At 42.7% G+C, this 57,671-nt stretch carries 48 protein-coding genes and 1 other annotated feature (2 of these 49 only partly in view); of the genes, 38 read left to right on the top strand and 10 right to left on the bottom strand.

What is annotated here, in order from left to right; translation table 11 throughout:
* The 9 genes from ACR65F_RS02250 to ACR65F_RS02210 all read left to right on the top strand — a co-directional run.
* Positions 1-280, top strand: the 3' end of a protein-coding gene (locus ACR65F_RS02250; RefSeq protein WP_440503070.1) for an asparaginase. 746 nt of this gene lie to the left of the window's left edge; only the last 280 of its 1,026 coding nucleotides appear in the window; its start codon lies off the left edge, out of view; its stop codon occupies positions 278-280.
* Between the two features lie 28 nt (positions 281-308).
* Positions 309-1,904 carry a glutathione ABC transporter substrate-binding protein gene (locus ACR65F_RS02245; protein WP_440503069.1) on the top strand — a complete coding sequence of 532 codons (1,596 nt, stop codon included), beginning with the start codon at positions 309-311 and terminating at the stop codon, positions 1,902-1,904.
* 62 nt (positions 1,905-1,966) lie between these two features.
* Positions 1,967-2,887: a glutathione ABC transporter permease GsiC gene (gene gsiC / locus ACR65F_RS02240; protein ID WP_440503068.1), complete on the top strand. Its 921-nt coding sequence runs from the start codon at positions 1,967-1,969 to the stop codon at positions 2,885-2,887.
* Positions 2,888-2,955: 68 nt separating this feature from the next.
* Positions 2,956-3,804 carry an ABC transporter permease subunit gene (locus ACR65F_RS02235; RefSeq protein ID WP_052245779.1) on the top strand — a complete coding sequence of 283 codons (849 nt, stop codon included), beginning with the start codon at positions 2,956-2,958 and terminating at the stop codon, positions 3,802-3,804.
* Between the two features lie 26 nt (positions 3,805-3,830).
* On the top strand, positions 3,831-4,844 hold the full coding sequence (locus ACR65F_RS02230; RefSeq protein WP_440503067.1) for an ABC transporter ATP-binding protein: 1,014 nt from the start codon (positions 3,831-3,833) through the stop codon (positions 4,842-4,844).
* On the top strand, positions 4,810-5,790 hold the full coding sequence (locus ACR65F_RS02225) for an ABC transporter ATP-binding protein (RefSeq protein ID WP_440503066.1): 981 nt from the start codon (positions 4,810-4,812) through the stop codon (positions 5,788-5,790). The genes ACR65F_RS02230 and ACR65F_RS02225 overlap by 35 nt, the downstream gene beginning before the upstream one ends.
* Before the next feature lies 1 nt (position 5,791).
* Positions 5,792-6,769: a winged-helix domain-containing protein gene (locus tag ACR65F_RS02220; RefSeq protein ID WP_440503065.1), complete on the top strand. Its 978-nt coding sequence runs from the start codon at positions 5,792-5,794 to the stop codon at positions 6,767-6,769.
* 10 nt (positions 6,770-6,779) lie between these two features.
* Entirely contained in the window at positions 6,780-7,598 is an 819-nt protein-coding gene (locus tag ACR65F_RS02215) for a M55 family metallopeptidase (protein WP_440503064.1), read from the top strand.
* A gap of 29 nt (positions 7,599-7,627) precedes the next feature.
* Positions 7,628-8,329 carry a gamma-glutamyl-gamma-aminobutyrate hydrolase family protein gene (locus ACR65F_RS02210; RefSeq protein WP_440503063.1) on the top strand — a complete coding sequence of 234 codons (702 nt, stop codon included), beginning with the start codon at positions 7,628-7,630 and terminating at the stop codon, positions 8,327-8,329.
* 80 nt (positions 8,330-8,409) lie between these two features.
* Here ACR65F_RS02210 and ACR65F_RS02205 read toward each other — a convergent pair whose 3' ends face one another.
* A complete protein-coding gene (locus ACR65F_RS02205; RefSeq protein WP_440503062.1) occupies positions 8,410-9,780 on the bottom strand; it encodes a PepSY-associated TM helix domain-containing protein in 1,371 nt (456 codons plus the stop codon).
* Positions 9,781-10,126: 346 nt separating this feature from the next.
* Between ACR65F_RS02205 and ACR65F_RS02200 the strand changes: the two genes are divergently transcribed.
* The 6 genes from ACR65F_RS02200 (at position 10,127) to ACR65F_RS02175 (ending at position 17,099) form a co-directional block, all read left to right on the top strand.
* On the top strand, positions 10,127-11,038 hold the full coding sequence (locus ACR65F_RS02200; RefSeq protein ID WP_052245763.1) for an NERD domain-containing protein: 912 nt from the start codon (positions 10,127-10,129) through the stop codon (positions 11,036-11,038).
* Between the two features lie 93 nt (positions 11,039-11,131).
* A complete protein-coding gene (locus tag ACR65F_RS02195) occupies positions 11,132-11,515 on the top strand; it encodes a hypothetical protein (protein WP_440503061.1) in 384 nt (127 codons plus the stop codon).
* 43 nt (positions 11,516-11,558) lie between these two features.
* Entirely contained in the window at positions 11,559-12,098 is a 540-nt protein-coding gene (locus tag ACR65F_RS02190) for a GNAT family N-acetyltransferase (protein ID WP_440503060.1), read from the top strand.
* A 54-nt stretch (positions 12,099-12,152) separates the two neighbouring features.
* Positions 12,153-12,617: an NUDIX hydrolase gene (locus ACR65F_RS02185; protein ID WP_440503059.1), complete on the top strand. Its 465-nt coding sequence runs from the start codon at positions 12,153-12,155 to the stop codon at positions 12,615-12,617.
* Between the two features lie 87 nt (positions 12,618-12,704).
* Complete coding sequence (locus ACR65F_RS02180; protein ID WP_440503058.1) at positions 12,705-13,256, top strand: DUF488 domain-containing protein; 552 nt, start codon at positions 12,705-12,707, stop codon at positions 13,254-13,256.
* 252 nt (positions 13,257-13,508) lie between these two features.
* Complete coding sequence (locus ACR65F_RS02175) at positions 13,509-17,099, top strand: DUF8508 domain-containing protein (RefSeq protein WP_440503056.1); 3,591 nt, start codon at positions 13,509-13,511, stop codon at positions 17,097-17,099.
* A gap of 459 nt (positions 17,100-17,558) precedes the next feature.
* Here ACR65F_RS02175 and ACR65F_RS02170 read toward each other — a convergent pair whose 3' ends face one another.
* A complete protein-coding gene (locus ACR65F_RS02170; RefSeq protein WP_440503055.1) occupies positions 17,559-18,608 on the bottom strand; it encodes an acyl-CoA dehydrogenase family protein in 1,050 nt (349 codons plus the stop codon).
* 209 nt (positions 18,609-18,817) lie between these two features.
* Between ACR65F_RS02170 and ACR65F_RS02165 the strand changes: the two genes are divergently transcribed.
* The 3 genes from ACR65F_RS02165 (at position 18,818) to ACR65F_RS02155 (ending at position 25,592) form a co-directional block, all read left to right on the top strand.
* Positions 18,818-21,181, top strand: coding sequence for a bifunctional 2',3'-cyclic-nucleotide 2'-phosphodiesterase/3'-nucleotidase (locus ACR65F_RS02165; RefSeq protein WP_440503053.1), 2,364 nt, complete (start codon positions 18,818-18,820; stop codon positions 21,179-21,181).
* A 168-nt stretch (positions 21,182-21,349) separates the two neighbouring features.
* Positions 21,350-23,704 (top strand): bifunctional 2',3'-cyclic-nucleotide 2'-phosphodiesterase/3'-nucleotidase, encoded by a 2,355-nt coding sequence (locus tag ACR65F_RS02160; protein ID WP_440503051.1) that lies wholly within the window; start codon positions 21,350-21,352, stop codon positions 23,702-23,704.
* A gap of 202 nt (positions 23,705-23,906) precedes the next feature.
* A complete protein-coding gene (locus tag ACR65F_RS02155; RefSeq protein WP_440503050.1) occupies positions 23,907-25,592 on the top strand; it encodes a methyl-accepting chemotaxis protein in 1,686 nt (561 codons plus the stop codon).
* Between the two features lie 221 nt (positions 25,593-25,813).
* Here ACR65F_RS02155 and sda read toward each other — a convergent pair whose 3' ends face one another.
* The gene (gene sda / locus ACR65F_RS02150) at positions 25,814-25,945 is read right to left on the bottom strand and encodes a sporulation histidine kinase inhibitor Sda (protein WP_156137899.1); all 132 of its coding nucleotides are present in this window, start codon (positions 25,943-25,945) and stop codon (positions 25,814-25,816) included.
* A gap of 494 nt (positions 25,946-26,439) precedes the next feature.
* Between sda and ilvD the strand changes: the two genes are divergently transcribed.
* From ilvD to ACR65F_RS02075, 15 genes are all read left to right on the top strand, one after another.
* Positions 26,440-28,107: a dihydroxy-acid dehydratase gene (gene ilvD / locus ACR65F_RS02145; RefSeq protein ID WP_039042179.1), complete on the top strand. Its 1,668-nt coding sequence runs from the start codon at positions 26,440-26,442 to the stop codon at positions 28,105-28,107.
* A gap of 3 nt (positions 28,108-28,110) precedes the next feature.
* Positions 28,111-28,345 (top strand) — a binding site (T-box leader).
* A gap of 161 nt (positions 28,346-28,506) precedes the next feature.
* Positions 28,507-30,195 (top strand): acetolactate synthase large subunit, encoded by a 1,689-nt coding sequence (gene ilvB / locus ACR65F_RS02140; RefSeq protein ID WP_440503210.1) that lies wholly within the window; start codon positions 28,507-28,509, stop codon positions 30,193-30,195.
* Positions 30,192-30,707, top strand: coding sequence for an acetolactate synthase small subunit (ilvN, locus tag ACR65F_RS02135; protein WP_125103570.1), 516 nt, complete (start codon positions 30,192-30,194; stop codon positions 30,705-30,707). Before ilvB ends, ilvN begins: the two co-directional genes overlap by 4 nt.
* 237 nt (positions 30,708-30,944) lie before the next feature.
* Positions 30,945-31,976: a ketol-acid reductoisomerase gene (gene ilvC / locus ACR65F_RS02130; RefSeq protein WP_440503047.1), complete on the top strand. Its 1,032-nt coding sequence runs from the start codon at positions 30,945-30,947 to the stop codon at positions 31,974-31,976.
* Positions 31,963-33,519 (top strand): 2-isopropylmalate synthase, encoded by a 1,557-nt coding sequence (locus ACR65F_RS02125; RefSeq protein WP_440503046.1) that lies wholly within the window; start codon positions 31,963-31,965, stop codon positions 33,517-33,519. Before ilvC ends, ACR65F_RS02125 begins: the two co-directional genes overlap by 14 nt.
* A gap of 21 nt (positions 33,520-33,540) precedes the next feature.
* On the top strand, positions 33,541-34,641 hold the full coding sequence (leuB, locus tag ACR65F_RS02120) for a 3-isopropylmalate dehydrogenase (RefSeq protein ID WP_440503045.1): 1,101 nt from the start codon (positions 33,541-33,543) through the stop codon (positions 34,639-34,641).
* A gap of 52 nt (positions 34,642-34,693) precedes the next feature.
* Positions 34,694-36,103, top strand: a complete 1,410-nt coding sequence (leuC, locus tag ACR65F_RS02115) for a 3-isopropylmalate dehydratase large subunit (RefSeq protein ID WP_440503044.1) — start codon at positions 34,694-34,696, stop codon at positions 36,101-36,103.
* Between the two features lie 15 nt (positions 36,104-36,118).
* A complete protein-coding gene (leuD, locus tag ACR65F_RS02110) occupies positions 36,119-36,709 on the top strand; it encodes a 3-isopropylmalate dehydratase small subunit (RefSeq protein ID WP_440503043.1) in 591 nt (196 codons plus the stop codon).
* A gap of 89 nt (positions 36,710-36,798) precedes the next feature.
* Positions 36,799-37,971 carry a pyridoxal-phosphate-dependent aminotransferase family protein gene (locus tag ACR65F_RS02105; RefSeq protein WP_440503041.1) on the top strand — a complete coding sequence of 391 codons (1,173 nt, stop codon included), beginning with the start codon at positions 36,799-36,801 and terminating at the stop codon, positions 37,969-37,971.
* Positions 37,972-38,269: 298 nt separating this feature from the next.
* Positions 38,270-39,454, top strand: a complete 1,185-nt coding sequence (locus tag ACR65F_RS02100) for an ROK family protein (protein ID WP_440503040.1) — start codon at positions 38,270-38,272, stop codon at positions 39,452-39,454.
* Positions 39,451-40,575, top strand: coding sequence for an extracellular solute-binding protein (locus tag ACR65F_RS02095; RefSeq protein ID WP_440503038.1), 1,125 nt, complete (start codon positions 39,451-39,453; stop codon positions 40,573-40,575). The genes ACR65F_RS02100 and ACR65F_RS02095 overlap by 4 nt, the downstream gene beginning before the upstream one ends.
* Before the next feature lie 111 nt (positions 40,576-40,686).
* Positions 40,687-41,784: an ABC transporter ATP-binding protein gene (locus ACR65F_RS02090; RefSeq protein WP_440503037.1), complete on the top strand. Its 1,098-nt coding sequence runs from the start codon at positions 40,687-40,689 to the stop codon at positions 41,782-41,784.
* Between the two features lie 58 nt (positions 41,785-41,842).
* Positions 41,843-43,531, top strand: a complete 1,689-nt coding sequence (locus tag ACR65F_RS02085) for an ABC transporter permease (RefSeq protein ID WP_440503035.1) — start codon at positions 41,843-41,845, stop codon at positions 43,529-43,531.
* Between the two features lie 39 nt (positions 43,532-43,570).
* Entirely contained in the window at positions 43,571-44,971 is a 1,401-nt protein-coding gene (argH, locus tag ACR65F_RS02080; protein ID WP_440503033.1) for an argininosuccinate lyase, read from the top strand.
* A 298-nt stretch (positions 44,972-45,269) separates the two neighbouring features.
* Positions 45,270-46,958 carry a methyl-accepting chemotaxis protein gene (locus ACR65F_RS02075; protein ID WP_440503031.1) on the top strand — a complete coding sequence of 563 codons (1,689 nt, stop codon included), beginning with the start codon at positions 45,270-45,272 and terminating at the stop codon, positions 46,956-46,958.
* 146 nt (positions 46,959-47,104) lie between these two features.
* Here ACR65F_RS02075 and ACR65F_RS02070 read toward each other — a convergent pair whose 3' ends face one another.
* Positions 47,105-48,013, bottom strand: coding sequence for a C40 family peptidase (locus tag ACR65F_RS02070; RefSeq protein ID WP_440503030.1), 909 nt, complete (start codon positions 48,011-48,013; stop codon positions 47,105-47,107).
* 301 nt (positions 48,014-48,314) lie between these two features.
* On the opposite strand from ACR65F_RS02070, the gene ACR65F_RS02065 reads away from it, so the two are divergent.
* The 3 genes from ACR65F_RS02065 (at position 48,315) to ACR65F_RS02055 (ending at position 51,434) form a co-directional block, all read left to right on the top strand.
* Complete coding sequence (locus ACR65F_RS02065) at positions 48,315-49,409, top strand: glycosyltransferase (protein ID WP_440503029.1); 1,095 nt, start codon at positions 48,315-48,317, stop codon at positions 49,407-49,409.
* 14 nt (positions 49,410-49,423) lie between these two features.
* A complete protein-coding gene (locus ACR65F_RS02060; RefSeq protein WP_440503028.1) occupies positions 49,424-50,530 on the top strand; it encodes an amidohydrolase in 1,107 nt (368 codons plus the stop codon).
* Positions 50,531-50,696: 166 nt separating this feature from the next.
* Positions 50,697-51,434 (top strand): SDR family NAD(P)-dependent oxidoreductase, encoded by a 738-nt coding sequence (locus ACR65F_RS02055; RefSeq protein WP_440503027.1) that lies wholly within the window; start codon positions 50,697-50,699, stop codon positions 51,432-51,434.
* 413 nt (positions 51,435-51,847) lie between these two features.
* On the opposite strand, the gene ACR65F_RS02050 is transcribed toward ACR65F_RS02055, so the two are convergent.
* Positions 51,848-52,198: an SCP2 sterol-binding domain-containing protein gene (locus ACR65F_RS02050; RefSeq protein ID WP_440503026.1), complete on the bottom strand. Its 351-nt coding sequence runs from the start codon at positions 52,196-52,198 to the stop codon at positions 51,848-51,850.
* Positions 52,199-52,389: 191 nt separating this feature from the next.
* Here ACR65F_RS02050 and ACR65F_RS02045 point away from each other — a divergent pair, with 191 nt between their 5' ends.
* Entirely contained in the window at positions 52,390-52,641 is a 252-nt protein-coding gene (locus ACR65F_RS02045) for an EAL domain-containing protein (protein WP_440503024.1), read from the top strand.
* Positions 52,642-52,690: 49 nt separating this feature from the next.
* On the opposite strand, the gene ACR65F_RS02040 is transcribed toward ACR65F_RS02045, so the two are convergent.
* From ACR65F_RS02040 to ACR65F_RS02030, 3 genes are read right to left on the bottom strand one after another with little or no spacing between them, the layout of a single operon-like run.
* Positions 52,691-54,358, bottom strand: coding sequence for a b(o/a)3-type cytochrome-c oxidase subunit 1 (locus ACR65F_RS02040; RefSeq protein WP_440503022.1), 1,668 nt, complete (start codon positions 54,356-54,358; stop codon positions 52,691-52,693).
* Between the two features lies 1 nt (position 54,359).
* Positions 54,360-54,860, bottom strand: coding sequence for a cytochrome c oxidase subunit II (locus tag ACR65F_RS02035; protein ID WP_440503020.1), 501 nt, complete (start codon positions 54,858-54,860; stop codon positions 54,360-54,362).
* A 27-nt stretch (positions 54,861-54,887) separates the two neighbouring features.
* Positions 54,888-55,031 carry a cytochrome c oxidase subunit 2A gene (locus ACR65F_RS02030; RefSeq protein ID WP_156137889.1) on the bottom strand — a complete coding sequence of 48 codons (144 nt, stop codon included), beginning with the start codon at positions 55,029-55,031 and terminating at the stop codon, positions 54,888-54,890.
* A 303-nt stretch (positions 55,032-55,334) separates the two neighbouring features.
* On the opposite strand from ACR65F_RS02030, the gene ACR65F_RS02025 reads away from it, so the two are divergent.
* Positions 55,335-56,027 carry a glucosamine-6-phosphate deaminase gene (locus ACR65F_RS02025; protein ID WP_440503209.1) on the top strand — a complete coding sequence of 231 codons (693 nt, stop codon included), beginning with the start codon at positions 55,335-55,337 and terminating at the stop codon, positions 56,025-56,027.
* Positions 56,028-56,274: 247 nt separating this feature from the next.
* On the opposite strand, the gene ACR65F_RS02020 is transcribed toward ACR65F_RS02025, so the two are convergent.
* Both ACR65F_RS02020 and secA2 read right to left on the bottom strand, forming a co-directional pair.
* On the bottom strand, positions 56,275-57,177 hold the full coding sequence (locus tag ACR65F_RS02020; RefSeq protein WP_440503018.1) for an accessory Sec system S-layer assembly protein: 903 nt from the start codon (positions 57,175-57,177) through the stop codon (positions 56,275-56,277).
* Positions 57,174-57,671 carry the 3' portion of an accessory Sec system translocase SecA2 gene (gene secA2 / locus ACR65F_RS02015; protein ID WP_440503016.1) on the bottom strand. Its footprint extends 1,881 nt past the window's final position, so only the last 498 of its 2,379 coding nucleotides appear in the window; its start codon lies beyond the right edge, outside the window; it ends in the stop codon at positions 57,174-57,176. The genes ACR65F_RS02020 and secA2 overlap by 4 nt, the downstream gene beginning before the upstream one ends.

Here is a 57,671-nt window from a genome sequence, read left to right as displayed (position 1 = left end):
GGATGGGAGAATGTTTGGGAAAGCCGGAGCAGAAGGCGTCTATTGTATAGGGGATATTGAAACTGGATTAGGGATTGCGATTAAGATTGAAGACGGGAATGGTAGAGCGGTTTATCCAGCGGCTGTAGAAGTACTTAAACAACTGGAATTGCTGACGGATGAACAATTGAAACAGTTGGCTTCCTACCATGAGCCCGCTCTGAAAAATGCTCGCGATGAAATAATCGGCCACTTGAAACCTGTGTTTACGATGAAAAGTGCTTCATGCATTTTATCATAATCGAGTCTAACAAAAAGGGGAGAAGAAGATGAAGAAGACCTACGGTTGGCTATCGGCATTTGTATTAGTCTTGTTGCTTGTGTTAGCAGGATGCAGCGACTCTGGATCAAAAGAGGGGACTGCAGAAAAAGAAGGCGATGGAAAAAAGGCGACAAAAGAAGGTAAAGACTTAGTGATCGCGGTCGCGGATAACTTTACGACACTTGATCCACATGACACGAATGATACGCTTTCAAACTCTGCTGAAAAAACAATGATGGAAGGTCTTCTAGGGTTTGATGAGAAAATGACAGTTGTTCCATTGCTTGCTGAAGAATATAAGGCGAATGATGAAGCAACCGAGTTCACGTTTAAGCTTCGTGAAAATGTGAAATTCCATGATGGTACTGACTTTAATGCAGAGGCAGTTAAAGTGAACTTCGACCGACTGGCTGATCCGGATAGTGGCTTAAAGCGTCACAGTCTTTTCGCATTGATCAAATCGACGGAAGTTATAAGTGACTACGAAGTGAAATTCACTTTGTCTGAACCATTCGGTGCAATGATCAATACATTTGCGCATCCAGCAGCTTTGATCCACAGCCCGAAAGCACTTGAAGAGTTTGGAGACGAGGTTGGTAAAAACCCTGTCGGCACAGGGCCATTCAAGTTTGTTGAATGGAAACCTAGTGAAGGATTGAAAATCGTGAAGAATGATGATTATTGGAATGAAGGGTTCCCAAAAGTTGATTCTATTACATTTAAACCGGTTTCAGAGAACGGATCACGTATCGCGATGCTTCAAACAGGAGAAGCGGACTTCATCTACCCAGTGCCGACTGAACAAGTGGAAGGAGTAAATGGCAAGGACGGTATTGAAGTCGACAGCAAACCATCCATTGTTGTCCGCTATATGGCGATGAATACGATGAAAAAGCCTTATGACGATGTGAAAGTTCGCCAAGCTTTGAATTACGCGATTAATAAAGATGCATTCATCAAAGTTGTCATGAACGGTCAAGGAGAAAAACTAGACTCCGTTATTGCACCGGACGTACAGTTCTATTCACAGCAAGAGCTTTATGAATTTAATCTTGAAAAAGCAAAAGAACTCTTGAAGGAAGCGGGAGTTAAGGAAGGGATGAAAGCGAAACTGTGGGGTGGAAATAGCTCAAGCACAGTTAAAGCAATGGAATTCCTGCAACAGCAGCTCGCAGCGGTTGGTATTGAAGTTGAAGTGGTACCAATGGAATCAGGTACATTGTCGGACAAAATCTGGTCTGTTCAAAACGCTGATGACGCTGAACTTGAGTTGTACTATGGAGGATGGTCGCCATCCACGGGAGATGCAGACTGGGGAATTCGCCCATTGTTAGGCGGAGCAGATGCATTCCCACCAAAATCTTATAACGTTTCTTATTATGACAATGATGAAGCGAACAAATTGATCAGCGCAGGATTACAGACTGCGGACGAAGATAAGCGTGCAGAAGCGTATGCGGAAGTCCAAAAACTACTTTGGGAGGATGCACCGTGGGTATTCTTATCAGCTGATAACACGTTGGCAGGAAAGAAAAACTATCTAAAGGGTGTTTATCTGTTGCCTGATGGCTCGTTAAGTGTTTCTGAAGCTGAAATTGAGTAAGAGATGGAAACAGGAGCGCTGTGTTTTAAAGCGCTCCTTCTTTATCTAAAGGGGGCTTACGAATGTTACGATTTCTCGGAAAACGATTGCTGCAGATCATACCCATTCTCATATTGGTTTCCATCTTTATCTTCCTTTTTGTACATATGATTCCTGGAGATCCTGCCAGGCTTGTCGCAGGAGAGGATGCTACCATTGAAGATGTAGAACTCGTCCGTAAAGAATTAGGTCTTGATAAACCGATCACAGAACAATACGTCACGTACATGAAAAACTTGTTTCAAGGAGATTTCGGAAAGTCATTGAAGACCAATCGCGATGTCAGCTACGAAATAGGAGAACGCTTCATGCCGACCTTCTGGCTAACAGTATGGAGTATGTCATGGGCAGTAGTTGCAGGACTGATCATCGGGGTGGTATCTGCGACTAAGCGAAATAAGTGGCAAGATTATTTAGGGATGTTTGGAGCAGTATCAGGATTGTCTTTACCATCCTTCTGGCTAGGACTCATGCTCATTCAATTGTTTGCGGTTACATTGGGCTGGCTTCCGAGCGGTGGTATGGAGTCATGGAAAAGCTATATTTTGCCTGCATTCACATTAGGGACAGGAGTGGCGGCAGTTGTTGCCCGTTTCACGAGGTCCTCTCTAATGGACGTTTTGAAAGAAGATTATATTCGAACAGGTCGTTCTAAGGGATTAAACGAACGAAGAATTACATGGGGACATGGATTACGGAATGCAATGATTCCGGTCGTCACAATGACGGGGCTACAGTTTGGATTTCTACTTGGTGGATCAGTTGTTATTGAATCCGTTTTTAGTTGGCCGGGTCTAGGCAAGCTATTAATCGATTCAGTCGCGTATCGGGATTATCCGGTTATTCAAGCTGAAATGATGATTTTTGCGCTAGAATTTATCCTCATTAACTTAGTTGTTGACTTGCTCTACGGAATTTTGAATCCGCAAATTCGTTATGAATAGGAGGGGATTTTGTGGTAGAACTCAAGTTATCGAACAAAGAAGCCTACTATCAACAGACCTTAGAGAATATTCCATCTAAAACACCATTTTCTGAGTTCTGGAGAAAGTTCAAGAAGCAAAAACTGGCGTTTGTCGCGTTTTTCTTTGTTGTCGCACTCATTTTGCTCGCATTTATAGGGCCATTCATAACTCCATATGATATTACGGAACCGGATTATGAAAACGTGTTGTCTGGACCTTCCGCCGAGCACTGGGCAGGAACAGATGCATATGGCAGGGATATTTTTAGCCGGGTGCTAGCTGGAACTCAGATTTCCCTTTATGTGGGGCTGACATCTGTATTGCTCGGAGCAATCGGTGGCACTTTTCTCGGGATTGTTGCCGGATATTATGGCAAACGGATTGACTCAATTATTATGCGGATTTGCGATGTTCTGCTAGCATTTCCTGGAATTTTGCTGGCCATTGGTATTATCGCTATTCTTGGGCCGGGCCTGGGTAATGTTATTATTGCTGTCGCGATTTTCAGTGTACCGATGTTTGCACGTATTGTCCGAAGTTCAACGCTCGCTGTGAAATCTACACTATATATCGAAGCTACGAAATCTATTGGCACAAGACCAAAACGAATTATTTGGAAGCACATTTTTCCTGGCACCGTTTCAAGTATCATCGTCTATTTCACAATGAGAATCGGTTCGGCAATTTTAACTGCTGCAAGTTTAAGCTTTCTTGGACTTGGCGCACAGCCGCCTTCACCGGAATGGGGCGCGATGTTGAGCGGTGGTCGTGATTATTTGAATATTGCCCCTCACGTAACGATATTTCCAGGGATTGCAATTTTCGTAACTGTCCTAGCGTTCAATTTGCTAGGTGATGGCCTTAGAGACGCACTTGATCCTAAGATTAAAGAGTAATAATAGGTTGAAAGGAGGAGCATAGAATGGAAGAGAAGGTTCTTCAGGTGAGAAATCTGCAGACACACTTTACTAGCGATGCTGGGGTTGTTAAAGCGGTGGATGGTGTATCGTTTGAAGTGGGCAAAGGTGAGACATTAGGCATTGTAGGTGAATCAGGAAGCGGAAAGAGCGTCACATCACTTTCTGTCATGAGACTGTTGAAAGACACCCCAGGAAAAATTGCAGGTGGCGAAATTTTTTACGAAGGTCGGGATTTGACTAAAATCAGCGAACGTGAAATGAGGAAAATCCGGGGAAATGAAATCGCGATGATCTTTCAGGAGCCGATGACGTCATTGAATCCTGTTTATAAAATCGGGAGACAATTGGAAGAATCGATCATTCTGCATATGAAACTATCGAAAAAAGCGGCACGCGAACGATCCATTCAAATGTTGACAGCAGTAGGAATTTCAAGACCGGAAAAAATCGTATTTGAATTTCCCCATCAGCTTTCAGGCGGAATGAGGCAGCGTGTGATGATTGCCATGGCGATGGCATGCAATCCGAAGGTACTCATTGCGGATGAACCGACGACTGCATTGGATGTAACGATTCAGGCGCAGATTCTGGAGCTGATGAAGAGTTTGACAACAACGACAGATACAGCAATATTACTGATCACCCATGACTTGGGTGTGGTGGCTGAAATGTGTGACCGTGTCGTAGTCATGTATGGTGGCAGGGCTGTAGAAGAAAGCGACGTCGTATCTATTTTCACAAATCCGAAACACCCTTACACACAAGGGCTGCTGGAGTCTATTCCTAAAATCGGTGACCGTGTCGAACGGCTTTCTTCGATTCCAGGAAATGTTCCAATTCCAGCACATATGCCGATGGGCTGCAAATTTGCTCCGAGATGTCCACATGCGATGGATGTCTGTTGGGACAAAGAACCGTCATTTGATAAGTTGACGGATAATCATTCTGTACGCTGCTGGTTGCATGAGGAGGTGCCGACAGATGAACCAAACCTTGTTGGAAGTTCAGAACGTTAAAAAATATTTTCCAATACCTTCAAAACTTTTCAGTAGAAAGAAAGAATTCGTTAAAGCGGTAGACGGTGTTTCATTTACTGTGAACAAAGGTGAAACACTGAGTATCGTCGGTGAGAGTGGCTGTGGGAAGTCTACGACGGGGCGAATGATTATGAAATTACTCGATATCACGGAAGGGAAAGTAATTTTCGAAGGGCAAGATATCACGGATATGACTGATGATCAGATTCGTCCGTTACGTAAAGAATTCCAGATGGTCTTTCAAGACCCATACGCATCCCTGAATCCTAGACTAACAATCAAAGAAATTCTTGAAGAACCCCTCATTGTGCACAATTTTAACAAGGGAAATCGTAATCAGCGTGTTACGGAGCTACTAGAAGTGGTTGGGCTTAATAAATACCATGCGGATCGATATCCCCATGAATTTAGTGGAGGACAGCGTCAACGCATCGGGATTGCACGGGCACTGGCCGTGAATCCGAAACTCATTATTGCCGACGAACCCGTCTCTGCATTGGATGTGTCGATTCAATCTCAAGTACTGAATCTGATGAAGGATCTACAAGAGGAATTTGGTTTGACATATGTCTTCATCGCCCACGATTTAAGTGTCGTTGAGCACATTTCCGATCGGGTTGGAGTGATGTATTTAGGCCGACTAGTTGAACTGGCTACGCGCGACGAACTTTTTGGTAAACCATTACATCCCTATACGAAAGCTCTATTGAGCGCGGTTCCAATACCTGATCCTACGGTCAAGCGAGAACGAATCATTTTAAAAGGCGATATTCCAAGTCCGGCGAACCCTCCGCCTGGCTGTACGTTCCATACGCGCTGTCCATTTGCGCAAGAAACGTGTAAAATTCAAGTGCCGGAATTCCGAGAACTAGAGTCCGGACATTACGTGGCATGCCACTATGTTGAGGAGCTTGAGATTAATTAACATGAAAAAACTTCATATCATCTCGATTCAAAAAGAATATTTAACCATCGTCGCCTATCAACTATTTGATATTTTTGGTGATCAAGTGGAGTTATATCCTATTACACTACAGCAATTGACAATGGAAACGGTAGCTGAGGGTGATTTGGTGCTGTTATCGAAGGAAGTCCTACGAGGAATAACAGCTTCATTCATCCCTGCTTCATGTCCCGTCATTGTAGCAAATCGGGAAGTGAACATTGCTGCTACAGAAAAACTATCAGGGCTCCCCTTGGGGCAACGTATCCTGATTATCAATGATACGGTCGAACATGCAGTTGAAACGGCTACCTCTTTAAAAAAGATTTATTATGAGCACCACTATAAAACCTATGATCCTATGAATGCAGTTCCTTCGGATATCGACTGGATTGTTACACCTGGAGAGATGGAACTGGTCCCAGCGGCGTTTAAAAATGTAATAGACATCGGTCCACGAACACTGGACTTTTTAACAATCGAACAGGTTGAGTCAGAACTTAAAACAACTATTTCTGAAATCGTCCTGATGAACCGCTTTTTCAAATCACAAGTTACGGTTGAGCTGAAACGGAAGTCAACTACAAAAAAGAACGAAACAGGAACTACACAAGTTGATATAGTAACTGTTGAAAATCGGAAAGAAACTCATTTCACACTTAGCTTAAGTGAGATTGATCGGATTAAGAATAAAATTGAAACCCATGGATTTCTAGATGAGAGTCTTCTTATTTTGTCTATATATAAAGAAGGAAAAGAATCGTATGAACTTTTAGGTAGAGCAAAAGTGAAGGAACGATTGGTTCTCCGTGGAATAAAACTGTCTGACCAACAATTGCGGTTACGCCTCGAAATTATGCAGGATGAACAACTAATCCATGCTCGGATTGGGCGGGGAGGAACACGGATTTCAGAAAAAGGGGAAGCGTTTCTGGAATATTTCATGGGCATGAAAGAATAAGAGGTGGATCATGAAGGTTTACATTTCCGCGGATATTGAAGGCGTGGCTGGTGTCGTTCATGGAGAGCATACGTTGCGTGATGGGAAAGAGCACGACTATGCACGTAAGCTTATGACCGAAGAAGTGAATGCGTGTATCGAAGGGGCACTGGAAGCAGGTGCAGATGAAATTGTAGTCAATGATTCACACGGAACGATGCGCAACATTTACCCGGATGAGTTACATAGTAAAGCAAGGTTGTTAATGGGATCCCCCAAAAAGCTTGCCATGGTGGAGGGTCTCACAGCTGAATATGATGCGGTACTTTTCGTTGGCTATCATACAAGAGCTGGAACAAATGGAGTTCTTAATCATACGTTTAGTGGCAGAGTCATTAAAACGATTAAAGTCAATTCCACCGATATGGGTGAATTTGGACTAAATGCGTTAGTCGCTGGCTATTTTCATGTTCCGACGGTGTTTGTGTCTGGTTGTAATTTACTGGCGGATGAAGCACGAGCAGTTATTCCAGAAATTGAGTCGGCAATCGTAAAAGAATCGATTTCCCGAACAGCAGCGTTAAATCTAAGCCCATTGGAATCTCGGTTGCTAATACGGCAAGGTACAAAGCGGTCGTTGAAGGATGTCCGCAGTAAAACACCTTTTAGGATGGAAGGACCTTTTACAGTAGAAATCGAATTTTTGAATACAGGATATGCCGATGCGGTTGAAATATTGCCGATATATGAACGAAGAAATCCGCTAACGGTAAGTTTTAAAAATGAAGATTGGTTGCATTGCTATCGTCTCATTCGTGGTGCAATAATGATCGCTAATTCTGTTCAATGACAAAGCCCAAGGTAGAGGAGAGGTTGAAAATGAATCCCTTGATTGGAATTACATGTCATCATGATTTGGAGTATCAATACATGCTCAATCATTCTTATGTTCAATCCATCACTGAAGCGGGAGGTATTCCGCTGTTGCTTGCAACGGGAATGAAGAATGATGTGGGGATGTTGGTAGAGCGCTTGGATGGTCTTTTACTGTCAGGTGGATTCGACATTAATCCATTATTCTATGGCGAGGAACCAATCAAAGAACTTGGAGAAATCTCACCAGGACGGGATGACAACGAAATGGAGTTAGTTCGTGCCTTTCTTCAAGCTGATAAACCCATCTTAGGGATATGCCGTGGTCATCAAGTATTGAATGTCGCACAAGGAGGCACCATGTATCAAGATATTCACGCACAAATCGATGGGGATGTCCTTCAACATGTGCAGAAGGCGAGAAGGGAACACTTGTCCCATCGTGTTAAATTAGTGGAGGATACTAAGCTTTCTAGTATCTTCGAAACATCAAGTATTCTTGTTAATTCCTTTCATCACCAAGCGGTTAAAGTAGTCGGTGATCCCTTTATAGTATGTGGTACGTCAAGCGACGGTGTTATTGAAGCTATCGCGAGTGAGAGGCACAAGTTTGCTATAGGCGTTCAATGGCATCCTGAAAACACTGCTTGTGCAGGAGATGCTCCTTCGAAGAAGCTGTTTGAGGCGTTTGTAAAAGCGTGCAATTAGACTATGAAGTCATTACGCAAGAAGAGGAAGCGACTCCAAGTGGAGAGGCTTCCTCTTTTTTATTTTAAATCCTAATGTAATCAGTTCGAGTTGGAAGTATTTCCTTTTTTATTAATGAAGTACAAGACCCCTTCAATCGCCAGTACAACTATCAACGAAATTCCAAATAGAGGCATGATGATTCCTAAAATCACCATTAACACTATAAACCCGATGGAAATGCCACTTGTTGCTTTAGGAGGAGACGAAAGATTCCCATTCCGTTTTCTCGACAACCACATTTTAAATCCGTAGAAAATTAGAGATAAAAATGTGAGACAAACAAGTAAGTTAATGATTTTATTGGGCCATCCGAACAAGTGCCCTTCATGCAATGGAATTCCCCACGTAAACCATTTTGCCAAAATCCCATAATCGTCATAACCGACTTTGGAAATTAAATCTCCACTGTATTGGTCGAAATAAGAAGTCATTTCTTCGGCAGGGCTGACGTCTAATCCAGTGACGCCGGTATTACTTCCTTTAGATACAGTGAATACTCCATCTTCAGAAAAAGGATATACGATAGAATACGGTTTTGAGATTCCGGCGTCTCTCGCTTTCCACAAGAGTTTTTCAACTAGGATGCCATCATTCCCCATATCCATTCCAGGCATCTTACCGTGACCTCCATGATTCGCGTGTGGATCAGGCTTTTCTGATTCCGGCGCTTCCTCTTTCCGAGTTGCCCATGGAATTTCGCTCATATCGGAAGTAGGTGGTTGTTGTTGGAGCAACGGCGTTCCGATGGAGGGATGTTCCTGTGATGCAGTGTAAATGAAGTTCCCCATAAACGCAGACCAAGGAAGTCCTGTGAAAATGAGGATGATCATTGGAATCGTAATGATTGTCCCGATGAGTGCATGGATCCTTTTAAGTCTTAAACGGGGTGTCGATTTCTTAGGTTTCTTTAGCGCACGACTTTTGAATGTCATATAAAGTCCGGAAAATAATAAAAAGATTGCCCAGCATGCTGCTAATTCAACTAAGTAGTTTACGACGGTTCCACCAACAAAGAGTGAACTATGGATGTTTCTCATAATGTTAGCGTACGTATACTTTGAATTTTGTGATCCAACAATTTCATTATGTTCATCTAAAAATACATACTTTTCTTCGCCAGATTCAGATGACAAAGTTATCCTCGTATTATAAGGTTCATCCATGATCATAACTTTGGCTACTTCAAATCCTTCATTCTCATGCTTTACAAGAGAAATTCCTTCGTCAATTGTTAATTGATACGTTTCTTCACTGTTGCCAAAAAAGAGATCTTTGTATGCGACGTTTTCTACATTGTTATAAAACAAGTATCCGATTCCGCTCAGCGTCAGCGTAATGAGAAGTGGTGCCATAAACAACGCACCAAAAAAGTGCCATCGCCAAAATCGATTATACATCCCCTTTTTCATCTCGTTCCCTCCTTGTTCAGTTAGTTATTATTTAGAAGCTAACGTACTCATTCACAATTTGGATCACTATTTTTAGCATAATAGTAGGTTGTCCAAAAAAGAGCGAGAGAAGACGTATGATTGCTTCAAGAATGGTCACCTAGATGTTTATAACATTCAAGTGTGAACTAAAATAGAACAGATGCAAAACTTTTGCAAATTCTTTGTCGTTACAAAATATAATTCATTAGTCCGATTTTTTTGTGGACTTTCTTTTCTAAAGCATTATGATTGAATTAATGGGAAAATATCACAATATCTTAATTCTTGAACAAAATTGTTTTGGCAATAGAAAGAGGGGATTATTATGTCTGGTTTTTTTGACGGAATTTTAACTGGTATATGGATGTACACCAAGTCACCGCTATTTTATGTATTGATCGGTCTACTGCTTTTGCGTGGAGTGTATCGGATCAAACGACCGGCTATCCGAGGGGCGATAGGTGAGTGGTTGGTAAATCGAAAACTTACGAAACTCGGTGCTGAATATAGTGTTTTTTCAGACATATATGTACCGGATGGGGAGGGCGGATACACACAAGTCGATCACATCGTGTTATCGCCTTACGGAGTGTTTGTCATTGAGACGAAGCATTATAGCGGTTGGATATACGGAAGTGAACACCAGAAAAATTGGACGCAAGTGATTTATAAGCGCAAGGAACGTTTGTACAATCCGATTTGGCAAAATTACGGACATATCCAGTCACTAAAGGGTTACTTACATAAGGAAGAATTGGACGTGCAATCGATAATTTCTTTTTCAAGTGATGCTACTTTCAAATTTAAGGAGCCATTTGAAACTGCATATGTTATTCATATCAATGAGCTGAATCGTGTCATTAAAAACCATCACGAAATCGTGTTTACGGAAGTAGAACTCGATCACATGAATCATTCGCTTGAAAATTTGAGGATGACAGATAAACAAGAAAAACGGAAAGTGAAGAAGGAACATCTTCATTCTGTAAAAATCAAACAGAGGGAGCAGAAGCCAAGACAATCGGTTAATTCAAAGTCAAAACAGCAGAAGGATGCTAGCAAAGAACTAAATCAGGTAAGGTTAAAAAAACGAGTAAATCTGACGAACTCAATAGAATCGGTTGGCAGCTGTCCTCGCTGTGCGAGTGAACTCGTTCAACGCAATGGAAAGTTTGGAAAATTTACGGGCTGCAGTGCTTATCCTAAGTGTCGTTATACGTTGAAAACGGAAGCATAATTGAAGAGAGGACCCTTGCTTTGATTTTTTTATCAATGGTATCTGTAACATTTATTTTTAATCTGAGTCTACTCACATAAAGGGGAGATGACGATGAGACTTCTCTTAGATGGAATCATCCTGAGTGTGCTAGTTTTGACGAGCTGTACCTCGGAATCAGGAACGATCACTGAACCAACTAGCAAACCCCCAGACTCCGATGAAGTGTTAAGACAAGAACCGGACGCGGACATCTTGCAATGGCAAGGTTCGGTCTACCAGGCAGACGTGGAGTGGATTCAAGAGTTGGAGCTCACTAAGAATGAACTGCTTGGTGAAATACTTTATAATGCCCAAATTCCGGAAGACTTTCAAGATGGAACGGCTACAAAGTTACCTATTGGTTCCATGTTTTATTCAACGAATGAAGGTGGAATGTATGTACTCGTCGAAGTGGATGGGGAATTGTGGAAGTATTTGCTGCTAACAGAAGGCTAGGTTTACGTTTTAATGCGTCAATTTACAGGAAAGAAGGAACGTGATGAAAAAGCATTCAATTGGGCTTCGCAAATTGATGGAAGAAGACAAATATAGACTATTGAAATGGCTGACGGATCCACAAGTTCTTCGATTTTACGAAGGGCGTGATAACCCTTTTACTATGGGCAGAGTGGAAGCGTCCTTCTTTGATGGAAATCTGGAGGAAACGAGATGTATTGTCATTCACGAGGATACCCCGATTGGTTACATTCAGTATTACCCGATTGGGATGGAAGAAAGGAAAATCTATGGATATAATGATTCGGAGGATGCCGTCTTTGGCATGGATCAGTTTATTGGCGAGCCTGAGTACTGGGACAGAGGAATCGGAACTGAGCTTGTTATCTTAACGATTGAGAGGGTAATCCGGGAAAAACAAGCAAGTCGTATCGTGTTGGATCCTCAAACGTGGAATGAACGGGCGATTCATTGCTATGAAAAGTGTGGTTTTCAAAAAGTGAAATTGCTACCCGAGCGCGAGTGGCACGAAGGGGAATATAGGGATTGCTGGCTGATGGAGTATGTTGTAGACGGTGAATGATGCCGTCAGCAAAATGATCAAGAAGTCTCAACGGTCATCTAAGGAGGAGCATCATTGGATTACATACAAAATATGCGCATGTTAATTGGACACGAAACACTCTTTACGGTCGGATGCGGGGTGATGATTGTTCAGAATGATCAGCTCTTATTGCAGCACCGGACTGATGAAGACAGCTGGTGTATTCCAGGCGGAGTGATGGAACTAGGGGAAATGTTTGAAGAGACTGCAAAACGTGAAGCACTTGAAGAAACGGGATTGTCTGTCGGTCAGCTGGAGTTGTTTGGAATCTACTCAGGTGAAGATTGTTATGCCGAATACAGCAATGGAGATCAAGTCTATAGTGTCCAGGTGATTTTTATTGCGCATTCAATTTCCGGAGAGTTGCTTCAAGAAAGTGAGGAAAGCAGGGAACATCGTTTCTTCGCGCCATATAACTTACCTGATAACCTAAATTTGAGACAGAAGTCGTTTATCTTAGACTGGGCTAGAGGGGCAAAGATACCAGTTATCCGGTAACTATTCTGTAATTTTAACTTCCTTTAAGGTTTCAACTGTCTTCCTCGAGGGCAGTTGAATAAGAAACGCTTATAAAGGATGACACGTATGAACATCTATACGATCGGACACTATTCACACACGAAAGAAGAATTTATTAGTCTCTTGAAACAAGCTAGGATTGAAAAACTCGTTGATGTACGGGCGTTCCCAGGCAGTCGGAAATTCCCATGGTTCTCAAAAGATAAAATGGCCGAATGGTTACCTGAATCGGGAATCGACTATACACACATCGAAGAACTTGGCGGCAGACGACAGTCATCTCAACTCGTCTCTCCTTTGTTAAATGAGGGCTGGCAAAACCAATCCTTTCACAACTACGCGGATTATACACTGTCGAATTGCTATCAAGATGGTGTAAAGAAATTGACTGATATTGCTTCTGAAAAACGTACAGCGTATTTCTGCTCGGAAAGACATCCCGCACGCTGCCATCGATTGATCATTAGTAACTGGCTTGTGGTTCATGATTGGGAGGTATTTCATATTGTTCCGAAAAGCGATGGTACAGGAGAGTTGGTTCCTCATGAACTAGGGAAGTGGGGAGCAATGCCGATTGTCGAGGAGGATAAAACAGTAGTCTATCCACATGTAAACTAACTAAAAGTTGATTGAATTCTATTTCTCTCTAACAGCCTTTCGCGAAGGCTGTATTTTTGTGTGACCAAATACCTAAATTATTTTTTCTGAAAAATAGAACTTCCCACTCACTTGAAAACTATGAATACTCCTACAAAGACGCATAGTCGCTATTACAGTGTAATGGTACGCTTAAATTGAAACTAGAATTCTACCAATAGATAGTCGGATTCTTCTGTTGAGCGAATTCATTCCAACGAGGAGTGTGAGGCAATGCACGGTCGAACGGGGAAGAAATGGTTGAACTCATTAATGGCAACAACGCTTGTGGCGGGATTGGTCGCACCAGCTGTTCCGGTATATGCAGTAGAATCACCGGCTGTAAAAGAATCCGATTTGCTGATTTCCGAGTATGTGGAAGGGTCTGGATTCAATAAGGCGATTGAACTGTACAACGGGACAGGCGCTACACTTGACTTGAGTGGGTATTCTGTTGAACTCTATGCAAATGGAGCGGTTGCGCCGACGAACAAACTAGAACTGACGGGTACACTTGAAGATGGAAAAACGTATGTCATTGTGCATAACCAAGCTTCAGCCGATCTCAAAGCTAAGGCGGATATGGAAATCGGTAGCGTTACAAACTTCAATGGCGATGATGCCATTGTGCTGAAAAAAGGGAACGCTGCTATCGACTCCTTTGGACAAGTCGGTGCTCGAGATAATTGGGGTACGGATGTAACACTCGTTCGAAATGCGGACGTTACAAAAGGTGATGGTGTCATTGATGATCCGTTTGATCGAACGAAAGAGTGGACGGTTTATCCGAAAGATACGTTTTCAAATTTAGGCACTCATGAATTGGATGGATCTGGTTCAACGGATCCGGAAGAGCCTGAAGTACCCGTAGACGTTATGTCCATTAAAGACGCACGTGCATTGCCAGCTGGAGAAAAAGCGACAGTGAAAGGGATTGTCGCTGCAAAACTAAAAAATACAATTTCGATTCAAGATGAAACTGGAGGTATCGCTGTTCGTCCAACGAGTTTAGCAGTAAATGTTGGAGATGAAGTGACGGTAACTGGGAAGATTGCTGACTATCGAGAATTATTACAATTGGACGAAGCTTCAGTTGTTGAAAAGATTGTGGGAACAGAGCCGACTGCGAAAACTGTGACAGGGGCAGCGATTGGTGAAGATGTTGAATCACAGCTCGTCACAGTGAATAATGTGACGCTTTCCGACAAAGAAGCAGGGCCAGGTTGGGCAAACTTCATTGCAACAGATGGAACTGAATTTACGGTTCGGGATGAAAATGACAGCCTTGGGTTGCAAGCAGGTATGACCTACGACTCGATCACAGGGATTGTTCAGCAATTTGACGATGTCTATCAGGTGATTCCACGTGGTCCGTCAGATGTTATCGCAGATTCTACCGTGGTCCAGCCAGTTGTTGCAAATCCAGGTAGCGGAACATTTGTTGAAAGTGTGGACGTGACGTTGACATCTGGAACAGTCGATGCAGAAATTTTATATACTCTCGATGGCACAGATCCGATTGAGAATGGTGCAACGTATGCAACACCGTTGAAGATTACCGATAATGTTCAGTTGAAAGCAGTTGCTAAAACGGATGATGGACGTGTGAGTGCTGTCCAAACGTTTGACTATTCAATTACGGATGCACTGCAAATCCATAACATTCAAGGAGCAGGTCATGATTCTCCATTTGCAGGACAAGTCGTAGATGGCGTACAAGGTATTGTTACGTATAAATACGAACTTCAAGGATCGACGTATTATCACATTCAGACGCCGGATAATAAGCGCGATGGCGATTTGAATACATCTGAAGCTGTTGTCTTGTACAGTGGACGTGATACATGGAACTTGAAGAAAGGTGATCTCGTTTCTGTCAGTGGACAAGTGAGTGAGTACGCGATTGACGGGTACTCAGATCGTCAGCAAACGGACTTGAAAACGACGCAAATTAACGTACGTGAAGATCGTGGCGGTGTTGTAACGGTTGTGGACAGTAATGTTGAACTTCCCACGCCATTTGTTATCGATGAATCGAACTTACCAAAAGAACAAATTCTTAGCACAGGTTTAAAAGAATTTGATCCAGCTAAATATGCAGGCGATTTCTGGGAGAGTCGTGAAGCGATGCTCGTTGAAGTAGGCAATGTAAAAGCAGTTGGGCCACAACAGCATGGTGATTTGGCAACTGTTTTAGAATCTCGTAAAACGGAGACGAAAAACGGCGGCGTGCTATTGAAGAAAGACGTTCCGAATGCAGATTTGGTCCAATTCCGATTGGAGCCGAATGGCGCAGCACGTGATTTTGAAGTAGCGACAGGTGACCAGTTTAAAGGACCTATCGTTGGAGTGGTCGGGTATTCGTTCCAAAACTATAAGATTTATGTGGGATTGGAAGAGATGCAGGCGAAGTTTGTAAAGGGCAAAGCAGTTCCAGAAAAAACAACAATTGTGAAGGACAACGAGAAATTAACAATAGCATCGTACAACTTGGAGAACTTCTCAAACAATACGAAAACGACTTCTGCCGATAAAGCGAAGAAGCTAGCACGTGCCTTTGCGGTCGATATGCAAAGTCCAGATATTGTTGGTGTTACTGAAGTTCAAGACAATAACGGTCCTGATGCGGGTGGACCTGAAGCCAATCAAAGTTATGAACGTCTAATTCAAGCGATTGTAGAAGCAGGCGGAGTGAAGTATGAGTATGTCAACATCGATCCGGTGAATAACCAAGATGGTGGACAGCCGAATGCCAATATCCGTGTTGGATTCCTGTACAATCCTGAGCGCGCTTCAATGAAAACAGGAGCACCTCACGGGGATGCAGTAACAGCGGTTGGGTATGAGAATGGTGGTTTGACGGTGAATCCAGGACGGATTGATCCGACAAATGAAGCGTTCAATAGTAGCCGAAAACCACTTGCAGCAGAGTTCACATTCCAAGGTGAAGATGTCATCGTCATTGCAAACCACTGGAATTCCAAAGGTGGAGACACGCCATTGTTTGGTGCAGTCCAGCCACCAGTGTATAAGAGTGAGATTCAGCGTAAAAATATTGCGCAAATCGTGTATAACTTCGTGGATGATGTGAAGACGAAAAACCCTGATGCGAATGTTGTATCCCTTGGCGATTTTAATGACTTCCAATTTACAGATGCGCTCAAGATTCATGAAGGTGAACTAATGACGAATCTTGTGAATGGAGTCGAAGAATCGGATCGCTACTCGTACGTTTATCAAGGGAATTCTCAAGTGCTTGACCATGTACTCGTGTCGAACAATCTAGCAGATGCTTCTGAAATCGATATGCTGCATATCAATGCAGATTATACAGACATGGCGGGCCGTGCAAGTGACCATGATCCGATATTAGTGCAGCTAGCGCTGAAAACAAAGAGCGATCCTGATCCATTTGAGTGGGAAAAGGTTCCTGTCAACAAGTATTATTTCTTGTTGAATTACAAGAAGCCGAGTTTAACAGTCGATGCGAAAGGATCCTCCATCACAATGGATTACCGCTCGCGTGTAACGAATGGCATTACGTTAACTGGCCAGTATGCAATTTTAAGCGGACTGGGCTTTGCAAATAACAAGCTAATTCTGAAACCGACTGAAAAAGGCTTAACTGTCGATACGAAGTGGACAGTTCAAGGTAACGTCGTCGTGGATGGAACCAATCCGCTTCGGATCTTTGGAGCCGAGAATGTTATGAAAATTAGTTATGTGAATGGTGCAAGTGCTGAAAATGTTGAGTTTTATGACCGCTTTGGTCGCAAACTTACGAAGCCTGGCATTCAATGGCCATGGAATGGTGTGGCGAGCTGAGTAGGTTTTGAGGAGAGGACGATGCCCCCGGGTGTCGTCCTTTTTGCGTTGTTCACCTGACGATTGGGGGGATTAGGATGGGTGAATCGGCAAGAAGGGAGCGTGAATCAACCAAATCAGATGGGGAATCAGCATTATGACGAGAGGAATCGGCAATATCGAGCAAAGAATCGGCAAGAAGGAAGAATTAATCGGAATCAGGACACAATTCAACGGGGTTAAGGGATTAATTGGTAGCGCTCCGCTTGATTTTTGTAGGCTTTCACTGTTTGTATGGTGAATCGGCAAGAAGGAAGCGTGAATAGGCAAGATTGGAAGAAGAATCAGCATTATGACGAAAGGAATCGGCAATATCGAGCAAAGAATCGGCAAGAAGGTAGAACTAATCGGAATCGGGACACAATTCAACGAATAAAAAGCAGCCTCTCAATACAAATAGAGACTGCTGGTACCAAAAAGTTAAGAACGATTCAAAAATCCATGTTGTCCGGCTGTCCACAAGTCACGAAACGCACGATTTACAGGAGAAGTTTCCAATACAGCCTGCATGCCTAGTCTACGGAATAACTGGACTGCACAATCCGTTGCGATATCTGAACTCTCCATGCATACAGCGGACAGTTGATCAAGTTCATGGTCGTCAAGGGAACCATTCAGATGCATGTCCCAGCGTCGTTCCACTGCATTATGGAAGAGTTGCTCGGCTAGGTTAAAACGCTCCTGTTGTTCCTCAAGCAAACTCACTGTTCCAGCAATCTTTTCTGCATCCCAGCGTGACTTGGCTTGTTCTATAAGCTTATGTGCTTCTTCTAAAAAGCGCGCACCCAGTCCAAGACAAACAGCTGCAAATGAGACTTGTGAAAATTGGACGAACGGGAACGAATGAACAGGTTGGCCGAGTGTGTTCTGAGTTTCAATTACTGAAAAGGTTCGATTGTGTGGTATAAATGCATCCTTCACACGGATCGTGTGGCTACCTGTTCCTTTCAGTCCCATCGCATTCCAGTCTTCCACGATTTCGACTTGGTCTGGCATGAATATACATGCGCGCATTTCTTCAGTTTCCTCACCATCACGCCAAATAATAGTATTCGCTGTAAACATGGAAGCGTACGGTGCGCCGCTGCAATAACGCCACTTACCGGAAACGCGATAGCCGTTCTTTTCAGCATGTGCTTCGCCAGTTGCATATCCACTACCAGCAATCACAGCGTTTGCTGGTAAATACAGTTCTTTCGCTTGTGCTTCCGTCATATTCTCAAGAAATAAATTACCTCCAGATCCGATTGTCGTCAGCCAACCAAACGAACCATCATAAAATGAAGCGTCTTTGAATACATGGGCAGCATCAGGTAAAGAAAGCGCCCGACCACCTAACTCTTTCGGCAAAAACAGCTTAAACAATTGTTCTTCATAAGCAACTTGCAATAAGTCGTCTGGCAATGTACCAGTCTGCTCGATTTCTGTCGAAGCACTGAGAATAATTTTTGAGAGATCTTCAGATAACATAACTATCATCCTTTCTATTCAGTAAAAATGTAACGGTACCGTTAGAGGAATAATTAAAACGCGAATCGTGCACCCTCTTCTATTCCCTCTATGACAAGGAAGTAAAGGTTTGCAAAGTTTTAACTTTAACTTCAGAAGACATTGGAACTACCAGAAATATATGGTATGTTTGACTAGTACGAAAACTAAATGGTGAGAGGGAGATGTTAATGTCTTTGCTTAAAAGAATCGGCTTCAGTTTTCTTGTCGTTTTGCTGACCCTTGGTAGTTTAATTATACCTCAAGGAGCAAGCGCTGCTAAGTCAGATGAGGCAACTAGAGGAGAATTCGTCCAATCAGTTGTACAAGCACTTAATTTACCTACGAGCGATGGTTCGACGCTCACATTTACAGATGTGGACAAACAGTTAGCTCCTTATGTTGAAGCTGCAGTGAAAGCAGGTCTTGTTCACGGCCGTTCAGCTACAAAGTTCGATACAAATGGTTCACTAACTCGTGAACAGGCGTTTGTTATTTCAGCACGTGCCGCAAAAACAGATAAAACTTATCCGATGAGCCTCCTTGACCGTTTTAAGGACAAGCGTGACTTCGGTGCTTCGTTGCGTCCAGAAATGGCGAAAAGCATCGGTTTAGGTCTGTTGAAAGGCTATTCAGACCACACAGCAAAACCAAAACAGGCAGTTATGAAAAATGAAATGCGTGCAATCGTTAATCGTTTAGTAAAAATAAGTCAGGAATACCCAGGTGCTGATGAAGCAACTGTATCCCTACGTGTAATGGGTACGACTGATCTTCACATGAACCTTGTAAACTATGACTATTATCAGGATACTAAGGTAGAAGACTATGGACTTACAAAAGTAGGTGTGTTGGTGGATGAAATACGCGCTGAATCTGAAAATACGCTTATGTTCGACAATGGAGATTTAATCCAAGGGAATCCACTCGGTACATATAAAGTGAGTGTAGATCCGTTGGAAAAGGGTGAAGTACACCCTGCATTTGCAGCGATGCAAGCACTTGACTATGATGTGATGTCTTTAGGAAACCATGAGTTTAACTATGGACTGGAATATCTGGACCAAGTGATCGATGAGTCTGGTTTCCCTGTCATTAACGCAAACGTGTATGACGCGAAAACAGGTAAAAACCGCTACAATCCTTACATTGTAATGGATAAAGAAGTAACAGACTCTAAAGGTGAGAAACACACATTGAAAGTCGGCGTTATCGGAGTCGTTGCACCAGGTATCCTTCGCTGGGATGGCGCAGTACTTAAAGGTAAAGTAACTGTGGAAGATGGTTCAGATACAGTTAAGAAATTCTTGCCACAAGTACAAAAAGAAGGCGCTGATGTTGTATTCGTAATTGCTCACTCAGGAATTGGCGATGAAATTCATGAGCAGGACGAAGATGATATTACATGGCAGATTTCTGAAATTGACGGCGTCGATGGAGTTCTAACAGGCCACAACCACGCGTTGTTCCCTGGGGACTTTGCAGACACAAAAAATGCAGATCAAGTTGCTGGTACGTTGAATGGAACTCCTGTCGTTATGCCAGGTAAGTTCGGTAGCCACCTTGGATTGCTCGATTATGAATTGAAAATAGAAGATGGCAAGTGGGAAGTCATCTCTGGAAAAGGCTCACTCCGCGCAGTTCACAAAGATTCAGAAGAAATCAACCAAGGTGTCATGGATGCGGTCAAGGAAGCTCACGAAGGAACACTTGAGTATATCCGCACACCGGTTTCTAAAACAACAGCACCAATTACAAGCTATTTCGCGCTTGTGAAAGATGATCCATCGATTCAAATTGTTACAGAAGCACAAAAACGTTATGTAGCAACACAGATTCCGGGTACAGAGTATGCAGATTTACCAATTTTATCAGTAGGTGCACCATTTAAAGCAGGCGGTAGATATGGTTCCGACTATTACACGGACATCCCTGTTGGAGACATTGCCATTAAAAACATGGCGGATTTATATGTATTCGACAACACGATTACAGGACTTGTCATGACAGGAGCCGATGTTAAGGAATGGCTTGAAATGTCAGGTGGTCAGTTCAATCAGATTGATCCGAAAAAATCTGGAGAACAAAACGTGTTAAATGAAAATTACCGGTCCTACCTGTTTGACGTTATTGATGGTGTCACATATGAGTATGACGTGACGCAACCAAACAAATATGACGGAGCAGGTAAAGTTGTCAACGAAGGCGCAAGCCGAGTGAAAAATCTTATGTTTGACGGAAAGCCAATTGATCCGAAACAGCAGTTTATCGTAGTAACTAACAACTATCGTGCAAGTGGGGAATTCCCGGGAGTACGTAACGCTACAGATACGCTTTCTTACCAATACGAAAACCGTGAAGCGGTTGTCGACTACATGAAAGCAGTAGATCCAATCGATCCTTCTGCAGATGGCAACTGGTCCATTCAATCAGTGGGCGGAGCAAACATGATCTTCGAAACATCTGAAAAGGGTAAACAACATCTTGGTGACGATAGCCGCATTAAGTACGTTGGACCAACAAAAGATGGATATGCGAAATATGAATTGAAGTAAGAACTAGAAAAAGAGACGTGCTCGTTGCGTCTCTTTTTTCTAGTAAAGTTCGGATAAAGAGAAACAGTTTCTTTATGTCTTAGTCTATGTATTTGATTTGGGGGGGCAGAGAGATTCGTTTTATTTCAATTGGATAAAATTATACATTGAAAAGGAGATGGAGAAATTTTGCTAAAAAAAGTCGGCGTTAGTTTTCTTATCGTATTGTTAACTGTTGGAAGCCTAGTGATCCCACAGAAAGCAAATGCTGCAAAGTCAAACGAAGCAACAAGAGGAGAATTCATCCAACAAGTTGTGAAAGCGCTTAACCTTTCGCTAAGTGACGGTTCAACGCTCAAATTTAAAGATGTAGATAAACAACTCGCACCTTACGTTGAAGCTGCAGTGAAAGCAGGTCTTGTTCATGGGCGGTCTACTACGGAGTTCGACACAAATGGAACATTGACACGTGAGCAGGCATTTGTTATTTCAGCACGTGCTGCGAATACAGACAAAACGTATCCGATGAGTTTGCTTGATCGTTTTAAGGACAAGCGGAACTTCGGTGCTTCATTGCGTCCAGAAATGGCAAAAAGCATAGGACTTGGTCTTATGAAGGGCTATTCAGATGGAACAGCAAAACCGAAACAGGCAGTCATGAAAAATGAGATGCGAGCAATTGTGAATCGACTGTTACAAGTAAGTCAGCCACATCCTGAAGAAGCGACTGTAGCACTTCGTGTTATGGGTACGACGGATATTCACACGAATCTCATGAACTATGATTATTATCAAGACAAAGTGATTCAAGACTATGGACTTACGAAAACAGGAGTTCTTATCGACGAAGCACGTGCAGAGGTTGAAAACACGTTGTTATTCGATAACGGGGATCTGATTCAAGGGACGCCACTCGGTAGTTACAAAGTAAAGGAAAAGCCGCTCCAAAAAGGGGAAGTGCATCCTTCTGTTGCCGGATTGAATGCACTCAAATATGACGTGATGTCATTAGGAAATCATGAGTTTAACTTTGGTTTGGATTACTTGGACAATGTTATTGAAGGTGCAGAATTCCCAGTTCTGAATGCCAACATCTATGATGAAGCAACAGGAAAAAACCGCTTTACACCTTACGTCATTCTGGACAAGGAAGTGACGGATTCTAAAGGGGTCATGCATAATTTGAAGGTGGGCGTAATTGGAGTTGTTGCTCCTGGAATCATGCGTTGGGACGGGTCGAATTTAAAAGGGAAAGTTACAGTTGAAGATGGTGCGGATACTGTAGAAAAGTTCTTGCCACAAGTACAAAAGGAAGGCGCTGACGTCGTATTCGTTATTGCTCACTCTGGAATAGGTGATGAAGTTCACGACAAGGGAGAAGATGATGTCACGTGGCAGATTTCTGCACTTGAAGGTGTGGATGGTGTGTTGACAGGTCATAACCACGCACTCTTCCCCGGCGACTTCAAAGATGTGAAAAATGTGAACTCAGAAGAAGGTACACTGAATGGTACTCCAGTTGTCATGCCAAACCGTTTTGGTAGTCACCTTGGATTACTAGACTATCAATTGAAAATGGACAATGGCAAATGGGTAGTTGTTTCCGTTAAAGGATCAGTACGTGAAGTTCATAAAGACTCTGATAAGGTGAATCAAAAAGTAGTAGATGCAGTGAAAGAAGTCCATAAAGAAACATTAGATTACATTCGAACTCCTGTTTCTAAAACAACTGCGCCACTTACGAGCTATTTTGGGCTTATTAGAGACGATTCCTCCATCCAAATTCTAACGGAAGCACAGAAACACTACGTTGAGGATAAGATTAAAGGAACCGAGTATGAGAAACTTCCGATTTTGTCTGCAGGATCTCCATTAAAGTTCGGTGGTCGATATGGTCCTGATTATTATACGGATATCCCGGCTGGAGATGTGTCTATTAAAAACTTAGCGGACTTGTATGTCTATGATAATACGGTCGCTGCGGTTGTTCTTACAGGTAAGAACATCAAAGAATGGCTCGAGATGTCTTCAGGTGCATTCAACCAAGTAGATCCTACAAAGTCGGAAGAACAAAATATTGTGAACGAAAACCACCGTTCTTACAACTTTGACGTAATTGACGGACTAACATATGAGATAGATATTACGCAACCTGCGAAGTATGATAGCAAAGAAGGAAAGCTTGTAAATGAAAACGCAACTCGGATTCGGAATTTACAATATAAGGATCAACCGATTGATCCGAATCAAGAATTTGTTGTCGTAACAAATAACTATCGCGGTAGCGGAAACTTCCCTGGAGTACGGGATGCAAAAGAGATCATCTTCTATCAAGATGAAAATCGTGAAGCCGTTATTGAGTATTTAGAAACAATCGATCAAATTGAGCCCTACGTAGACAACAACTGGTCGATTCAGCCTGTAAAAGGTGCAAAAATGATTTTTGAAACCTCAATAAAAGGTAAAGAACATATCGGTGATGACACGCGCATTAAATATATCCAACCAACTAAAGAAGGTTACGGGAAGTATGAATTGAAATAAGAACGTTTAAGGGGACGCACTCATTGCGTCTCTTTTTTTTACGTAAATAGCAGAAAAAAAGCAATCCAGATGTAAGTTATTCTGAAATAATTTTAAAATGAAAAATAATTTGAAAATCAATTACTTTAAATATAAACAATAGAAATCAAGAGCCGAAAGTATAAGTATGCTTTTACTACTTACTAGAAATGAGAGATGACCTATGTCAATTGGAAAAAAGTTGTATGGAGGATTCGGTGTACTTATCGTTGTTATTCTACTTTCATCGTTATATAGCTTTAATCAAATAGCTAAAATTGAAGATGAATATGACTTTTTGCTCGAAAGTCGTGTTGCACAAACTATACTCGCAAAAAATATTCAGGCAGAAAGCGGTCTAGAAGGCGTTTACATACGCTCGTATTTACTACTAGGTCAACAAGATGATTTGGATAAATTCGACGAGCATTATGAAAGAATAAACGAATCCATCGCTGGAATTCGTCAACTTGCCCAATCGGATAAGATGAAGGGATTGATAGACAAAACAGAACAATTTAATGCGGAGTTTTATGCAGTATCCCAGGATGTTATTAAATTGAAAAAAGCTAATGATGTAGAAGGCGCAATCCAATTGATGGATTCGGAAATGAGCATTATAAATGAGGGGCTAAGAGAAACATTAACTGAAATGACTACGTATCAAAACGAACAATTAACTATAGTAAATAAGAGCGCACTCGACACTGCTAAAAACGCAAAGCTTGGTTTGCTTGGAGCAAGCATTCTCGCATTAGTGTTAGCTGCACTCATTTCAACAACGATTACTCGCAGTATTTCTAAGCCTGTGATTCGTCTATCTAAAGCGGTATCTGTTGTCGCATCTGGAAACTTGTCAGATGAGGACATTCATCTGAAATCCAAAGATGAACTGAAAGATCTTGCGAATTCATTTAACGGCATGAAACAAAGTCTTCGAACACTTATTGGTGGGGTGAACGACAACGCCCTGCATTTGACAGCTTCAGCAGAAGAGCTGTCTGCAAGTACGTATGAGGTATCACAATCCTCTGAAGAGATGGCGAAATCTATTGACTCTGTCGCACAAGGTGCACGATTATCAGCATCTGCTGCAAGTGAGAGTTCAATAGTAATGGAAGAAACGGCTGTAGGTGTCCAACGTATTGCAGAATCAGCAACGCAACTAAACGACAGTGCTGAGAAAACCATGTATATCGCTACGGAAAGTGGTCAGACAATCGAAACAGCGAAAGAGCAAATGGATATTATTTATAACTCGTCAAATCAAACTTCAGAGCTGATCCAACGGTTGAGCCGTCAGACTGAAGAAATTGAGAACATTACGAATGTCATTACTAGCATCACGGAACAAACCAACTTGCTAGCACTCAACGCGGCAATTGAAGCAGCACGCGCTGGAGAGCATGGAAAAGGATTTGCTGTCGTCGCAGATGAGGTACGTAAACTGGCAGAGGAATCGAAGAAGTCCGCGAGTCAGATTGTCGAGTTGACGATGGCAATTCAGACTGATACAAAGAACGTGGAACAATCGGTCTCTGAAAGTATGGTGAATGTAGAACAAGGTGTTCATGTCATTGAAAATGCAGGGCGTACGTTCTTGGAGATTGTGAAAGCTGTTCAGGTCATGTCCGGTCAGATTGCAGAAATCTCCGCAGCAACAGAGCAGATTTCTGCAAGTGCTGAAGAAGTATCAGCCTCTGTGAATGAAATTTCAGGTCAAGCTACAAGTGCTTCTGCACAAACAGAACAGAACGCAGTTGCGATGGAAGAGCAATTGGCAACGATAGAAGAAATCAATGCAGTGGCTCAAGACCTTAGCAACAAAGCGGTGGATCTACAGGAAATGATTCATCAGTTTACAGTATAATTAGCAATTGGAAGTCCTTTTGTCAGCATTAGCTGACAAGAGGACTTTTTTAGTGCTAGCGGATATAGGAATTCACTGGATACATGCATAAATGATCTAACACATTCATGTTACTGTCCTCATACAAAAAAATCAGCTGCCCCATTTGAGCAGCTAATCTTACGTTAGTATAGGGACACAAGAACGCCGCTTTCCTTGAATGGTTTGGCTATTGCGACAGGTTAGTATATAAAACAAAGTAAGCTACGTTTATTCACTTCACACTTCAGTAAGTTAATAAACTCAGCACTTAGTTCTAGTTCCATGGCTTTTACATACGATAGGATGAGCAGATCATCGGGGAGTCTGTTCATAAACACGACACCTTCTTCCAGCATTGTATTATTCAATTTCCCCAAGTACGAGGAAAGCGGCTTACTTTTAACTTATCAGATAACTAAAAAAAGAACAACCGTTCGGTTATCCACATTGATTGGTGGATAAAATGTGGACAAGCTGTTCATAGGAGTTAGTAGGTCTATCGCAATCAAGGGGATAACGTGGAAAAAGTTATGCACACTTGTGGACTGCGCGAAGTTTGTCGAAAGATTTTTTGATTTGTTGGATACAGTTGATCAAAAAGTTTATAAAAAAGTGCGATGTGCAATATATCGCGTGGTTGAGGCGTTGTAAGCGTATACATTTTCACTATATATTCTAAATTGAAAAATTATTTCAAAAACATGGTTGACTCTTTATTTCTTTCGCTATATGATTACAACAATCTACTTCAGCGAAAGGTTGTTTCAACTACCTGGTTGCTGAAATTATCGTTCACCCGTTGGTGCCATTGTGAGGAGTGAGTTTCATGAGAAGTGACATGATAAAGAAAGGTGTCGATCGTGCACCGCATCGGAGTCTACTGTATGCGACAGGCGTGCGATCGAGAGATATGGAGAAACCATTCATTGGAGTATGCAACTCATACATTGATATCATTCCCGGTCATATGCACTTAAACAAATTTGCGGAAGTCGTGAAAGAAGCGATACGTGAAGCAGGAGGCATTCCTTTCGAGTTTAATACAATCGGTGTTGATGACGGAATTGCTATGGGGCATATTGGTATGCGGTATTCATTGCCAAGTCGTGAACTCATTGCCGATTCAGCTGAAACAGTCATTAACGCGCATTGGTTTGACGGTGTGTTTTACATCCCGAACTGTGACAAGATTACACCAGGAATGCTGATGGCAGCGGTCCGTACGAATGTTCCTTCCGTATTCGTTTCAGGAGGTCCTATGGAAGGTGGAACTTCAGCAGACGGTAAGCCGTTATCCCTCGTATCTGTGTTTGAAGGAGTTGGCTCTTACAAACAAGGAACCATGACTGCTGAAGAACTGCTCGATATTGAACAAAGTGCATGTCCTACATGTGGTAGCTGTTCAGGAATGTTCACCGCTAACTCCATGAACTCTCTAATGGAAATGCTAGGCGTCACCGTGCCGGATAACGGCACAATCATCGCAACTTCTGATGAGCGTCATCGGCTCATTAAAGAAGCGGCGCAGCATCTCGTGAGAATGGTAAAAGAGGACATTAAGCCACGAGACATCATTACAAAAGAGACAATTGACGATGCGTTTGCACTCGATATGGCGATGGGCGGATCTACAAACACGGTCCTTCATACACTCGCAATTGCACACGAAGCGGAAATCGAGTACGACGTCCGTGATATTAATGAAGTCGCTAAACGGATTCCATATTTATCGAAAATCAGTCCAGCATCCGATTATACAATGCACGACGTCCATCTGGCAGGTGGCGTCAGCGCCATTATAAAAGAGCTTTGTGAAATTGAAGGTGCTGTTCATCCAGATAGGATGACAATCACCGGAAAGTCACTCTATGAAAATGTGAAAGACCGGCCAATCAAGAACGATCAAGTAATACGTCATAAAGAAAATGCTTATAGTCCAGTTGGAGGTCTTTCCGTTCTATTTGGAAATATTGCACCAGACGGCGGCGTCATAAAAGTCGGTGCTGTCGATCCTTCCATCAAAGAATTCAGAGGTGAAGCTATCGTCTTTGAATCTCAGGAAGCAGCTCAAGAAGGTATTGACGATGGTACTGTGCAAGCAGGTCACGTCGTAGTCATTCGTTACGAAGGTCCAAAGGGCGGACCTGGAATGCCGGAAATGCTCGCGCCGACTGCAGCGATTGCAGGTCGAGGACTTGGAACGGAAGTCGCGCTCATCACGGATGGTCGTTTCTCAGGAGCATCCCGAGGTATTTCCATCGGACACATTTCTCCGGAAGCAGCTGAAGGCGGTCCAATCGCTCTTGTGGAAAACGGAGATGTCATTACAATCGACTTAACCAATCGGACCATTGAATTGGAAGTCGATGAAGAAGAACTTGCAAAACGTAAAAGCCAATTGAAACCATTTGAACCGAAAATCAAAAAAGGGTATCTTGCCCGTTATTCTAAATTAGTGACATCCGCTAGTACGGGTGGCGTTATGAAAATTTAATAGACGAACTCGATGATGAGGTAAAAGTGTTTGGATCCTGCATTCCCAGAGAGCCGGTGGTGCTGCAAACCGGTAATGCAACCAACGCGATATCGCCTCGGAGTGAACAGCTGAACAAAGTAAGCTGTTTCGGGCAGTTGTGCCCGTTATGATAAAGGATGCGATTCATTCGCGTCCATGAGGCGGTGAACTTTACCGTGAACAAGGGTGGTACCATGAAAGCTTTTTCATCCCTTGCGCAATAATTTTTTGCGCGGGGAGAAAAGGCTTTTTATTATGATTTAATCTGGATTCCCGATGGAGCCATATATAGAGCTATGATGACAAGGAGAGATGCAAATGAGTACGGAATTGAAGTTGAAAACGGCACCTAAAGCTAATGAGAACGATGCCGCTCCAATGCGGCCAGCTAATGGATCGGATGTGTTAATCAGGTCCTTGAAAGAACTACAAGTTGAAATCATTTTCGGATATCCAGGCGGTGCAGTACTTCCAATTTACGATGCACTGTATCAAAATCCAATTCAACACATTTTAGCCCGCCACGAACAAGGAGCGATTCATGCTGCTGAAGGGTATGCACGAGTTTCAGGCAATCCCGGCGTGGTAATTGCTACATCAGGTCCAGGTGCAACCAACCTTGTCACAGGCATTACAGATGCCATGATGGATTCCATCCCACTCGTTGTGTTTACTGGCCAAGTCGCAAGTAGCGTCATTGGAACAGATGCTTTCCAGGAAGCGGATATTATTGGGATTACGCAACCAATCACGAAGCATAACTACCAAGTTAGCAGGGTAGAAGATCTGCCTCGTATCATTAAAGAAGCGTTTCATATTGCATCGACTGGTAGACCGGGACCTGTAGTTGTAGATATTCCAAAAGACATCGCCACAGCTTCTGCAGAAAACGTCCCAGAAGCTCCAACTGAACTTTATTTGCCTGGTTATCAGCCTACTGTTCATCCGAATTACCTGCAAATTCAAAAAACAATCGCGTTACTTAAGCAAGCGAAACAGCCTGTGATTTTAGCAGGGGCTGGTGTACTTCACGCTAAAGCGACTGAAGAACTGAAGGAATTCGCTGAAGTGAATCGGATTCCAATTGCCAATACACTCCTTGGGTTAGGAAGTATTTCAGGAGATCACGAACTCTTCCTTGGTATGGCAGGCATGCATGGTACGTACACTTCGAACATAGCAATCAGTGAATGTGATGTACTCATTAATATCGGTGCTAGATTTGATGATCGATTGACAGGTAACCTAAACCGATTTGCACAAAATGCTACTGTCGTTCACATCGATATCGACCCAGCGGAAATCGGAAAGAATGTTCCGACTGCAATTCCGATTGTTGCTGATGCAAAAGAAGCGTTACTTGCATTGTTGAAGCATCCGGCATGCAAGCCAGACACGGAGGTTTGGTTAACAAAACTCGAGAGTCTGACAAAAAACTTCCCACTTTGGTATGAAGAAGACCCGGAACATCTACTTCCTCAACAAGCACTTGAGCTGATCCACAAGATTACAGAGGGAGATGCGATAGTGACGACGGATGTCGGACAGCACCAAATGTGGACTGCTCAGTATTATGGACTGAATCATGCAGATCGCTGGGTAACTTCGGGCGGTCTCGGGACAATGGGCTTCGGATTCCCAGCAGCTATCGGGGCACAACTCGCAAAACCGGATGCACGAGTAATTGCAGTTGTTGGTGACGGTGGTTTCCAAATGACTGCACAAGAATTATCACTGCTTCAAGAACTTCGAATTCCAGTGAAAGTCGTGATTTTGAACAACGAAGCACTCGGAATGGTGAGGCAGTGGCAGCAGACGTTTTTCGAAGAACGCTATTCACAATCATTAATCCCGATCCAACCGGATTTCGTGAAACTAGCAGAAGCCTATGATTTGAAAGGCTACCGCATTAAAAGTTTGGCAGAAGCGGAAGCGGTATTTACGGAAGCATTGTTATCAGATGAACCCGTTTTGATCGACTGTCGCGTGAAACGTATGGAAAATGTCTATCCGATGGTAGCACCGGGGAAAGGAATTCAAGAAATGATTGGAGTGAGTGCGCCATGAAACGAGTCATCACAGTAACAGTTATCAACCAAAGTGGCGTGCTGAATCGGGTCACTGGGTTGCTCATGAAACGCCAATTCAACATTGAAAGCATTACGGTTGGTCACACGGAACAATCAGGGATGTCGAAGATGACGTTCATCGTCCATGTGGAGGATGAACGCAAAATCGAGCAGCTCGTGAAACAGCTGCAAAAGCAAATCGACGTGATTAAGGTGAATGATATTACCGACAAGTCGATTGTGCTGCGGGAGTTGGCGTTAGTGAAAGTGACGTCTCCGCCACATGCAAGAGGGGAGATGAACAGCCTGGTAGAACCGTTCCGGGCGACTGTCGTCGATTCCGGAAAGAACATCGTGACGTATCAAGTGACGGGGGATCCGGAAAAGATTGACGCGTTCATCGCCTTGCTAAAGCCATATGGCATCAAGGAGCTCACACGAACAGGAACGGCAGCATTCGTGCGAGAAGTCCAAAAAGCTCCGTCTCCATTGTTATCGATTTTGAAATAGCTCATAGTATCCGGACTGTGTTGATTTACGCTTCAGACGGACGCTTTCCGAGGGGCTCGATCTCAGCCGCTTCCCTCGCTGCGCTCAGTCCAGGGTCTTCGATCTTCGCTGATCCCTCCGGAGTCGCCGTCTTACGCTACAATCAACGAATCGTGTTAGCGGCATGTCAACATCTTGAAAAATGATTAAAAAAATAAAAATAAAAATAAAACCCACAAACCCTAGGAGGAATTCATTATGACAAACATGTATTATAACCAGGACATCAACGAGAAAGTATTGGACGGTAAAAAAATCGCGGTAATTGGATATGGTTCACAAGGTCACGCACACGCACAGAACTTGAAAGACTCCGGATTCGATGTTGTTGTAGGAATTCGTCCAGGGAAGTCATTTAATAAAGCAAAAGAAGATGGCCTTGAAGTAGCTACTGTTTCTGAAGCTGCAGAGCAAGCAGATGTGATCATGGTATTGCTTCCAGATGAGCGCCAAAAGAAAGTATATGAAGAAGAAATTGCACCTGCCCTAAAAGCAGGAAAAGCACTCGCATTCGCACACGGATTCAACATCCACTTCGGTCAAATCAAACCACCTGCAGACGTTGATGTATTCCTAGTCGCTCCAAAAGGTCCAGGACATCTCGTACGACGGACTTTCGTTGCAGGTGCAGGCGTACCAGCACTATTCGGAGTGTATCAAGATGCATCAGGTACGGCACGCGAAACAGCACTTGCGTATTCAAAAGGGATTGGATCAGCACGAGGCGGAGTTCTTGAAACCTCATTTGAAGAAGAGACAGTAACCGATCTATTCGGGGAGCAAGCGGTCCTTTGTGGAGGATTGACTTCACTTATCAAAGCAGGATTCGAAACGCTTGTAGAAGCGGGCTACCAGCCGGAACTCGCATATTTCGAAACACTCCATGAAACGAAGCTCATCGTTGACTTGATGTATGAAGGCGGAATGGCAGGTATGCGTTACTCTGTTTCAGATACAGCAGAATGGGGAGATTTCGTTTCAGGACCGCGTGTTATCGACGCAGATACGAAAGCTCGTATGAAGTCGATCTTGGAAGATATCCAATCAGGGAAGTTCGCAAAAGAGTGGATTCAAGAAAACGAAGATGGTCGTCCGAACTTCAACCGCATTGAAAAAGAAGAAGCAGGACATCAACTTGAAGAAGTCGGTGAAAAACTGCGCGCGATGATGCCATTTGTTGCTAAAGGATTGAAAAAAGAGGAAGAGGTGACTGCAGGTGCGACGAATTGACTTTTTCGATACAACACTGAGGGATGGCGAACAGTCAGCAGGCATTAACTTAAATACAGCGGAAAAGCTTGAAATCGCACGCCAACTTGAACGTCTTGGTGCAGCGGTGATTGAAGCGGGCTTTCCCGCTTCATCCCCCGGCGACTTCGAAGCAGTTCAACGCATCGCAACTACCGTAAGAAACTCTACAGTGACGGGCTTAGCCCGTGCTGTAAAGAGTGATATCGATACTTCGTGGGATGCGTTAAAAGGCGCAGAACAGCCTCACTTACACGTGTTCCTCGCAACTTCACCCATTCATATGGAATATAAATTGAAAAAGACACCGGATCAGGTCGTGGATATAGCAGTGGAAGCGGTCAAATATGCTCGCTCTAAATTCCCACTTGTGCAATGGTCCGCTGAAGATGCATTCCGTTCAGATCCAGCGTTTCTCGTTCGGATTTTGAACGAAGTCATCGCAGCTGGTGCAACAACGGTAAACATTCCAGATACGGTCGGATACGCATCCCCACAAGAATACGGTGCGCTCTTCCGCTTCTTGAAAGAGAATGTCCGTGGAATCGATCGTGTGAAACTATCTGCACATTGTCATGACGACTTAGGAATGGCCGTTGCGAACTCTATCGCTGCAATCGAAAACGGTGCCGATCAAGTGGAAGGGACTATTAACGGTATCGGAGAACGTGCAGGGAATGCTGCACTTGAAGAAATCGCGGTTGCCCTTCACATTCGAAAAGACTTCTACAACCTGGAAACGGGAATTCGTCTTAATGAAATCAAACGAACAAGCGAACTAGTTAGCCGATTAACTGGTGTCATAATCCAGCCAAATAAAGCAGTTGTCGGAAAAAATGCATTCGCACATGAGTCTGGCATTCATCAAGATGGCATGTTGAAAAATCCAGAGACCTACGAAATTATTACACCCGAACTTATTGGTGCAACGAAAGAGCCGCTTGCCCTTGGAAAACACTCAGGTCGCGCAGCCTTCAAAGATCGGGCCATCACGATGGGCTTCACTTTAAGCGACGATCAGTTAAATGAAGTGTTTGCAGAGTTCAAGGAGTTAGCGGATAAAAAGAAAGAGATTACGGAAGATGACCTATTCGTCCTCTTTACGAGACAACAACTTGAAAAAACTGAAACGCCAATTTATGACTTGGAAAGTATCCAAGTGCAGTATGGAACAAATAATGTACCGACTGCTACTGTGACGAGCACGAATCCTGAAGGGGAAACAGTCAGCGTTGCAACGACTGGCGCAGGCTCTGTAGAAGCAATCTTCAATACATTGGAATTGCTTGTGAAAGGCGATGTGCACATTCTCGATTATCAAGTTTCTTCTATTGGTAAGGGGCGAGATGCACTCGGTCAGGCGGTGGTGAATTTGAACTTCAATGGAACACAGTTAACAGGTAGAGGGATTGCGCAAGACGTATTGGAAGCATCGGCAAAAGCATACTTGAATGCGATTAATCGCCAACTGGTGCGACAGTCATTGGAAACTCAAAAAGAACTTGCAGTTGAAACTGTAAATTAACCCTATAAGGAGGAGACGACGATGGAAAAACGTATCGCAGTATTACCCGGTGACGGGATTGGTCCAGAAGTAATCAGTTCTGCAGTGAAGGTGCTTGAAGTAATTGCTAGAAGATTTCATCATTCGTTCGAATTTGACCACGGTTCTATCGGCGGGGCTGCAGTAGATGCCTTTGGTACACCGCTTCCAGATGAAACAATTACACTGTGTGAAAAGAGTGATGCTGTGTTACTCGGCGCGGTAGGTGGTCCGAAGTGGGATCAAAACCCTGCTGAAACTCGTCCGGAAAAAGGCTTGCTTGCCATCCGTAAGCACTTCGGGCTCTTTGCAAACATTCGTCCCGTAAAGGCGGTACCAGCAATCCTCCATCGCTCTCCTTTGAAAGAGGATCTTGTGAAAGACGTGGATCTAGTCATCGTTCGCGAATTGACAGGCGGGCTGTATTTCGGTGAACCAAGTAGGAAAACACATGATGCTGCTGTTGATACACTTGTTTATACGCGAGTGGAAATCGAACGAATTGTCCGATCTGCCTTTGACCTCGCACGAATGCGGCGTGGAAAAGTAACTTCTGTTGATAAAGCGAATGTACTGCAGTCTAGCCGATTATGGCGGGAAGTGGTCGAGGAAGTCCGTGCTGGCTATCCCGACATTGAAGTCGAACACCAACTTGTCGATTCCGCTGCAATGAAACTGATTACAAACCCAGCAGCATTCGACGTCATTGTTACGGAAAATATGTTTGGAGATATTTTGAGTGATGAAGCATCAGTCATTACAGGATCTCTTGGGCTATTGCCTTCAGCAAGTGTCCGGACGGACGGTTTTGGTTTATACGAACCGGTCCATGGGTCTGCGCCAGACGTAGCAGGAAAAGGACTTGCGAATCCGGCTGCTACAATTTTGTCCGCTGCAATGATGTTGCGTCAATCATTCGGAATGGAAGAAGAAGCTGCAGCGATTGAGCAAGCCGTTCAGACGATTTATGAAGAAGGTCATTGCACTGCAGATCTTGCAGGACCAGGTGTCCGTCCAATGTCGACAGAACAATGGGCAGCACGCGTTGCTGAGGAAGTGGATATCCAGTCTGTTTCAAACAGTATCATGTGTTCGTACGTATAACTAAACAACCGCGGCGTTTGCATGCTGCCACTCATGGAAAGGGGAATTGGAAATGGTAAAAACAATTATTGAAAAGGTTTGGGATCGACATGTCGTGACAGAAGAAGAAGGGAAACCTGATTTGCTCTATATCGACCTCCATCTCCTCCATGAAGTGACATCCCCGCAAGCGTTTGAAGGATTACGACTTGCAGGACGGCAAGTGCGGCGTCCGGAACGATGTTATGCGACGATGGATCATAACGTGCCGACACGCAATATTGAAACTGTCAGCGATCCGACCGCTCAGAAACAAATGACGACACTTGAAAAGAACTGCGAAGAATTCGGGGTTGAACTTGCGCATATGACGCATCCAGACCAAGGAATTGTCCACATTATCGGGCCTGAACTAGGACTTACACAACCTGGCCGCACAATTGTTTGTGGAGACAGTCATACCTCTACACACGGTGCGTTTGGTGCTATTGCTTTTGGAATAGGTACGAGTGAAGTCGAACACGTACTTTCTACACAAACCCTTTGGCAAAATCGACCAAAAACGATGGAAGTGAAGATTTCCGGAGAATTAGGTACGGGAGTCACTGCGAAAGACGTGATTCTAGCGGTCATTGCAAAATTCGGCATCGATGTAGGAACAGGACATATTATCGAATTTACGGGTGAAGCCATCCGTAACCTTTCGATGGAAGAACGAATGACGATTTGTAATATGTCAATCGAAGCAGGGGCAAAAGCAGGATTGATCAGCCCTGATGAAACAACTGTTGAGTATTTAAGGGGCCGTCGCCACGTTCCTGAAGGAGAATCATTTGAAGCAGCTGCGGCGGAATGGCTAGCACTTGCGACTGATGAAGGTGCGGTCTATGACACAACGCTGACTCTCGTTGCAACTGAAATTGAACCTTATGTAACATGGGGAACGAACCCTGCGATGGGAACAGGAATTAGTGGTCACGTTCCGTATGCGTCTGATTATGCATCACCATCTGACAAAGAAGCGTTGAAAAAAGCAATCGCTTATATGGGACTGGAAGAAGGGTTGCCGTTATCCGACATATCCATCCAGCATGTCTTTATCGGCTCGTGTACAAATGCTCGACTGAGTGACTTGCGTGCAGCGGCAGCAATTGTGGAAGGTCAACAAGTTCATCCGACCGTCACTGCGATTGTCGTACCGGGATCACGTTCTGTAAAACGGCTTGCAGAACAAGAAGGGCTGGACGAAGTATTTAAAGCGGCCGGATTTGAATGGCGTGAATCCGGATGCAGTATGTGCCTGGCAATGAATGATGACGTCGTTCCTGCAGGGGAACGTTGTGCATCTACATCCAACCGGAACTTCGAAGGACGCCAAGGCGCTGGCGCACGTACACATCTTGTCAGTCCAGCGATGGCGGCAGCGGCTGCGATTGCAGGGCGATTTACAGATATTCGAAAAGTACCTGTGCTACAGGACTGAAGGGAGGAGCATTATATGGAACCGATTAATATAGTTGAAAGTGTCATGACCCCGTTAGACCGAAAAAATGTCGATACGGACCAAATCATTTCAAAAGAGTTTTTAAAGAGAATTGAACGCACAGGATTCGGAAAGTATTTGTTTTATCATTGGCGGTTTGACAGAGAAGGCAATGCGAATACCGAATTTGTTCTAAATGATCCTAGGTTTGAAGCATCACAGATTTTAGTAGCGGATGAAAACTTCGGTTGCGGCTCTTCCCGGGAACACGCACCGTGGGCCATTCTGGATTACGGATTCCGAGTCGTGATCGCGCCAGGATTTGCGGATATCTTCTATAGTAACTGTTTCAAAAATGGCATCTTACCGATTCGACTCACTCAAAGCGAAATCGATTCCTTACTTGCAGATGGCCAAAAGAACCCGATTGAGCTCACTGTGAACTTGGAGAAACAAACTGTTACACGGCATGACACAGGAGCTATCCTCGCCTTCAACATCGACCCGTATTCTCGCCAGATGTTGTTGAATGGTTGGGATGAAATTTCGCTCACATTCCAATATGAAGACCAAATTACTGCGTATGAAGAACGTATGGCCCGTTGAGATAACGGGCTTTTTTCGTAATAAAGGATATTTCTAGAACCATGTCGAAATTTTGTATGCACAACAATCTGATTATTGGGGGAATTTGATTGAGAAATGAAGACTTGCTACTCATACCTGGACCGACGCCTGTCGTCGATTCTATTTACGATGCATTGGGGGAGGAAACTCGTGCTCATACAGATCCACGATTTGTAAGCCGATTTAAATTAGCCATTGAACGTACAAAGCGAATTTTGAATACGGATGGGGAAGTATTTATCGTCGCTGGATCTGGAACACTTGCAATGGAAATGGCACTCGTCAATACGATTGCACCTGGGGAGCGGCTTTTGATCATCAGTCATGGTTATTTCGGGGATCGTTTCATTAAACTGGGGCAAGCATTCGGGATTCAAATTGATCTGCTGCAGGCAGAGTGGGGCCAACAAGTCGATTTGAAACATGTCAAAGAGCATTTAGAGAAAAACCAATACAAAGCGGTCACTGTGACGCATGCTGATACGTCAACGGGCGTTCAGGCAAGCTTAGATGAATTAATTCCGCTCATTAAACAGCACGGTGCTTTAGCTATTGTTGACGGAGTATGTGCAACAACAGCAATGCCGGAAGATATGCAACACAATTATGCAGGTCCAGACACAGCAATCGACATTGTCTTAACTGGTTCGCAAAAAGCGATTGGAGTCCCTCCGGGCGTGGGCATAGTAGCTTTCAGTCAAGCGGCGTTGAAAGCACGTAACGAAATGGAATCAGTATCTGCCTACTATTGTGATATCCATAACTGGATCCCGGTCATGCATGATCCATCCAAATACTTTGCAACACCGCCTGTCAACATGATCTACGCACTCGAAGAAGGATTGCGGATTGTTGAAGAAGAGGGTCTCAAAGAACGTTATGTCCGTCATAAAGCCTATGGGAGTGCCGTTCGATCAGCATTACGGGTATATGGTATGGTACCGCTAGCTGAAGAGAAAGACGCTGCACCGACATTGAGTTGTATCTACTATCCAGAAGGTGTAGACGATGCCGCATTCCGTGCAGAGTTAGCTAAAGAAGGTGTGATTTTATCAGGCGCACTTGCACATCTAGCTGGAAAAGCTTTTAGAATCGGTCACATGGGGAATACAACTCCAGAAATGTTGGAGACTGCTATCAGAAAAATCGGTGAAGCTTTGCAAAATTGCGGGCATGAAGTGGTGGTTGAAGAGGCGGTGGCCGTGCTGCAAGAAACATTGGGTTCATTGTCAACTAACTAAGAATCCTACTATTACTATAGAATAAAAAGACTACAAAAATTCCTTTTTGAATTTTTGTAGTCTTTTTGTTTGGAAACAGGTTATATATTTTTTCTTAGTGATGAATATTGTCCAAAAGTTTTATTGGTTTTAATGAAGATACTTAACGTGGTATGGAAAAAAGATTATTTAGAAAAATTGTCTTGAAAATGATAATTAGATAGTTTAGAATAAATGTAATGTTCAGTTAGTAAGTTCTGTTAACTAACTAACTGAGTTTATGTTGACTACTACCTACCGACAGTAAGGGGCAGTTGCAATGCAAAATGGGAGTTTAGGATTTTTAAGAAATGAAAACAAACGCAAAGTCCTTCAACGAATAATTAATGAGGAACCGACTACTAGAGTTCAGATTTCTAAAGATTTATTTATGAGTAAACCGACAGTATCCAGCCTTGTTGGAGAATTAATTGAAGAAGGTTGGATTCTTGAAACCGGAAGCGGAGAAGCATCTTCTAGTGGAGGCAGAAAACCAGTAAATCTTAGATTCAATGCTAAAAATGCGTATTGTATTGGAATTGATATTGGAGGTACGGGAGTTGTACTTGGAATAACAGATTTACAGGGAGAACTAGTAAACTTGAAAGAATTTGAAACGCAGAAACACTTGGGCGAAAAGTTACTGTTGGAGATTAAATCTCAAGTAAATGTCATGTTGAGTGAAAGTGATATTGATAGTGAAGATATTTTAGGGGTTGGCATTGGTGTCCCTGGGATTACAAATTTAGAAACAGGGATTGTAGTTGAAGCACCCGCTTTAAAATGGAGCAATTACCCCGCAAAGAAAAAAATTGAAGAGATCCTGTCAATGCCTGTTTTTATCGATAATGATGTAAATGTAAGTTTACTAGGTGAAAAGTGGTTAGGAAAAGGCAGACATGCATCAAACATGATCTATATCTCTATAGGAACCGGAATTGGAAGCGGTATCATGCTACAAGGAAATATATATCGCGGTAGTAATTACAGTGCTGGAGAAATAGGTTATATGGTAACTGATCGTCAGTTTGCAAATTCGTATAAACCTTCTGTCAAAGGATATGGCTTTTTAGAGAGTGTATCGGGCGGGAATTCAATTGGCGAACACTTGTCAACTCGTTTGAAAAGAGAAGTTACTTCATCAGAGGCGTTTGAGTTATACAGGAAAGGCAACGTGGATGCGATTGAGGTGGTTACAGTAGCAATCGAAAATTTATCCATTGGAATTGCTAACTATGTTTCATTATTTGATCCTGAGATTGTCATTCTAGGAGGTGGTGTCACCCAGTCGTTCGATGTTATACAGCCGATGATAAACGACATCCTGAATCGTTATACACCTAGATCTTGTGAAGTTGTACAATCAGCTTTTGGTAAGAAGGCTGGAGTAATTGGTGCCGTGGCATTGGTGCTGAATGAGCATGGAGGGTTATTTACTACAAAAAGAGAGGGGTTAGGTCAATGAAAATGCAATTTAAGTTTGGTTTGTTTTTCGTGTTGCTAGCAGCATTATTGTTAGGAGGCTGTATGGCTGGAAGTTCAGAGAAAACTGAAAAGCCGGCTACTGGAGATACTGAAGAGAATAAAGATGGAGATGCAGAAAATAAAGAACTTGAAGATAAAGTCGTCATATATTCTCCGCATGGTAAGGATATTTTAAGTGACTTCCAAAAACAATTTGAAGCGGAATACGGTATTAAGATGGAATTCTTGGATATGGGTTCTCAAGAGATTTTGGACCGTATTCGTTCGGAAAAGAATAATACCCAGGCCGACGTTTGGTGGGGGGCACCACAAGTCAACTTTGATCAAGCTAAAGATAACGATTTACTAGCTGAATACAAACCAACTTACGCTGACTCACTTGATGAAATTTATCATGATCCAGATTGGATGTGGTCAGGGACGTCGATGACACCAGAAGTAATTTTGTATAACTCAAAGGAAATTTCTAAAGAAGATGCTCCAAAGGACTGGGATGACCTTCTTGATCCTAAATGGAAGGATGAAGTTATTATTAGATACCCGCTGGCATCTGGAACGATGAGAACCATCTATTCTTCTATGATTTACAGAACATATAAAGACTCTGAAGATCCTGCAGAGGGTTATGAATGGTTGAAGAAATTTGATATGAACACGAAGGAATATGCAGCCAACCCAGAAATCATGTACAACCAAGTGGCAAAAGGAGTTGGAAGTTTAACAGTTTGGAATATGCCAGATACTGTTATGCTAGCTAAAGAAAAAGGATATCCTTTCGATTATGTGCTTCCGGAAAGTGGAACTCCTGTACTAACGGAAGGCATCGCTATTATAAAGGATGCTCCACATCCTAATGCGGCTGAAGCTTTCTATGAGTTTGTAAACACTCCAGAGGCTGCAAAGTTGTTGGCTGAAAGCTATTACCGTATTCCAACACGAGATGACGTGACTGACCTGCCAGAATGGATCAAAGAAGCAGAAGACAAAATTAAGCCAATGGATATCGATTGGAAATTGTTCCAAGAAAAATCTGACGAGTGGATGGATTATTGGGATAACAATATTAAAAACACAAAGAAAGATAAAAGTGACGAAGAGTAATTGAATTTTAACTGCTATGAAAATTAAAGTAAAACTGATTAATAGCATTCGACTATCATATCTCAAAGTTTATGATAGTCGAATATTTTTTTAAAGAAGGAGGTTGGTGGGATGTCTATCGTCCATTTAGAAGCCATTACCAAGCGGTTTGGAGATGTTACTGCTGTCAAAGAGCTGGACTTACTAATAAAAGAAGGAGAATTCTTCACTTTCTTAGGCCCCAGTGGATGTGGTAAAACAACTACACTTCGAATGATCGCCGGTTTCTACTATCCAACTGAAGGGATAGTGAAATTCAATGAGAGAAACATGACAACTGTTTCACCTGAAAATAGAAATACGGGTATGGTGTTTCAAAACTATGCACTCTTTCCTCATATGACTGTCTTTGAAAATGTCGCTTTTGGACTGAAAGTTAGAAAGCTTTCCAAAGATATAATTAAGGAAAAAGTCTTAGAGGTTCTAAAGAAAGTTCGGCTAGATCAATACATCGATCGACAGGTCAGTCAATTATCAGGCGGCCAGCAACAGCGTGTCGCTCTCGCAAGAGCAATCGTCATTGAACCAGATATATTACTCTTAGACGAACCACTCAGTAACTTAGATGCACGTCTGCGAGATGAAATGCGTACAGAGATATTAAGGTTGCAGCAAGAGTATAAAATTACAACTATTTATGTCACTCATGATCAGGTAGAAGCGTTAACAATGAGTGATAGAATAGCCGTTTTCAGTCATGGAGTTTGCCAGCAGGTGGGGACACCTACTGAGATTTACAATGAACCTATTAATGACTTTGTTGCAGAATTCATAGGAGAAACAAACCTTTTAAATATTGACTATCTAAGTGAAACGACAGACTTCCATTCTTACCAGTTACGTGAACTTGACAGTAAGATAGAAGTGAAAAATGATAGGGCGAATATAGCCGCATACAATAAAACTGATAAGTTACGCATGTCGATAAGACCTGAAGCCGTGATGGTGTCTGAGCAGCCATTAGAAGGATTGAATGTATTTAATGGAATAGTGAAAACTGTTCAGTTTACTGGTGCGGCAGTACACACCTATGTTGAATTAAATGAAACAGTCGTAATTGAAAGTACGAACTTAAACAAAGGACCTGCAACATATTTAAATGAAGGAAATGAGGTTTATGTTCAGTTTCCAGCAGAACAGATTAGGGTTATTCCTGAAATGGATAAATAAAGATAACCTAATTTTGCTGTTGCAGTAGCTGATCGTGATGCAAAGGGAGGCATTTTACATGTTAAATGCAGAACGAAGAAAAACCATTTTGCTATTAATTCCAGTTGTTTTAGTCCTAGGAGGTTATGTTCTTTACCCTGCGTTACGAACAGCGCTAGAGAGCATACATAAAAATGGTGTATTTTCGTTACAAAACTATAGTGATTTTTTTGGTGCCAAAGCCAAAGCAAATTTCGAAGCACTCTGGAATTCAGTATGGATATCATTAGCATCTGTATTCTTTAGTGCATGCATTGGTCTGCCTTTAGCGTATATTTTTAATCGCTATGATTTCCCGGGTAGAAAGTTTTTCGCAGGCATTGCAATTATGCCAATTGTATTGCCTTCTCTTGTGGGGGTAATGGCTTTCATGTTTTTATATGGGGAAGCGGGTTTAATTCCCAATGCTATCAAAGATATTTTCAATTTGAAAGATGTACCTTTTAGTATAGGTGGTATTTCAGGAATTCTTCTTGTCCATGCATATACGATGTATCCATACTTTTATATGACAAGTTCATCGGCTTTAGGCAATATCGATCCATCACTTGAAGAAGCGGCTTCGAATCTTGGAGCTAGTAAATTTAAAGTATTTTGGAAAGTGACATTTCCTCTTTTGACTCCTGGACTTGTTGCAGCAGCACTTCTTGTATTTATGGTGTCGATGGCCAGTTTCAGTGCTCCATTTTTATTGGCGGGTGGTTTCCGAGTGTTAAGTCTTCAAATCTATTTCTCAAAAATCAATGGAGATCTAGAGATGGCAGCAACGCAGTCTGTGATTCTATCAATGGTATCAATTTCATTTTTACTATTTATGCGGTGGTTTCAAAGTCGCAAAGACTACAGAATGGCTTCGAAGGGGATTGGAGCACACCGAAGTGAGGTTAATAATCCACTTTTAAAATGGGTAATGGTGTCAATTGGAATATTGGCAATGATTGTACTGCTGTTACCTCATGTAACATTACTTATTTTATCGCTAGTACCAGATGGCGCATGGACATGGCAAACCTATCCGCAAAGTTTTAACTTTGAAAACTTCATTTTACTTTTTGAAGATCCATACATTTGGGAGCCTGTTAAAAATAGTTTGATAATGGCGTTTCTTGCATGTATAGGAGTGTTTATATTTGGTATCTTCACTTCTTACGCATTAGTTAAACGAAAGTTTTTCGGGAAAAACCTTTTGGATATTTTAGTGATGATTCCATGGGCGCTTCCAGCTACGGTAGTAGGGATGAATATGATTTTAGCTTTCAACACACCTTCTCCGTTCTCTTTTGGAAAGGTATTAGTAGGAACTTTTTGGATTTTACCATTAGCGTATTTTGTAAGATTCCTCCCATTGGTTGTTCGATCTACTAATGCAGTATTGGAACAGCTTGATGATTCAATTGAAGAGGCTGCACAAAATTTAGGAGCGAAATGGTTTTATACATTTAGAAAAGTCGTTTTACCTATCATCATGCCTGGGGTGCTAAGTGGTACATTACTAGCATTTGTGCAGGCTGTTGGTGAGTTTCCAACATCAGTTTTACTTTACACAATTGGAAACAGACCAATCTCTATTGAAATCATGAACCAACTACGAATGTTCAATATTGGTCAAGCAGCTGCATATGGAATGATTCAAGTAGGTTTGATTGCGATTGTAATGTTCATTTCTAGTAAATTCTTTGGAGTGAAAGCTGAAAAGTCACTAGGCTAAAGATTAGATTAAAAATAGCAATTACTTGAGGTGCATAAAATGATGACAAGAGTTGAAGAGTTTATAACTAAAGATGGAGGTACATTCCCAGGGAAGGTCTATTCTGAAGTTTTACTGAAACCCGTGTTTGAAGATCAAAAAGCTTATTTATTTAAAGCGATGATGGCTGTGCACAAAGCTCATACAACTATGCTATCAGAACAACAGATTATCGAAGGTGAAGAAGCAGAGAAGATTTTGAAAGCTGTTGAAGATATAGAAGCGCTAGGAAATGATGAATTTAGCTATTCAGCAGCTTATGAAGATTTGTTCTTCCTAGTAGAATCTAAAATCGGTGACATGATTGGAAACGACTTAGCAGGGAAGATGCACATTGCTAAAAGTCGTAATGATATGGGAGAAGCAATGTATCGCATTGTGTTACGGGAACTTTTACAAGATACGATTGGATTGGCAAAAACATTGGCAGCCACACTTTTGAGTCAGGCTGAATATCATGTTGACACCATTATGCCAGCCCATACGCATACACAGCCCGCACAACCTACTACATTAGGACATTATCTCGTAGCCATCTATGATGGACTCTACCGGGATATTGAGCGTCTGGAACGAGCAAGGACAGTTGTCAATCAGTCCCCAATGGGAGCAGCGGCAATTACGACAACAGGATTCCCGATTAGTCGCGAACGAATGGTCAGTCTACTGGATTTTGAGGGATTGATCGAAAACTCGTACGATGCAATCGGTGCAGGTGACTACTTGCTGGAGGCCGCACAAAGTTTAATCAGTTTGATGACCAACATCGGCCGGTGGGTGCAAGAGCTCTTAAGAATGGCATCTAAAGAAGTGGGACTATTACGTATTTCGGATGCCTATGTGCAAATCAGCAGCATCATGCCGCAGAAACGCAATCCTGTGTCGCTTGAACATTCGCGATCTCTTGCTTCAAGTGCACTAGCAGAAGGTCTTGCAGTACTCCATATGATTCACAACACGCCTTATGGAGATATTAATGATACGGAAGACGATTTACAGCCTCATTTATATAAGGGATTTGAGAAAGCAGATCGGGTATTGAAGTTATTGAATGCAGTCATGATCACAATGGAGTTCGATAAGGAACGAGCGCATCAGCAAGCGAGGAAGAATATGATTACGATAACTGAACTTGCAGATGTGTTAGCTAGAGACTATGCTATTTCGTTTCGTCAAGCCCACGGTAAAGCTGCTATAGTTGCTAAAAGAGCTATCACTCTTCAGAAAGAGTTATATGAAATTCCTGTGGAGCTTGTAAATGAGTGGTTAGAGGACGTGTCCCTATCTGAAGCAGACTGGCAGGCAATTATAGATCCTGTAGTTTTCGTAGAACGTCGAAGTATCACGGGAGGACCGAATCCGGATACTGTACGTGAAATGATTGCAAAGCGGAAGAGTTAATAGGTTGTATGAACAAGATAGATTTTATAACTATTACCAGGTAGTATCCATATTTAAAGAAACGGCAGGTTCATCGTCGACAGATGAGTAGGAAACCGCGCGAGTGCTATGCTTGCGTGGTTTTTTTATGCAATTATATTAAGGAATTAGGCATTACGGGTATAACGAATTTTGAAAAGTGGTCGAAAAGTAGTGATTTATTCTTAATAAACAGATATAATCGAACTAGTAATAACTATTCAGATGATTGGTAAAGTTCGTCGTTTCTGAAAAAAGAGATAAAAACGGGGTGGAATGGGTGAAACGAACAATTGCAGGAAAGTTACGAAATGGGTTTGGACTATTATTAGTCCTGCTAGTTGTTATTGGGGTGGCTAGTATACTATTACTCGTGAAATTGAATAATGATTATAAGCATATGCTCGACGATGAAGTGCATAAAGTAGATATTGTAGATGAATTCGTTTTGAAGCAAGAACAAATGCAAAGTAAAATCAGAGGATATATGCTCTATCAGGATGACACATTGCTCGAGGAACGACAGGAAAACTACGAGCGCTCAGAACAACTTATTCAGGAACTAGGTAAAATGATAGACAGTGCGACGATGAAAAAAGAATATGAAGCACTTGTCGATTCCAACGAAAAGTCGATGACGCTCCAAAATAATATCGTCGGTAACTTGGAAGAAGGTAAAGATGATATTGCGAAATGGATGTCTGAAGCCTCTAAAGATGTAGGGAACGTAGTAATGACTCGTGCTGAATTGATTAAAGATAACCAATACAAGGCTCTGGAAAAGAAACGAAAAGAAGTCAATCAGATGATGACACAGCTAACAATCATTATCGCCGCAATTATAATTATCGCAGTAGTGATAGGCACCCTAATTTCCCAACGCATTAGCCGCTCTATTACAAAACCTGTTGGCATCGTAACGGAAGGATTACATCAAATTGCAGATGGGAATTTCTCCATTGATCCACTCGTCGTACGCAGTAAAGATGAAATCGGAGAAATGGCAGCGGCGTTCAATAAAATGGGCGCAGATGTGGCGAACATGATTCGAAAAATTAATGTCTCTGCAGAACAGTTGGCAATGCAGTCAGAAGAGTTATCCGCAAGTTCTGAGGAAAGTTTGGCATCGTCTGAGTTAATCGCCAGTACTGCAGAGAAGCAACTCGAGGGCAGTGAGCGTCAGCAACGGATAACGGACCAATCCACACAATCGATGAATGAGCTATCTGTAGGGGTTGGAGAAATCTCAGAAAGCAATGAGGACATGTTGCGTTCAGCAGAAGCAGTTACACAACTTGTTGGTAAAGGCTCAGCATCCATGGATGAGGTCGTCGAAGAAATGAAAACCATTCGAGAAACGATTGGAGAAACTGCAACGATTATGAAAGAGATGGCAGATCACTCTTCTGAAATTGAAAAAGTGACGGCTATTATTACAGGGATTGCTGAACAAACAAACTTGTTGGCACTTAACGCAGCGATTGAAGCAGCTCGTGCAGGAGACGCAGGTAAAGGATTCGCGGTTGTTGCAGATGAAGTAAGAAAACTCGCAGAGCAATCCAAGAAGTCTGCGTCAGAGATTGGAACTATGGTCAGTGACATCCAAGTATATTCAAAGAAAGCAACGAAATCGATTGAAACAGGTAGTGAAAAAGTTGAAAATGGCATGAAAGCAACAGCAGAGTCCAACTCGGTATTCAAAGACATCCAACAAGCAGTTGGAGATGTATCCGCTAAGGTTGAAACGGTTTCTGCAGCAATTGAAGAGATCCAAGCTATGGCAGATGAAGTGACAGACGGAGCACGTGAAGTTCAACGGTTAAGCGGACAAGCGTCTGCTTCAGCGACTGAAACAAGCTCAGCGACGGAAGAACAGCTCGCAGTAAGCCAAGAGATTAGTGCGAGCGCACAAAGCCTTACACGCCTCGCTGACGAGCTCCAGCAAGAGGTTAGTAGATTTCAAGTATAAAAACGTGAAAAGCGCATGCCCTCCATATGAAGAGGGGAATGCGCTTTTGCTATGTAATGAATTCTGAACAAATAAATAAACTCGGAAAATATGTTTAATAAAACAAAAACGTGGAATCCTCTTAATATAGAGGATTTCACGTTTTTTTATTGTGCACGCTCAATGAAGAGTTTGAGTTCAGTGTCTTTAACTTTACCATTGATGCCATACGTTCCATCAGAGTAACCTCTTGTTACGTTTTCATTGTAGAGAGCTCCGATGAACGGAAGAGCCCAATAAGAAGAGCTGACATCTGAAAACGGTACACTTGAGTTATGTGAAAGATCGAACGCGTTGGAAAGTGCTTTCGCCATTTCAGCACGTGTCAATAAATCATTTGGCTTGAATTCGTTATTGTTATTTCCTGAAAGAATACCTGCATTAGTAACTGCGGCAATTGCAGCTGCTTGTGGGTGGTTGCTTGGTACATCCTTATAAGTAGGATTACCTTGAGCTGTCAAGTTAAGCTTTTTGACAATAGCTTCTGCAACTTCAGCCCGAGTGGCATAAGTTACCGCTGGTTTAGCTGTTTCGGATCCAGCTACAGTTGTCCCAGCAAAATTAGAAACCCTTTTAGCACCTACAAACTTATTTTTCCAGTAATATGGATCGTTAATAGATGAAATGGTAACACCTTGACTTGTTGAAGCATGAATGAATTTACTTGAACCTATGTAGATTCCTACATGTGAAATTCCTTTACCGCCTGTGTTGAAAAATACGAGGTCACCGGTAGTCAGGTTGCTTTTTGATACTGCTTTACCTTGTTGGTATTGCTGACCTGTGGTACGAGGAAGTGATTTTCCGTTCTTTTTGAAAACTACTTGAGTGTATGCGGAACAGTCGATGCCAGATGTAAGGCTTGTACCACCGTATCGATAAGGTGTTCCTATATAATTTTTAGCTGTATTTACCAAGTCAGTTGCAGATAGTGTAGCAGCAGAAGCCATAGACGGTACGGACGTTGAAATTACTAAACTAGCGATTCCTAGTGCCAAAAGACGTTTCAGTTTCATAAGTTTCTCAGTTTCCCCTTTCGCACCGTATCATTGACAGTGTCTTTATCTGTGATTATCTTAGCATAGGCTAAACCTTATTTCGGTTACAGTTATATTACAATGATGTTACAAATGGTCGGTTAATGTATAAAAGACTGATTTGACGCGGTTTATCGGAAAATATTTCCGATGAAAGCGTTTTTATTTTTGTGCATAATTGCTGTGGAACGTGAAAAAAACACGAAATTACTGTATCTTTGTAACCAAACGTATTGAAATGCCGGAATTATTATGTGGAATCTGGCAGAACGGAGCTGACATGAAAAAAATTGTAGTATTTAGCAATATGTATCCATCTGCAGAACACCCTACGTACGGGATTTTTGTTAGAAACCAAGTCGAATTACTTAAAAGATCTGGTGTCATCGTAGATGTAAAGGCAATTGAAAATCCAAAAGGCGGTAAAGTACAAGCGCTTTTAAAATATGGGAAATGGTTTGCTAGCTCGGTTCTTTATCTAATAGGCAATCGTCGGAAACTCGCATTAACGCACGCTCACTATGCGTTTCCGACAGGACTTCTTTCATTAATAGGAAAGCGATTGTTTAAAATTCCTTACGTCGTGACGGTTCATGGCGGGGATATCGATAAAATGGCGAAAAAGAGTGCGAGAATTGCGGGACTAACTCAAACAATTCTTCAGGAGGCAACTCATGTTATTACAGTTGGGGAACGTCTGAAACAAGAAGTTGTTACAAACTTTGGCGTGTCTGAAACAAATGTAACGGTGATGAGTATGGGAGTTGACCGAACAGTATTTCATCCAATAGCAAGAGATGCGGTACGTGATGAACTAAACTTACCGGAGAGTGAGCATGTGATCTTATTCATCGGCAACTTGATCCGTGAAAAAGGGATCCTAGAATTAGTACAGGCATTCGCGGCTCTTCAAAATTCTTTACCAGAAGTTTCGCTACATCTACTAGGCTCTTCGAAGTCAGCTACCTTTGTAGAAGAGGTCAAACAGTACATTACGACTCACAAAATCGAAGGAGTACACTTTGAAGGCACGAAACCCCAGAGTGAACTTGCCAAATGGCTAGCAGCAGCAGATGTCCTAGCGCTTCCTTCCTACCATGAAGGATTTGGACTTGTTGCCCTTGAATCGATGGCTTCGGGCACCCCTGTAGTTGCATCTGACGTTGGGGGATTGTCGTATTTGTTAGCGGATGATGCTGGGATTTTAGTGCCTCCACGCGATGTGGAAAGTCTTGCAGCAGGATTACTTCAAGCACTTTCTGCTGATGAAGCAAGTAATGTTGCTCAGCGAGAAGAAATCGTTCATGAACATTCCTATGAGATGATATTGGAGAACATGTTGAAGATATATGGGGAAGCAGAACGTACACGGTAAAGGGGGATAAGGGAATGGCTGTCACAGAACAAATCAGAAATTGGTTCGAACACTTCCATGCGAATCCGGAAGTAAGTTGGAAAGAACAAGAAACGACACATGAAATCGTACGCATTTTGGATGAAATGGGAGTCCCTTATAAAACTTTTGAAGATGTCACTGGAGCTGTTGCAGAAATCGGAGAAGGGGATTCTGTTATAGCGGTACGCGCAGATATCGATGCTCTTTGGCAAGAGGTTGATGGTGTTTACCAAGCAAATCACTCATGTGGACACGATGGTCACATGGCTATGGTGCTTGGAGCGCTCACTTATTTGAAGGAAGAAAACCTAGGATGCAGAATTCGCTTCATCTTCCAGCCAGCCGAAGAAAAAGGAAATGGCTCCAATGCAATGATTGACCGTGGAGCTGTAGATGATGTGAGTTATATGTACGGTATTCATCTGAGACCCCAAGAGGAGCTCCCTTTAGGCAAGGCTTCCGCTGCGATTCGCCACGGCGCTGCCTATTTTGTGGAAGGAACGATTCGCGGAGTGGATGCCCATGGAGCACGTCCACATCAAGGCATCAATGCCATCGATCCACTACTTGCAATCGGTCAATTTTTGAAAACGATTCAGTTTTCACCATATGAAGCGTATTCCGTGAAATTGACGCACGTTCAAGCCGGTGGAGAAAGTCTGAATATCATCCCCGGCTCAGCAAAGTTTGGATTAGACATCCGTGCTCAGTCGAATGATGTGTTACAACAATTACAAAATCGTGTCGATAAAGGTGTACAACAGATTGCTGAACTTTACAGTACTAAAATCGATTTGGAATGGGCAGACTATACGCCGGCAGCTGAAGTGTCAGATGAAGCTGTCGCAATCGCACGCGAAGGAATTCTTGCGGTACTTGGTGAAAAGGGGCTTGCAGCAGACGTTGTCACTTCAGGAAGTGATGATTTCCACTTCTATACGATTCGCAACCCAGAGTTGAAAGCGACAATGATTGGATTGGGGGCTGATTTAGGACCAGGATTGCATCATCCAGCGATGACATTCAATCGGGATGCCCTTTTAACAGGTGCTAAAATCCTTGCTGAGACGCTGAAAATTGCAAGTTTTAAAGTACAATGACTTGACAAAATGTCGTTAATTTATAGCTGAATGAGTTAGTGATAGTTGTCATTTATATGAAGAATTGAAATATGTGTATTGAAGTGTCGTTGTTTGCAATGTAAGAAATATAGGAGTACTATTTAGATGTTAAAACTTATCAAACACAAACAAAGGAGCGGTTTAAATGGGTAGAATGCAAGATAAAGTAGCGTTTATTACAGGTGGAGCTTCAGGCATGGGCGAAATGATGGTTAACTTGTTCACAGCAGAAGGCGCAAAAGTCATCGCTGCAGACATTAACACTGACGCTCTTAAAGCTAAATGGGAAGCAAAAGAAAACGTTGAATATCTTAAATTAAACGTAACTGACGCTGACAACTGGGAAGAAGCAATGAAGACAGCAGCAGATAAATTCGGTCAAATTGATATCCTTATCAACTGTGCAGGAATCTCTACTGAAAAAGCACCAGCAGACATTACACTTGCTGACTGGCAGCGCCTACACGACATTAACTCGTTCGGTACTTTCGCGGGTATGCGTGCGGTTGTTCCTTACATGAAGAAAGTTGGCAAAGGTTCAATCGTCAACATTTCTTCTTACACAGCACTAGTTGGTATGGGCTTCAATCCATACTCAGCTTCTAAAGGTTCTGTTCGTGCGATTTCACGTGCAGCAGCAGCTGAATTCGGTAAAGACCAAGTGCGCGTAAACGCAGTATTCCCAGGCGTTATCCAAACTCCAATGGTAGCAAACCTTGAGTCTTCTAAAGCAGCTCTTGAGGGTCTTATCAAAATGACTCCACTTGCTCGCCTTGGACAGCCTGAAGACGTAGGTAACGCAGTAATGTTCTTAGCTTCTGATGAAGCTTCTTACATCACTGGCGCTGAACTCGTAATCGACGGTGGATTCTCAGCACGCTAATTGGTAGTTGAAATGGAAAAGACGTCTTCTCATTATTGAGGAGGCGTCTTTTGCTTTGTAGATGGGGGATAAACGGTGTTGATTATTGCAAAGATATGTTCCCAACGCTTTGCTTTTGCTCGCAAAAGCCGTCCTTAGCTACGGCTTTCGCTACAGACGGACGCTTTCCGAGGGGCTTGGTTTCAGTCTCTGGCCAACAGGACGTCACGAACTTAGGTTGTCTCGCTTCGCTTCGCTCCCTGAGGGGTCTTCAAAAGACGTGCTCCTAACGCTTCACTTTTACTCGCAAAAACCGTTCTTCGTTACGGCTTTCGCTGATCCATCCAGAGTTGCCGTCTTACGCTCCAACCAACGGTGAGTCTTGAGATTGACTGTTCTCATTGCATGAAAAGACAAAAATTTGAAGAGGTATGTCAAAAACGATACTGTGTCAAGATGTTTTCCAGTTTGAGTGCAAGACCGAGGCTGCCTTTAACCTTAAGTTTCCCCATCATGAACGCAGTCGTTGTGTTCAACTTCCCAGCAAGCAGTTTGTAGAAATCCTCGACCTTCATCGTCAACGTACAATCCGCTTCTTCGGTCTCTTTTGTAGTCACGCTAGCCTTATTATCTGCAAAGACTAATACATAATTTCCCGCTTCATCCCCAGATAAATTAAAACCATAACTCACATCCAAGCCTTGTATAGGCGCGGAATTATCGTTCAGTTGCCGCTCAATTTCTTCCCATGTTTGTTGAAGATCTTTTTCGTGTTCGATTACCAAGTTTCCCAACCTCCTAAAAATGAATAGTGGCTCACTATTAGTATAGCAAACTAATCTGTAAAAATGCGCAGAGTTTACTGAAAACTTTAAGGGTGAATTGGCTAATTTGTTGAATTACATAGTAATAGGAAGATATTGCACGAACAATCATGAAAGCACAATAGATACTACTATTAAATCCTTTTGAGGAGGTGCTTGAGCATGGAAATATCGAAACCGATCCGAAAAGCCATGCGATTTTAACACTTGCGAAGAACCTTCACATGCACACGGTAGCTGAAGGAGTAGAAACTCTAGGTCAGATGAAAAGATTAGAAGAGCTAGGATGTTTAGAAATTCAAGGATATTATTTCAGTAAACCGGTACCTATCGAAGAATTGAATAGATGGTTGCTCGCTTCACCAAGATTTCCATTCCTATACTTACCCATACAACCTGCGTAAAGTGAAACATCCGGATTGTAAGCAAAGTCGCTTACAATCCGGATGTTTTTTACATTCTTCCGATAGGCCATTTGAATGGAATGGATCCAGGAGGAGAGTGTTTGATAATATCGATCATAGGTATCGTGTACGCAAACGCGATAAGTGCAATGGTAATGCCAATCCACAAATACCAGTTTTCAAGAATTTTAGGTGTAACTTGGGCGTCTTCATCCTCAGCAGCAATCGGGAATTCCTCGACCCCTCTTGGTGCGAAGAATGTAAGTTTAATGAAGATATACGTCATTAATAGAATACCGATGAAGAGAATAGTGCCACCGATAGCTTGAGCAAGCTGATAGCCAATCCAAGTATCGACTTGTGCACCACCTGCGTATTCTGAGTACGCAGAACGTCTCGGGCCGCCAAGAAGTCCTTGGATATGCATCGCTGTCGACATAATCATCATTCCTACTGTCCAGATGATCGTTTGGATGATTCCAAGTTTGTTTAATTGCTTCGTTAAGCGACGTCCTGTCAAGTGAGGAACGAGCCAATACGCAATCCCGAAGTATGTCAAAATGACTGTTGTCGCAATTGTTAAGTGGAAGTGACCTGTCACCCAAATCGTATTGTGGACAAGTGCGTTCATCTGGTGAGACGCGTTGATGATACCGCCAATTCCACCTGGGATGAAAGCAACCATTCCGACAAACGGTGCGAAGAATCGTACGTCGCCCCATGGCAATTTCTTGAACCAACCGAAGAGACTGCTGAACCCTTTTTTGCGGCCTGTAATTTCAAACGTCGCAAAGATCGAGAATGCGGTCATCAATGAAGGAATAACAACCATCATTGTAAGTACTACTTGGATGAACTTCCAAGTCGGGTCAATACCCGGCTCTGTCAACTGGTGGTGGAACCCGACTGGAATCGAGAACAACAACAGCAAGATGAACGCTAGACGGGCAAGTGAATCACTGAATAGTTTTCCGCCGATGATTTTCGGGATGATTGCATACCACGCCATGTAAGCAGGGAGTAACCAGAAGTACACTAGTGGGTGCCCGAAGTACCAGAACAATGTACGGCTGACGAGCACGTTAATGGTTTCTGTATATCCGAGTGACCAAGGGATGAATTGAATAACTACTGAAACCGCAACCCCGAGAGATGCAATCACCCACATAAGCATGTTAATGATTACCATGAATGCAAGTAACGGTGACTTATCACCTTTGTGGGCTTTCTTCCATACATACAACTGTCGGAAGTTTGTAAATGCGGAAATCCAGCTTCCGACGATTACGAGCGCAAGACCTATATAAAATGCCGGATGTGCTGCAAGTGGTGCATAGAATGTATACAGTACGTTGGCTTGGCCAACTAGGATTGTGACCGCGGCCATGACTGTACCGACGAGCATCATCCAGAATGAAATCCAACCGACGTTCCGTTGTTTATCCGAAATTCCGACTGTTTTCCCCATGAGAGCAAACTGGAATCCGATGATGAAGAATGTTGTCAATACAAGCCCAAGAATCACACCGTGAACCGTTAGTATCGTGTAGTAGTTAATGTTGAAGGGAAGTGTGAATTTTCCAGACCGGACAAATGTCTGAAGGAGACCCATAAGCCCACCAACGAGCAATGAAACAAACGTGACATACATGAATGACATGTAGAGTCGTGCATCTTTTTTAGGGAATAAGCGAAGGTTATTTTCAGTTCCGTCCATATTAATACACCTCTACCTTTCCGAACATCTGGTGGTGACCGATGCCGCAATATTCGTTACAGACGATTGTGAACTCGCCTTTATTTTTCATAACCGCTTCGTAACGGCTAATATGACCAGGTTCAACCATCATATTGACATTCGTTCCGGCTACTTGGAATCCGTGAACTACGTCTTTTGATGTAATTGTAAAGAGAACTGTAGAACCTTGTGGGACACGGATTGTTTTTACAGGTTTTTCATCTTTGTCCACACCGAAATCATAGTTGAATGCAGATGCGACCATGTTGACTTTATATTTACCGTCTGCGACTTCTGTCAGACCTAAGTTTTCAGGTTTAAAGGAATCATGTGCCTCCACGTTATTCTGATCGATTGTTTCCAAGTGACTCTGTGGATGAGTCCCTTTCCAAAAAGCTGCAAATCCTATAACTAAAAGAAAAATAATTAATGATGCCATGCCGAACGCGAGCCAAACCTTCTCATACTTGTGCAGATGCATAATCTCTGCCTCCTTCCTCTTCTATCGTTATCTTGAAATGAAAAGCCAATATGCGCCAAACCATGCACCAACCATTAGTAAACCAAGAATCATAACCATGATGAACGTTCCTTTTAAATCGGATGATGCTTCAGTAGTAGGAAGATCGTTGCTAGCGTGCTTTTTTGTCATTTCACTCACCGCCTCTAATTGGTGTTTGCTTACTCAATAAGAACTACTTTTATCATATTGAATCTGAGAAATTAAAATACTAGGGAATTCCCTAATACTTTCGTAGTAAACAGGAAGTTCACACTTTGTTCATAGACTCACCACATTTTAGACAAATAGAAATGGGGACTAGAAAGTTTATGTGTAGGACAGAAAGATTAGGGAATGGCTTGAAAAAGGGAGTTTGTTGACCAAGATGGCACGACGCTTTACAATTAATGAAGTAAACTTCTAGAAGAAAGTTGGTAGATAGTCATGGAAAACATTCAAACAATTGTTGTGGATAGTAAAGAGCAAGGTGCAGAAAAGATATGCGAATTAGTCCGTAAAGAATTAGATGCAGGACACTTACATGTTCTAGGACTGGCGACAGGAAGTACGATGGAGCCGGTATATGAAAAAATGACTGAATCGGACCTTGACTTCACGAATGTGACCGCATTTAACCTTGACGAATATATCGGTATTCCAGCAACGCACAAAAATAGCTATGCGTATTACATGAACGAATTGTTATTTTCAAAGAAGCCATTTAAAGAAACTCATATTGAAAACGGGATGGCGGAAGATCTTGACGCCGAATGCGTGCGCTACGAAACTCTGTTGAAGGAAAATCCTCTTGATATCCAGTTCCTTGGAATTGGTGAGAACGGTCATATCGCATTCAACGAACCCGGTACATCTCCAGAATCGGTGACGCATGTTGTAGAACTGACGGAGTCGACAATTGCAGTAAATAGTCAATATTTCACAGAAGACGAAACGATGCCAGTGACGGCGCTGACTATGGGGATTTCCTCGATTATGCAAGCAAAAAAGCTGATTGTGGCTGCATTCGGTGAAAAGAAACGTCCAGCTCTAGAGAAACTCTTTGCGGGTGTTGTGTCAACGGAGTGGCCAGTGACGTATTTGTTGGATCACCCAGATGTGATCGTTATTACAGATTTGAAATTATAATAGAAGACGTTTGAGGGAAGGCTGTCCACGTGGGCAGTCTTTTTTGTGGGGGAGAATAGGTTCTCAATCAGAACTTGCTAGTTGTCCGACAAACAAAGGATTTCTTCATCGCATGTTGGAGTTTCTCCTACACAACTCTGAATTTCTCGATAACTGGACGCAATTCAACGAGATGAATAGAAGGGGAGTATATTTATAGAACACAAAAAATCCCCACACAACCGAAATTGTACGGGGAATCGATTATTTATGCATTTTGCTGAGGAACACGGATTGTCCAACGAGAGAAATCTGGATCCTCTTTTGAAACCATTTCTGTAGGATACACAAATGTCCAAGGCTTCGTTGTATTTGCATTGACAGGAAGTGAACCGATGTCGAACGAACCGCTCGCCACGACTGCATTTGTTGCATCGATTAGTTCAAGTGGTAACTTCTCAATGTTGATTTGTTTCGAGTGGCCATTACGGATGAATACGGACGCTGCAATGCTTCCATCTTCTTGCTTACCGACTTGGAATCCAGCGATGTTCACTTCGCGTGGTTTCAATTTTGGTAAGTTGCCGACAACCTCTTCTAATGCTGCTTTTTGCTCAGCTGGAAGGCTTGTTTCCCAAGATTCTTCAAGTTCTAACTTATGAGGCACCATGGACTGTACGTTGAACGCAAGTTTCCAGTTTTCTTTAGGTGGTTCTTCGACGAAGAGATTGTCTTTTGTGAAGACGAACACCCAAGGGCGTGCGCTGCGTGGAGCAATTTCTCCAAGCTCACTTAAGTCGAATTGTTGAGATCCGAGTGTTTTGCCTTCTTCATCCATAAGCATCAATTCCACTTCACCAATCGTAATCGTTTGGTCTAGAGAAGAACGGAAAAACGCTTTGACCAAAAAATCACCTGTTGCTGGTTCGAGGTCAATATCGATACCAGACAACGAAATTTGGTTTGGTTTAAGGGTTTCTAGTTCATTCGCAAGAAAACGGAATACGTATTCCTGTTCTTGCGGCAATTCCCATGATGGGTGGAGGGATAGCGCTGTTTCGATATCCTCGTCACCAGCGGGTCCACCAGTACCGTCCATTAGTTCTTCAGAGCCGATTGTGCTGTCGCTACCTGTCTTTTCGGTCTTTTTAAACAATGAAAGAAATTTCATGAGTTAACCTCCTGTGATTGTAGTTCCTGCTGTTCTGTTAGGATCTTCATGAATTGAATGACTTCAGCAGCAATATCGCGGCGTAGCTTTTGATAATGTTTCCCGAAGAGTTCCAATCCTTCGCGCTGATAAATTCGCATCGGATCTTCCTGTCCATATGAGCGAAGTCCAATTCCTTCTTTTAACCGTGTCATGAATTCCAAATGCTTGACCCACATCGTATCGATATGACTCAGCATCACTTGTGGAATAAGTTGGTTCACTTGCTCATTATCCTCAAAGGATTGGATGTATGCAACCAATTCATCAAGTGGCTCTCGATAAAACTTAACAATTTGCGTTGGCTTTTCGAATGTATGTGATAGTTCAACAGACGTACGAAGCAATGAGTTCATCGTACGCTCGATTCGCTCGAAATCCCATTGGTCCGGAGTTTCACCTTCTGGACAACTGTCGAATACGACGAACTCAGTCGTCTCTTTCAACATCGTTTG

The organism is Sporosarcina sp. SAFN-010 (assembly GCF_059415065.1).
The sequence above is the reverse complement of the archived record's forward strand: the minus strand, read 5'-3'. Positions and strand labels throughout refer to the sequence as shown.

Coding starts and splice junctions, on each gene's coding strand:
- ACR65F_RS02245 (WP_440503069.1), top strand. CDS start 309: ATGAAGAAGACCTACGGTTGGCTATCGGCATTTGTATTAGTCTTGTTG.
- gsiC (WP_440503068.1), top strand. CDS start 1,967: ATGTTACGATTTCTCGGAAAACGATTGCTGCAGATCATACCCATTCTC.
- ACR65F_RS02230 (WP_440503067.1), top strand. CDS start 3,831: ATGGAAGAGAAGGTTCTTCAGGTGAGAAATCTGCAGACACACTTTACT.
- ACR65F_RS02225 (WP_440503066.1), top strand. CDS start 4,810: ATGAACCAAACCTTGTTGGAAGTTCAGAACGTTAAAAAATATTTTCCA.
- ACR65F_RS02220 (WP_440503065.1), top strand. CDS start 5,792: ATGAAAAAACTTCATATCATCTCGATTCAAAAAGAATATTTAACCATC.
- ACR65F_RS02215 (WP_440503064.1), top strand. CDS start 6,780: ATGAAGGTTTACATTTCCGCGGATATTGAAGGCGTGGCTGGTGTCGTT.
- ACR65F_RS02210 (WP_440503063.1), top strand. CDS start 7,628: ATGAATCCCTTGATTGGAATTACATGTCATCATGATTTGGAGTATCAA.
- ACR65F_RS02205 (WP_440503062.1), bottom strand. CDS start 9,780: ATGAAAAAGGGGATGTATAATCGATTTTGGCGATGGCACTTTTTTGGT.
- ACR65F_RS02200 (WP_052245763.1), top strand. CDS start 10,127: ATGTCTGGTTTTTTTGACGGAATTTTAACTGGTATATGGATGTACACC.
- ACR65F_RS02195 (WP_440503061.1), top strand. CDS start 11,132: ATGAGACTTCTCTTAGATGGAATCATCCTGAGTGTGCTAGTTTTGACG.
- ACR65F_RS02190 (WP_440503060.1), top strand. CDS start 11,559: ATGAAAAAGCATTCAATTGGGCTTCGCAAATTGATGGAAGAAGACAAA.
- ACR65F_RS02180 (WP_440503058.1), top strand. CDS start 12,705: ATGAACATCTATACGATCGGACACTATTCACACACGAAAGAAGAATTT.
- ACR65F_RS02175 (WP_440503056.1), top strand. CDS start 13,509: ATGCACGGTCGAACGGGGAAGAAATGGTTGAACTCATTAATGGCAACA.
- ACR65F_RS02170 (WP_440503055.1), bottom strand. CDS start 18,608: ATGTTATCTGAAGATCTCTCAAAAATTATTCTCAGTGCTTCGACAGAA.
- ACR65F_RS02165 (WP_440503053.1), top strand. CDS start 18,818: ATGTCTTTGCTTAAAAGAATCGGCTTCAGTTTTCTTGTCGTTTTGCTG.
- ACR65F_RS02155 (WP_440503050.1), top strand. CDS start 23,907: ATGTCAATTGGAAAAAAGTTGTATGGAGGATTCGGTGTACTTATCGTT.
- sda (WP_156137899.1), bottom strand. CDS start 25,945: ATGAACAGACTCCCCGATGATCTGCTCATCCTATCGTATGTAAAAGCC.
- ilvD (WP_039042179.1), top strand. CDS start 26,440: ATGAGAAGTGACATGATAAAGAAAGGTGTCGATCGTGCACCGCATCGG.
- ilvB (WP_440503210.1), top strand. CDS start 28,507: ATGCGGCCAGCTAATGGATCGGATGTGTTAATCAGGTCCTTGAAAGAA.
- ilvN (WP_125103570.1), top strand. CDS start 30,192: ATGAAACGAGTCATCACAGTAACAGTTATCAACCAAAGTGGCGTGCTG.
- ilvC (WP_440503047.1), top strand. CDS start 30,945: ATGACAAACATGTATTATAACCAGGACATCAACGAGAAAGTATTGGAC.
- leuB (WP_440503045.1), top strand. CDS start 33,541: ATGGAAAAACGTATCGCAGTATTACCCGGTGACGGGATTGGTCCAGAA.
- leuC (WP_440503044.1), top strand. CDS start 34,694: ATGGTAAAAACAATTATTGAAAAGGTTTGGGATCGACATGTCGTGACA.
- leuD (WP_440503043.1), top strand. CDS start 36,119: ATGGAACCGATTAATATAGTTGAAAGTGTCATGACCCCGTTAGACCGA.
- ACR65F_RS02100 (WP_440503040.1), top strand. CDS start 38,270: ATGCAAAATGGGAGTTTAGGATTTTTAAGAAATGAAAACAAACGCAAA.
- ACR65F_RS02095 (WP_440503038.1), top strand. CDS start 39,451: ATGAAAATGCAATTTAAGTTTGGTTTGTTTTTCGTGTTGCTAGCAGCA.
- ACR65F_RS02090 (WP_440503037.1), top strand. CDS start 40,687: ATGTCTATCGTCCATTTAGAAGCCATTACCAAGCGGTTTGGAGATGTT.
- ACR65F_RS02085 (WP_440503035.1), top strand. CDS start 41,843: ATGTTAAATGCAGAACGAAGAAAAACCATTTTGCTATTAATTCCAGTT.
- argH (WP_440503033.1), top strand. CDS start 43,571: ATGATGACAAGAGTTGAAGAGTTTATAACTAAAGATGGAGGTACATTC.
- ACR65F_RS02070 (WP_440503030.1), bottom strand. CDS start 48,013: ATGAAACTGAAACGTCTTTTGGCACTAGGAATCGCTAGTTTAGTAATT.
- ACR65F_RS02065 (WP_440503029.1), top strand. CDS start 48,315: ATGAAAAAAATTGTAGTATTTAGCAATATGTATCCATCTGCAGAACAC.
- ACR65F_RS02060 (WP_440503028.1), top strand. CDS start 49,424: ATGGCTGTCACAGAACAAATCAGAAATTGGTTCGAACACTTCCATGCG.
- ACR65F_RS02055 (WP_440503027.1), top strand. CDS start 50,697: ATGGGTAGAATGCAAGATAAAGTAGCGTTTATTACAGGTGGAGCTTCA.
- ACR65F_RS02040 (WP_440503022.1), bottom strand. CDS start 54,358: ATGGACGGAACTGAAAATAACCTTCGCTTATTCCCTAAAAAAGATGCA.
- ACR65F_RS02035 (WP_440503020.1), bottom strand. CDS start 54,860: ATGCATCTGCACAAGTATGAGAAGGTTTGGCTCGCGTTCGGCATGGCA.
- ACR65F_RS02030 (WP_156137889.1), bottom strand. CDS start 55,031: ATGACAAAAAAGCACGCTAGCAACGATCTTCCTACTACTGAAGCATCA.
- ACR65F_RS02020 (WP_440503018.1), bottom strand. CDS start 57,177: ATGAAATTTCTTTCATTGTTTAAAAAGACCGAAAAGACAGGTAGCGAC.